27 protein-coding genes (1 of these 27 running past the window's edge) are annotated in these 40864 nt (G+C 44.0%); 13 read left to right on the forward strand and 14 right to left on the reverse strand.

Features of this window, described 5'->3' with window-relative positions:
* A protein-coding gene (locus AM228_RS04870) for a PAS domain S-box protein (protein WP_082348744.1) crosses the window boundary here: on the reverse strand, nucleotides 1-2020 show its 5' end (the start). 3563 nt of this gene lie to the left of the window's left edge; the window shows 2020 of its 5583 coding nt (coding positions 1-2020); the start codon lies at nucleotides 2018-2020; its stop codon lies off the left edge, out of view.
* Between the two features lie 429 nt (nucleotides 2021-2449).
* Between AM228_RS04870 and AM228_RS04880 the strand changes: the two genes are divergently transcribed.
* Nucleotides 2450-3457, forward strand: a complete 1008-nt coding sequence (locus AM228_RS04880) for an ATP-binding cassette domain-containing protein (protein WP_054464985.1) — start codon at nucleotides 2450-2452, stop codon at nucleotides 3455-3457.
* Between the two features lie 52 nt (nucleotides 3458-3509).
* Entirely contained in the window at nucleotides 3510-4298 is a 789-nt protein-coding gene (locus tag AM228_RS04885; protein ID WP_054464986.1) for an ABC-2 family transporter protein, read from the forward strand.
* Between the two features lie 49 nt (nucleotides 4299-4347).
* On the opposite strand, the gene rbfA is transcribed toward AM228_RS04885, so the two are convergent.
* Nucleotides 4348-4758 carry a 30S ribosome-binding factor RbfA gene (gene rbfA, locus AM228_RS04890; protein ID WP_054464987.1) on the reverse strand — a complete coding sequence of 137 codons (411 nt, stop codon included), beginning with the start codon at nucleotides 4756-4758 and terminating at the stop codon, nucleotides 4348-4350.
* A gap of 182 nt (nucleotides 4759-4940) precedes the next feature.
* Nucleotides 4941-5138 carry a DUF751 family protein gene (locus tag AM228_RS04895; protein WP_054465056.1) on the reverse strand — a complete coding sequence of 66 codons (198 nt, stop codon included), beginning with the start codon at nucleotides 5136-5138 and terminating at the stop codon, nucleotides 4941-4943.
* Nucleotides 5139-5350: 212 nt separating this feature from the next.
* Between AM228_RS04895 and AM228_RS04900 the strand changes: the two genes are divergently transcribed.
* Both AM228_RS04900 and AM228_RS04905 read left to right on the forward strand, forming a co-directional pair.
* Entirely contained in the window at nucleotides 5351-5830 is a 480-nt protein-coding gene (locus AM228_RS04900; protein WP_054464988.1) for a YbjN domain-containing protein, read from the forward strand.
* Nucleotides 5827-6663: a biotin/lipoate A/B protein ligase family protein gene (locus tag AM228_RS04905; RefSeq protein WP_054464989.1), complete on the forward strand. Its 837-nt coding sequence runs from the start codon at nucleotides 5827-5829 to the stop codon at nucleotides 6661-6663. Before AM228_RS04900 ends, AM228_RS04905 begins: the two co-directional genes overlap by 4 nt.
* 163 nt (nucleotides 6664-6826) lie before the next feature.
* Here AM228_RS04905 and AM228_RS04910 read toward each other — a convergent pair whose 3' ends face one another.
* The 3 genes from AM228_RS04910 to AM228_RS04920 form a co-directional block, all read right to left on the reverse strand.
* Entirely contained in the window at nucleotides 6827-8023 is a 1197-nt protein-coding gene (locus AM228_RS04910; protein ID WP_054464990.1) for a site-2 protease family protein, read from the reverse strand.
* A 354-nt stretch (nucleotides 8024-8377) separates the two neighbouring features.
* Entirely contained in the window at nucleotides 8378-9460 is a 1083-nt protein-coding gene (locus tag AM228_RS04915; RefSeq protein WP_054464991.1) for a J domain-containing protein, read from the reverse strand.
* 274 nt (nucleotides 9461-9734) lie between these two features.
* Entirely contained in the window at nucleotides 9735-13016 is a 3282-nt protein-coding gene (locus AM228_RS04920; protein WP_054464992.1) for a DEAD/DEAH box helicase, read from the reverse strand.
* 692 nt (nucleotides 13017-13708) lie between these two features.
* Here AM228_RS04920 and AM228_RS31865 point away from each other — a divergent pair.
* On the forward strand, nucleotides 13709-13972 hold the full coding sequence (locus AM228_RS31865; protein ID WP_156331541.1) for a hypothetical protein: 264 nt from the start codon (nucleotides 13709-13711) through the stop codon (nucleotides 13970-13972).
* A 228-nt stretch (nucleotides 13973-14200) separates the two neighbouring features.
* Entirely contained in the window at nucleotides 14201-16354 is a 2154-nt protein-coding gene (locus tag AM228_RS04925) for a polyribonucleotide nucleotidyltransferase (protein WP_054464993.1), read from the forward strand.
* Between the two features lie 164 nt (nucleotides 16355-16518).
* On the opposite strand, the gene AM228_RS04930 is transcribed toward AM228_RS04925, so the two are convergent.
* From AM228_RS04930 to AM228_RS31870, 3 genes are all read right to left on the reverse strand, one after another.
* Nucleotides 16519-18198, reverse strand: coding sequence for a patatin-like phospholipase family protein (locus tag AM228_RS04930; RefSeq protein WP_054464994.1), 1680 nt, complete (start codon nucleotides 18196-18198; stop codon nucleotides 16519-16521).
* A gap of 502 nt (nucleotides 18199-18700) precedes the next feature.
* The gene (locus AM228_RS04935; protein WP_054464995.1) at nucleotides 18701-20578 is read right to left on the reverse strand and encodes a serine/threonine-protein kinase; all 1878 of its coding nucleotides are present in this window, start codon (nucleotides 20576-20578) and stop codon (nucleotides 18701-18703) included.
* 73 nt (nucleotides 20579-20651) lie between these two features.
* Nucleotides 20652-20792 carry a hypothetical protein gene (locus tag AM228_RS31870; protein WP_156331542.1) on the reverse strand — a complete coding sequence of 47 codons (141 nt, stop codon included), beginning with the start codon at nucleotides 20790-20792 and terminating at the stop codon, nucleotides 20652-20654.
* Nucleotides 20793-20908: 116 nt separating this feature from the next.
* On the opposite strand from AM228_RS31870, the gene AM228_RS31875 reads away from it, so the two are divergent.
* From AM228_RS31875 to AM228_RS04945, 3 genes are all read left to right on the forward strand, one after another.
* Nucleotides 20909-21067, forward strand: coding sequence for a hypothetical protein (locus AM228_RS31875; RefSeq protein ID WP_156331543.1), 159 nt, complete (start codon nucleotides 20909-20911; stop codon nucleotides 21065-21067).
* A 113-nt stretch (nucleotides 21068-21180) separates the two neighbouring features.
* Nucleotides 21181-21768, forward strand: coding sequence for a gamma-glutamylcyclotransferase (locus tag AM228_RS04940; protein ID WP_082348745.1), 588 nt, complete (start codon nucleotides 21181-21183; stop codon nucleotides 21766-21768).
* A gap of 392 nt (nucleotides 21769-22160) precedes the next feature.
* Nucleotides 22161-27071, forward strand: coding sequence for a TIR domain-containing protein (locus AM228_RS04945; RefSeq protein WP_054464996.1), 4911 nt, complete (start codon nucleotides 22161-22163; stop codon nucleotides 27069-27071).
* 280 nt (nucleotides 27072-27351) lie between these two features.
* On the opposite strand, the gene radC is transcribed toward AM228_RS04945, so the two are convergent.
* The 3 genes from radC to AM228_RS04955 form a co-directional block, all read right to left on the reverse strand.
* On the reverse strand, nucleotides 27352-28083 hold the full coding sequence (radC, locus tag AM228_RS04950; protein ID WP_054464997.1) for a DNA repair protein RadC: 732 nt from the start codon (nucleotides 28081-28083) through the stop codon (nucleotides 27352-27354).
* A gap of 176 nt (nucleotides 28084-28259) precedes the next feature.
* A complete protein-coding gene (locus AM228_RS29185) occupies nucleotides 28260-28574 on the reverse strand; it encodes a hypothetical protein (protein WP_156331544.1) in 315 nt (104 codons plus the stop codon).
* 77 nt (nucleotides 28575-28651) lie between these two features.
* Nucleotides 28652-29545, reverse strand: coding sequence for an Hpt domain-containing protein (locus AM228_RS04955; RefSeq protein WP_054464998.1), 894 nt, complete (start codon nucleotides 29543-29545; stop codon nucleotides 28652-28654).
* A 637-nt stretch (nucleotides 29546-30182) separates the two neighbouring features.
* On the opposite strand from AM228_RS04955, the gene AM228_RS04960 reads away from it, so the two are divergent.
* Nucleotides 30183-32252 carry an FAD-dependent oxidoreductase gene (locus tag AM228_RS04960; protein ID WP_082348746.1) on the forward strand — a complete coding sequence of 690 codons (2070 nt, stop codon included), beginning with the start codon at nucleotides 30183-30185 and terminating at the stop codon, nucleotides 32250-32252.
* 114 nt (nucleotides 32253-32366) lie between these two features.
* Here AM228_RS04960 and AM228_RS04965 read toward each other — a convergent pair whose 3' ends face one another.
* Together AM228_RS04965 and AM228_RS04970 are read right to left on the reverse strand one after the other, a co-directional pair.
* A complete protein-coding gene (locus AM228_RS04965) occupies nucleotides 32367-39284 on the reverse strand; it encodes a translocation/assembly module TamB domain-containing protein (RefSeq protein ID WP_054464999.1) in 6918 nt (2305 codons plus the stop codon).
* Nucleotides 39285-39687: 403 nt separating this feature from the next.
* Nucleotides 39688-39882: a hypothetical protein gene (locus tag AM228_RS04970; protein WP_156331545.1), complete on the reverse strand. Its 195-nt coding sequence runs from the start codon at nucleotides 39880-39882 to the stop codon at nucleotides 39688-39690.
* Between AM228_RS04970 and AM228_RS04975 the strand changes: the two genes are divergently transcribed.
* The 3 genes from AM228_RS04975 (at nucleotide 39876) to AM228_RS31885 (ending at nucleotide 40687) form a co-directional block, all read left to right on the forward strand.
* The gene (locus AM228_RS04975) at nucleotides 39876-40163 is read left to right on the forward strand and encodes a hypothetical protein (RefSeq protein ID WP_054465001.1); all 288 of its coding nucleotides are present in this window, start codon (nucleotides 39876-39878) and stop codon (nucleotides 40161-40163) included. The genes AM228_RS04970 and AM228_RS04975 overlap by 7 nt on opposite strands.
* Nucleotides 40164-40257: 94 nt before the next feature.
* Nucleotides 40258-40455, forward strand: a complete 198-nt coding sequence (locus tag AM228_RS36655) for a tetratricopeptide repeat protein (RefSeq protein WP_072160655.1) — start codon at nucleotides 40258-40260, stop codon at nucleotides 40453-40455.
* 37 nt (nucleotides 40456-40492) lie between these two features.
* Entirely contained in the window at nucleotides 40493-40687 is a 195-nt protein-coding gene (locus AM228_RS31885) for a hypothetical protein (protein WP_156331546.1), read from the forward strand.
* Nucleotides 40688-40864 lie beyond the last annotated feature (177 nt).

Genomic DNA, 40864 nt, shown 5'->3' on the forward strand with positions numbered 1-40864 from the left:
CAGAAGATAACCAACCAAAAATTTTTTCTGCCGTACCCGACCATTGAGACACGCGATAATCCTGAGTCCATTCAATAAAACCCAACGGAGAATTTTCTAGATGGAATTCTAATTGCTGATGAGTCACTTGGAAAGCTTCCGTATTTTTCTTGCGCTCGGTGACATCTTCAGAAATACCGGCAATTCTCATCACTTTTCCTCGTCGATCCAGTACGGGAAAACTCCGCTCGTAAATCCAGCGAATTTCCCCGTCACCGCGCACAATCCGATATTCTAAAGAAGTCGATGAGCCTAGGGTTTGGCGATGCAAATTCATCCGAAACCGCTCGCGATCCTCTGTATAAATACTGTCAAAGAGATTTAAAGGATTTTCATAGAGACTGTCGCAAGTTTTGCCCCAAATCTTTTCATACGCTGGACTGACATATAAAATCTTCAGAGGCACCAAGGTCAACAGCCAAAACACATCCTCAATATTGTCCGCTAACTGGCGAAAGCGTTCTTCGCTTTCTCGCAGGGCAGACTGGGCTTGGCGGTGTTCCGTAATATCTCGCAAGGACACCACATAAAGGGATTCTCCGGGGAATTGAGAGGGCGCGACCAGCATTTCCCCAATCCGAATTTGTCCCGAAGATTGCATAATTTCTAACTCGGTGGTTTGACCAACGGCCATTGGCCACTGCAACTCGGCCTCTAGCAGGTCTTCTAGGGGTTGATTAAATAATTTGGCCGCTGCGAGATTCGCAAATCTAATCACTCCCTGGGGATCTACAATCAGCAGACCTTCAATACTATTGGTCAACATATTATATAACTGGGCTTCGTTTTGGCTGAGTTGCTGCCAAATCAATTGATTGTTGGTAATATCGATCGCCGTCCCCAGAATTTGCACGGGGATCCCGTCAGCATCTCTGGTAAAAACCAAATGCTGACAACTCAACCAGCGCCAAGAACCATTCTGATGTTTCAGTCGATATTTCGTAGAAATCGCTTCTCCATCCCCCAGAGTTGGAAAGCGGTCAGAAAAAAGCTGCTGAAAGATAAACGTATCATTGGGATGCACTCGTTGGCATAAAAAATTCCAGCCACCTTGCTGAATTTCCGGCTGGCTGTAACCCAATATCTGAGTAATTTGTTGATTAAAATAGAGATTCTGACCGCTTTTTAGATCGTAGATATAGACCAATTGCGGCAAACTGTTGAGCATATTTTCCATCAGCAGTTGCCGCTGTTGCCGTTGGGCGGCAATCTGTTTGTAGGCCGTGCTGTCTAAGGCAACCCCAAGGATCTGTTGGACTCGACCGTCGGCAGTTCGAGAAAAGACAGTTTCTTGACAGTCGAGATAGCGATCGCTGCCCCAGATATCTTTCAGTCGAATTTCTCGATGGCAAATTTTCCCATCGGCAACGGTGTGCCACTGTTGAACTTGCTCTGCGGTGAGGGCTAACGGATCCCCCGTTCCCTTTGGGTTTGGCATATTTGGGTCTGGGATATAAGTTAGCCATTGGCTAATTTCTCGGTTCACATAGACGGGGCTTTCCTGGGTCAAATCATAAACATAGACCAGCACCGGAATAGTATCGAGTAATTTGTGCAAAAAATCAGGGGTTTTCCTGGTCAGCACCTGGGTAGGTTTTGCTTGAAGCTGCCGGGGATAAGCGATAGTTAATCTAAGCGATCGCTCGACTATCGGCGCACAGATTTGATCCCGCACCCAATAATCAGCGGCACCTGCGGTCAACAACTCCATCCCCTCTGCCGATCTGTCTACCAACCAAATCACTGGGACTGGACGTAATCCCGTCATCCAATAGGCCAAATTGGAAAACTCCTGGGAAAAATGCCCATCAATCACATAACCATCGTATCCGGCAGGCGGCATCGTGTTGAGATTGTCGCCCTGAGACCATCTATATCGCTGGCATTGAAATGTCTGAATTTTATCGAGCAAATTACCAACTTGTTTATAGTCAGCTTCGTCAAAATTCACGAATAATACGCGGAACATAGCACCATTCATCGGTGAGTGGCTCCTACGAAATTAAAGAAGAATGATTTTTATCTACTGAAGCATCAAGCATTAATGTCTGGTGGGCATTGACCACCAATTCCCCAGATATTGAATTTACCTTTAGAGTATCAGCCCCCTGTGCCGTCTTGATTTATCAAAAGCTAGGGAAAAAATTGTTGAGGAGTCATCTTGGGGGCTTGGGGGAGTGGCTGGATCCCTATAAATTCGCCAGTTCGCGGCAGATCAGATCCGGTGAGATTTTATGAATTCTTTCTCACACCTGTTTATATTTTACTACTGGTTTCGGCAGAATTTGTTAAAACATAAAAAATCACCCCTGAAGGTTTGCCAAAGATTTATTTTATCAAGCGGGGGTTTAGTTTGAGAAAATAATCCGCTATGATATTTAATCAGAATATCTAGTTAAATCATAAAAAAATGTTAACAATTGATGTACAGTCTTTAAGAAAAGTTTATCCTGTAGCCAATAAAAGTCCCGGAATCAAAGGAAGTTTGCAGCATTTTTTTCGCCGCAACTACCTGATGATTTCTGCCGTAAAAGATGTGTCCTTTCACATAGAACCCGGAGAAGTTGTCGGATTTCTAGGGCCAAATGGCGCGGGAAAAACCACCACCTTAAAAATGCTCACGGGCTTAATTCATCCTTCGAGTGGTGTGGTCACGGTGGCCGGTCACGTACCATTCCGCCGTCAGGAAGAATTTCTGAAAAAAATTACCCTAATCATGGGGCAAAAACAGCAGTTAATTTGGGATTTACCCGCCATAGATTCCCTGAAGATTAATGGGGCTGTTTATGGTATTCCTCAGACCGAATTACGGCGCACCATTGATGAGCTAACTGAGATGCTGGGACTAGAAGGAAAGCTTACCCAACCTGTGCGAAAACTTTCCCTGGGAGAACGGATGAAAGCGGAGTTAATGGCGGCTTTATTACATCAACCGAAAATTTTATTTTTAGATGAACCAACCCTGGGTTTAGATGTGAATGCTCAAGCCGCAGTGCGGAATTTTCTCCGAGATTATAATCAACGCACGGGGGCGACGATTCTGTTAACCAGTCATTATATGGCGGATATTACGGAATTGTGCGATCGCGTCATTGTTATTTATGGCGGTGAATTAATTTATGATGGCAGTTTAGATCAGTTACTTGAGCGGTTTGCCCCTTACCGAGAAGTGCAAATAGAACTAGCTCATCCATTACCCAAAGAGGAAGATGACCCCGAATTGTTAAATATTTTACAGCAATTTGGAGAAATTGAATCCGTGGAAGGGCAGTCGGTTCGCCTGTTGGTTGATCGCCAAGAATTAACCGGGGCGATCGCCAAAATCCTGGAAAAGTTAGATATCTTAGACTTAACCATTACCGACCCACCCATTGAAGCCGTCATTGGTCGAGTCTTCCAAAACGGCAGTCTTGATTAATAGGCTTTTTCCACTTAAAATAACTGAAAAATCGCCTTTTAAATTACCTTCTATGTATCGATTTTTTCGCCTAGCAAAAACATTTTTAGCGGTTTACTACTCTTATATGGTAGAATACCGCGCCGAACTCATATTATGGTCTTTATCCAACTCCTTACCCATCATTTTAATGGGGGTGTGGATGGAAGCAGGCGATCGAGGAAACTTTGCCATGAATTCCATCGAATTCGCTCGCTATTTTCTGGCAGTATTCTTAGTCAGACAACTGAATGTAGTCTGGGTAATTTGGGAATTTGAAACCCAAATCGTCCAAGGAAAACTATCACCAAAACTCTTACAACCTGTTGACCCAGTGTGGCACCATATCGCCGGACATCTGGCGGAAAGATTAGCTCGAATGCCCTTTGTAATTGGCTTAATGTTACTATGCTTTACGCTCTATCCCCAGGCCATTTGGATTCCTAGTTTGGGCAATGTTTTATTAGTTTTACTCTTAATTTCCCTGGCCTTTATCTTGCGCTTTTTAATTCAATATACCTTAGCACTCTTTGGCTTTTGGCTCGAAAGAGTATCGGCATTAGAGCAGGTATGGCATTTACCTTATATCTTTACTTCCGGGTTAATTGCCCCCTTAGCCGTCTTCCCGGATCAACTGCGAGAAATTATTCTTTGGACACCTTTTCCTTATATGCTTTATATCCCGGCTTCTTTATTAATCGGATTGCCCGTGGATATCGTCCGTTGTTTATTAGTCATCTTGAGTTGGACTGTCGTGATTTTTCTGCTAAATCGCTGGTTATGGCGACGGGGTTTGCGACACTATTCCGGTATGGGGGCTTAATTACCTAGTAGGGTGGGCTTGCATTTTGCTTTGCCCACCCTACAAATGCTTATTCCTCAGCGCCTAAATCATCCATACTGTCATCATCGGCCTCGGTAGAATCTGTAGGGTGATGATTCAGTTGATTAATCAGCGATAAAACCCGACTGCCACGTTCGATGGAAATATCCTCAACAAAGACAATTTCTGGGGTACGACGCAGCCGAACTCGATGACCCAGTTCACTGCGGACATAGCCAGTGGCAGATTTTAACCCTTTCATGGTTTCACGGCGGGCTTCTTCTGTGCCATAGATACTCACAAAGATTTTGGCGTGTTGGAGGTCGCCTGCAACTTCCACATCCGTGACGCTGACCATCCCAGCGCCCACTCGTTCATCTTTGATATCATGGAGCAACATTTGGCTGATCTCCCGTTTAATCAGGGAGGCCACACGGGAAACTCTACGTTCCGTAGCCATAACTATTTCGCTCCCTTACTTACTTGATCGTTGTAGACTTTGGCAATCTGTAGGATTGCAATATATTTATATAGTCTAGACTGGCAGTAGGCTAATTGCTATCCCATTGCCAAATAACTAAAATCTTATGGAAGCCCTGGTAGCGATCGCTCGCGGCAGTTTTTAGGCTGGCCATAGAACTATCATGCCAGACCTAGCATCGCCCGGAGGGTGAAGGAAATAAAGAAAAGGCCAGCGACGAAAAAGCCAATCAGCGCGATCGCCGTTGCTGGTTTTTGTAGCAAGGGCTTCAGCCAACCAAAGGTGAAAAAGAAAATCCCCAGCATCACCGTGACAAAGTAGCTGGCATAGCGGGAGACGTTTTGGAAGAATTCGTTCATAGTAATGGTATGGATTTTATGGTATCGGACAAGGAATCGTGTAGGGGCGCGGCGGAAAAGCCCCCAGAGATCGCCCTTCTGCTGTAAGTTATCATATCTAAAAGAGTGCGCTTGCCGAAATCTCGATCTTTCCCAACTATCAAAATTTCTGACTAACATCATCCGTCAAACATCTCCTAGACTGAAAAAAGCAACTTTAAGGAAAGCTTTTTATGACTACACAGATCCAACCAGAGACCACTCAAGAGTTATCCAGCCCAGACTTGCTGAACAATTCCACATCCATTAACTATGTCGAAGAAATTGAAACGGTCATTGCGGGAATGGCCGAAGACCAAAAAGTGATGGTAGGCCAAAATGAGGCGGGCTATCAGTGGAAATTTAAGTACGGCAGTGTTGATATCTTTGTGCAACTAACTGGGACATCCGACGAGGATATGTTCACCGTTTGGTCTTCGGTGCTGTCATTGCCTGCCAAGGATGAAGCCAAACTGATGCGGCTGCTGCTAGAGATGAACTGGTCTGGGACGTTTGAAGCCCGTTATGCGATCGTGGACAACCAAGTGGTTGTGTTAGCTAGTCGCACCGTGGAGGATCTCTCTCCGGTAGAAATTTCTCGCGCTATTACGATTGTGGCCACGATCGCGGATGATAGTGATGAACCCCTGATGGAAGAATTCGGTATCGCATGAAGAATCCAGCCAGTTCTGCCCCTTGGCGTCTAATTCCCCCAATGGAAGCCACCGGGGAGCAACTGATGGCGATCGATCGGTGGCTGTTACAACAACACCGACTGGGTAAACATCCACCGGCTTTAAGGTTTTACACCTGGTCGCCGGTGGCGATTTCTTTGGGCTATCATCAACGACATTGGCCAAAGTCTTGGGAAAATTTGACCTATCTTGGTCAGCCCGTGGATTTGGTCAGACGCCCTTCTGGGGGTCGGGCGGTGCTGCACCAAGGGGATTTAACCTATATGGTGGTTACTTCCGAGGTGACAGGGGATGTAACCGGCGAAGTGAAAGGCGATGCCCCAAGGAATCCCCGTTTCGGGAATCGCCTGCAAGCCTATCAAGAGATTTGTCAGTTTTTGATTCAAGGGTTTCTGTCCCTGGGAATTCACCTGGACTATGGCACTAGCAGACAGGTGGAAAGAACCAAACCCCCCAAGGAAAATGTGAATTGTTTTGGCACCGCCACCGTAGCAGATTTAGTGTTGCCCGACGGCGCTAAGTTGATTGGCAGCGCCCAACTGCGTTCGCGGGACGGGCAACAAACCTACTACTTACAGCATGGGTCGATTCAACTACAACCAGATCCGGATCTGTTTTGTCAGGTTTTTGGGGCAGAGGCATTGGCCAAAATTGGCCGCAGCGATCGCTTTCCCCCGTCTTTGCCCCGCGATCGCGCCTCCCTGATGCCGATCTTGATTAACGCCTTAGTTCAAGCGGCCCAAGATTGTTGGGGGGTTAAGTTCTACACCCAGCCACTCACTGAGGCGGAATGGGCAGAAATTGGTTGTTAGTTGGTGGTTGGTGGTTGGTGGTTGTTTGTTGTTTGTTGTTGGTTGGTGGTTATTCGCTGGTCAAACAACAATGAACAAACAACCACCAACAATCAACAATCAACAATGAACAAACAACAACCAACAATCAACAATCAACAATATTGTTGGTTTTAGCGATTAATTATTCTTCGGTAGCATCAGCGATCGCCCCTAATTGAAAACCGGGGGGATACTTGCCTTCTTCTTTGATTCGCTTAATCTCCGCCGAAGAAATGGGAATATTCAGCTTTTTCCCTAAAGCCGCCACAATATCCCCGCGATCGATCACACCGGAAACCGCACCCGCTGGAGACAGTACCGTAATCCAGGGTAAATTCTTGGCTTCCATCAGCTTAATCACTTCTACCAGGGACGACCGTTCGCCGACGCTGATTAATTCTGGCAAGGGATGGACAATGCTATTTAAGGTTTGATTGTCCCAGTCGCTGCGAGAAATCATCCGCAGATCGTTGGGCTGAACTAGGCCGCGATACCGACCATGAGCGGCGGCAAAATAGATCGAATAGCGATCGTCAGACAGGATATATTCATCGGCAAAGGTACGGAGGGTCATGTCGGCATTGACCACGCGAAAAGCACGAGTCATGGCATCTTCCGCATGGATATTTAGTAAGGCTTCTTGTAAATTGGTAAAGCGATCATATGCAGTGGCATTCTGAAAGGCAAACCAGCCAATTAGGGAAATCCATAAACCACTGAAATCATCGGCTAAAAAGACCAGAAATAGCCCCAGGGCGATCGCGGTCATACCCAAAGCTTTGCCGGTTTTCGCTGCCCAATGCACCCCGGCAAAGCGATCGCCCGTGAGTTTCCACACCGCTGCTTTGAGTACCTGACCCCCATCCAGGGGTAAACCGGGAATCAGATTAAACAAGCCCAAAACTAAGTTAATTCTGGATAAATCGGCAACCAGAGATTGAAGTAAGGACTTGTCTGGCAAAAATTTGCCCACCACTGCCAGCAGCACAAATAAAATAAAACTCACCGCAGGACCTGCGATCGCCACTTGAAACGCTTCTTCGGGAGTTTTGGACTCTCGGTCAATCGCCGCAATGCCCCCAAAAATAAACAAAGTAATCGAGTTAACTTGGATGCCTTGCGACCGCGCCGCCAGACTATGCCCCAACTCATGCAGCAATACAGAACCAAATAACAACAGCGCCATTGCCAAGCCCGCACTCCAAGCCAGAACGGGTTGCCATCGGTTAGCAAATTCTAACCCATTCGCCAAAGTCATCAATGTAATAATAATTAACCAAGAAGAATCTATATATAGAGGAATGCCAAATATAGATCCGATGCGCCAACCTGCCTGCATAACCCTTTCCCTTCCTTGTTAGCCGGACTTTTCCAATAGGAGAAGACCCTTTGTTTAATCCTGTTTCCCCTATTGTAGATAATTTGAGCCTCGTTAATTGATACCGGGCTAAATTTGGGAAAATTTAACTAAAAATTAATAATCTGATTTACTGATTTATTTTTAAATATTCGGGAAAGCAATAGAGATGGTTTCACCTGCCGTCTCTACTGCTGATGGGCAAAATACCGGGCAAAATACCGGGCAAAATACCGGACAAAATACCGGACAAAAATCACCTGATCGCTGAATGCACCGGAATTTTAGCTGAGACAGCAAAATCAAACCCGCGATCGAATAATTCCGCTCCCGAATTCAACGCCTTCTGATAACTGTTATCCCTAACTCTTGCAAAGCTTGCTGAATCATCGCATCCAGATCATCCTCAGCATTATCCCGTGCGGAAACTGGCCCATCTAAAAACTCTTTAATGGTGATTTTTTTATCGCGAAAATCTTTCACAAATGTTCTGACGTTTGCCAATTCTTCAATGTGCCTTTTCGCATCGGCCACCATGTAGTCAATCGGGTTTAACCCTTCTTTCTTAATTGCCCGATAGCTTTTCACCATCTCCCCTTCTGGAGTAGCTCGCATCCAGCGTAGTTCAGATTTTAAGTTTTCATATTGATTTTCCAGTAATTGATTATCCTGTTCCAGGCGATCGCACTGTCGTTCAATTTCGCTACTAGAAGCATTCGCCAAGTCAATAGATTGACCCACCTGATACTGGCGCTCAATTTCCAACAATCGAGCTAAATCTCCTTCCTCATAAGCGCGGTTAATTTCTTTCATCACCTCCGTGTAATGTTCCTGATTTTCTTGGTTATTCACCTTATCAGGATGAAAGACTTCTGCCAACCGGAGAAAAGTCCGGCGCATTTGCTTTAAGTCTCCACTTGCTTTAGACTTGTCATGGTCTGGTGGCGGATTATTTTCCTGGTTAAAATAATCCCCATCGAAGCCGAAATTAAAATCATCATCTTCGTCATCTTTGGCAGATTTATCGGCGTTTTTATCCTCCGCTTCATCTTCATCATTTGAATTATGCATTTCTTTCGGACTAATTATCCCTAACATCTGAAGCCTGCGATAAATTCCTTTGACTTCTTTTTGAGTTTTTTTCCCCAATTTACGAGTTTCAAAAATCTCCGCAAATAAAGCATGAATTTCTTGATCGAGTTCGATCAGTTCTTTATGAAACGGCTGAGTTTGTTGGATAATCTCAACCGCAATTTTTTGCATTTGCTCCAGAAAATTATTTAATTCTTTACGTTTTTTTTGAATTTGCTTCAGCAGCCATTGATGGTCTTTTTGTAATTCATCAAAGCGCAAATGAAAGGAAGACAGGGCTAAATCTGTATTCGGCTGCGGAGCGGTTTTTGTCTTTTTTTTGGCCATGTTTTGCGGCAGTTAATTAGGTTAATTACATTGAGTGAATCGGCAAATTAATCATTTAGTTACTGGTTGATTTAGTTATTAGTTATTGGTTATTCGTGATTCGGAAAAACCCCCAAATAACCAATAACTAATAACCAACAACCAATAAGCAACAACTAATAACCATTATAGCGGTTATGATCCCGATGAAGTACAGAGTTGTTCTGGATTCCCGCGCGGGAATGACAGGTTTTTTTGTACTTCATAACTCTGCCAAGTGCTATAAATGCAAAACTTATTCATCTTCATCAATCACCGCATTGCGGTCAAGAATCAGCAAGTTTCGCAATTGGTCTGTATCCAAATCAGTGAGCCAATTTTCTCCAGAACCAACCACTTGTTCTGCTAAGGCTTGCTTACTTTCGATTAAGTCGTGAATTTTCTCTTCTAGCGTACCACTACAAACAAATTTATGCACTTGCACGTTGCGGGTTTGCCCAATTCTAAATACTCGGTCAGTGGCTTGATTTTCTACGGCAGGGTTCCACCAGCGATCGAAGTGAAAAACGTGGTTAGCACGAGTTAAGTTTAACCCAACGCCACCGGCTTTTAAGGAAAGAATCATAATCGGTGGCCCTTGGGGGTCTTCTTGGAAGCGATCGATCATTTCTTCTCGTTGATTTTTCCGCGTCGCCCCATAGAGAAATAAAACTTCTCGTCCCAGTTGTTGTTCTAAATAAGGTTTCAGCAGTTTTCCCCATTCTGCAAACTGGGTGAAGATTAAGGCGCGATCGCCTTCAGAAATTAATTCTTCAATCATTTCCTCTAATCGCATTAATTTCGCCGAACGATGGCCTTTCTCCAGGGTTTGTTCCTTCAGAAATTGCGCCGGATGATTGCAAATTTGTTTCAGCTTAGTGAGTAATGCTAAAATAATGCCATGACGTTGGATGCCTTCCGCTGACTCCACTTCCGCCAGAGATTCATCCACCAATTTTTGATATAAACTCGCCTGTTCGTTGGAGAGTCCACAAAATACCGGCATTTCTTGTTTTTCCGGTAAATCTTGAATAATGGTTTTGTCGGTTTTGGTGCGACGGAGAATAAAGGGACGAACCAGCGATCGCAGAGTTTGCAATGATTCCGTGTCGCCATATTTTTGAATGGGAACCGCAAAGCGGCGCTGAAAAAATTGCTTGCTGCCCAAATAACCTGGATTGAGAAATTCTAAAATAGACCAGAGTTCTTGGAGTTTATTTTCTACCGGAGTCCCCGTCAGGGCAATGCGGAAAGATGCCTCTAAATTTCGCACTGCTTGGGATTGTTTCGCCAGGGGATTTTTAATATTTTGGGCTTCATCTAAAATAATCCCTTGCCACTTCACCCCTTTAAACGTCGCCTCATCTCGGTATAACAGAGGATAACTGGTCAGAACTACATTTTTCCGCTGAACGGCGATCGCGAATTGGTGGCTTTTATACCGTTTATCCCCATGATGCACCATCACTTTTAAACTAGGGCCAAATCGCTTCAGTTCTCGTTCCCAGTTGCCTAACACCGAGGTGGGACAAACTAATAAAACCGGGGACAATAAATTATTTTGTGCTTGCATATGAAGTAAAAAGGCGATGGTTTCTACAGATTTACCCAAACCCATATCGTCCGCCAAACAAGCCCCCAGACCCCAATTTTGTAAGAAATTTAACCAACTAGCCCCGCGTAATTGATATGGTCGCAAAGTGCCGTTTAAAGTAGCTGGCGGTTCAATATCTTTGAGGGCTTGATTATTGGTTAAAGTATTAAGTAATTCCTCCAGTTGTCCCCCGGCGCTAAAGTTAACTACGGGTAATTTTTGAATGGTTTGAGTATCCCCGGTGGCCAACCGTAAAGCATCTTCTAAGGATAAAGACATTTGCTCTTTGCGGGATTGGAAAAATTCTTGTGCCGCTTTAATATCCGGCGATCGCAATTCCACCCATTCCCCATTAATTTCTACCAAAGGAGAATTCAGCGCCACCAGTTTTTCAAATTCTGCCTTAGTTAAAGTTTGTCCCCCAATGCTTAATTCCCATTGAAAATTCAACAAACTTTGTAACCCTAAACCACCTTGACGGACTTTGGGGGTTTCCGCCCGAATACTCAAGCCCAACTTACTAGCCCAGCCGCCGGTATTAGACAAACTTTCCGGCATAATCACCCCTAAACCGCTATCCTCAAAGCGCCAAGCAGCAGCTTTAATAAACTGATAAGCTTCTTGGGGATTTAAGGCACAAGACTGAGGAGATTTCTGGTTTAAACTCGCTTCAATGGGGGGATAAATTCGCGAAGCTAACCCCAAACCGGCCAGCAAAGTTTCCTGGGGATTTTTAATTTTTCGCCCCTGATAAATGAATTCATCTACAGGATTTTGCCAAATCGTGCGGGCTTTCACCAAACAGTGAGGATTATCAACCGCTTGTAAGAAATAATGTAATGTCCAATGGGGGTCGCCGTAACAGGGGGGCATGAGTTCAAAACAGGCGCGAAACTTTTGTTGCCCCGCCAGATGATGTTTCACCGGCCCCGTCCAAGTTTCCCAAATAGCGCTAATTTTTTCGGCGACCGCTGGAGCCATTTTCTGCGGTTGTGGCGCCGCTAACTTTTCTAACCATTGGCGTAGAGGAACCGAGGTGATTTGGGGCTGAGACTGCCCCGTGAGGGCTTGGCGAATTTGAAGGTCAATTAAATGGTGTAAAACCGATCGCAGCAAGACTCGCCGGGGGATGAATAAATCTACGCACAGACCAATCTTGGCTTCCTGGGCTTCTGGTTCGCCTTCCCCTGGCGGTTGGTCTGGGGCGGCTGCGGCTTCTGGTTCTCCCTGATAAGTCCGACAGGCCAGGGGCATCAGGTGGACAAAGTTGTTAAAGCGGCTTTGGTCTGTGGCGCTGTCCAGAAGAGGTTGCCAACTTGCCACCATCCGCTCCCCTTGTGGGGCGAGTCCGGGGAGATATTTGCCCCGCGCTAGTAAATCTAAGGTCCATCGGGTCACATGAGACCAAAAGCGCAGGTCAGCCCCTAACCAGTTTTGCTCTTCGGTGACGCCCCCTAGGGGTAAGGCTTGTAAAAATTTTAAAGCGTCTACAGTGCCTAGGCGAATGCCTTCGACTTGCCAAGGATAGAGGGAAAGGGATGAGTAATTGGGATCGGTTTTGGCGGGAATGGTGGCACCGGAATGCAGGGGAATGGGGCTGCCAGTTTCCAGAATTTGAGTTGGCAGGGCGATCGCCTCTATGCCCCATTCAGAGACATACTCAGAGGTATTTGGTTGAAGATTCGCCTGGTAAAATCGCGATCGCTGTTTGCTTTTTGCTTTTTCTGGGGGCTTCTCCACGGGGATTTCCCACTTAATCCGGTTACTTTGCTGAAGTGACGTGAGAAAATCCGTGAATTCTGCTCCACTCATCCCCAGAGGATGTGGGGCGATCTCACTAGCGGGATTGTTCTCTCCATCGGTTATTTTCCGCCAAGTTTCTCCCCAAATAAATAGATAACTGCCCTGTTTTTCCAGTTTCCAGCTACCATGTAAAATTCCCATACTGATTCCGTTGCCTCAAAAATCTCTTTTACAGTTTATGCGATCTCGTTCGTTGACAGCTTTTTTAAAATTTAGTCAGATTTTTTTGACTCTATATTTGCCATAATATCACGAAAACCTGATTAATTTACCGCAACTTTACTAAGTTTTTATATTTTTTATATTTTTTATATTTTTTTGATTGGGGTGGATTATTTGCTAATTATCCGCTAATTATGTATAATAATTATCTGTGACGATTCTTAGAGCGATCATCTGACTGCCACCAATCTATCCTAGCCAGTTAACCTGGTTAACATAGAGCGGTGAAAATACGTCTCAAAATTCAAACATTTTCAGAAAATTATTTTGAGTGACGCCGCTCGACCAAACAAGCAAGAGGGAGATTTATCGAAGAATAAATCATCACGCCAAAGCATATTTTATCGCTAGAAATACTCAGAAACAGAGCCAATTTTCCGCCAGCAGGGAAAAATTAGTCGCTTCCCTCTCCAGTATTTTTAACTATCGGGTTGAAAATGTTCAAGAGCTTATCCTTTGTCTGAATTGAAATCCTGTATCTGGGGAATCCCCGGCCACTGGCCGCCGAACATACCAGAGTGGATGCCTCAGTTCTAATTTAAAGAGCATTTGTCACCTGAGTGGGTTATCATACATAGTTGATCCTAAAAGGTAAGACTGGAATAGCACTCTTGAGCGATCGTCATATCGAGTTAGCCAAGCCGTCGGTTCTCCTGAAAACTAAAAGCTCTGGGGAGGCAGAAAATGTAGCTGGAGTGACATCGGGCGATATTATACCACTGCCAGACCGAGTGGAAGCCGTGGAACAGTGGCCAGAAGCGGAACAAATGAGAAATTACAGGGGGAAAAAACTTTCTTCCTGGAGAAACACCACTGTAGGGGCGCAATGCTTGCCCCCTCGCCAATCATGCTGGAAAGCTTTGTGTCTCTCTTGATGAGTAAGATAGCTAAAGCATGAACATCCTAAAGTAGGATAGCGATTACCCCCCTCCCCCAGTTGGTTCCTCGCCCCAGCAAAACTTCGAATATTTGAAAACAGTGCTGCAATTGCCCGGAGTGAATAGTCAACATAGAACGTTTAAGCTTGAGAATCGCCAAAGCTAACCCCCTGAAGATCGCCTTGCCAAAGGATAGCGAGTGAATATAGAAGGATAAATAACTAGATGAAAGAGATTTCTAAGTCGATATCTTTTGACGGAAGAGATATTCGACTGAATGTAGGACTGTTGGCACCTCAAGCAGGGGGTGCCGTGTTAATTCAGTCAGGAGATACTGCGGTTTTTGTCACGGCCACACGAGCTCAGGGCCGAGAAGGGATTGATTTTCTCCCCCTGTTAGTAGATTACGAAGAACGACTCTATGCGGGGGGCAAGATTCCCGGTGGATTTTTGCGCCGAGAAGGGCGTCCACCAGAGAAGGTGACGCTGACCAGCCGTTTGATCGACCGTCCGCTGCGACCCTTGTTCCCTCACTGGTTGCGCGATGATATCCAAATTGTGGCCACAACTCTGTCAATGGATGAACAAGTTCCCCCAGATGTGTTGGCGGTGACTGGGGCATCGGTGGCGGTTCTGTTGGCGGAGTTACCTTTTTATGGCCCAATGGCCGCCGTGCGCGTCGGTTTGGTGGGAGATGATTTTATTATTAATCCCACCTATAAGGAAATTAAAGAAGGCGATCTCGATCTGGTCGTCGCAGGATCCCCCGATGGGGTGATTATGGTGGAAGCCGGAGCCAATCAACTCCCAGAACAAGATATTATTGAAGCGATCGATTTTGGCTATGAAGCCGCCTGCGATTTGATTAAAGCCCAGCAGGAAATGATCGAGGAACTCGGACTGAAGATCGTTATCGATGAACCGCCCCCAGAAGATGAAGTCTTGGAGAGTTTTATTCGCGATCGCTCCACAGAGAAAATCCAAGTGGTGCTCAAGAACCATGACCTGAACAAAATGGAACGGGATGCGGCTCTTGATGCCATTAAAGATGAAATCGCTCAAGAAATCGAGACTTTACCGGAAGAAGACCCCGTGTTAGTCGCCGCCACGGAAAATGGTAAAGCGGTGGGGAATTTCTTCAAGAACGTCACCAAAAAATTGATGCGGAAACAAATCCTCGATGAAGGGGTGCGCGTCGATGGTCGTAAGCTTGATGAAGTCCGGCCAATTTCCTGTCGAGTGGGTCTGCTGCCGTCACGAGTTCACGGGACGGGTTTGTTCCAACGGGGCTTAACTCAAGTGCTGTCCGTTGTCACCTTGGGAACTCCCGGAGATGCCCAAGAACTCGCGGACGATCTCAACCCGGAAACCGAAAAACGCTATCTGCATCACTACAACTTCCCGCCTTTTTCCGTGGGGGAAACCAAACCCATGCGATCGCCGGGACGCCGGGAAATTGGACATGGGGCATTAGCCGAACGCGCCTTAGTGCCAGTGTTGCCGCCCCAAGAACAATTCCCTTATGTGATTCGAGTAGTTTCCGAAGTCTTATCCTCCAACGGTTCTACCTCAATGGGTTCGGTCTGCGGTTCCACCCTATCCTTGATGGATGCCGGGGTGCCAATTTCTAAACCCGTATCTGGTGCGGCAATGGGGTTAATTAAAGAAGGGGACGAAGTACGCATCCTCACGGATATTCAAGGGATTGAAGATTTCTTAGGGGATATGGACTTTAAGGTTGCGGGGACAGACGCGGGGATTACTGCCTTACAAATGGACATGAAAATCACCGGGCTATCCTTGGAAACCGTCGCCAAAGCTATCCACCAAGCTAAACCGGCCCGACTGCATATTTTGGAGAAAATGCTGGCCACCATCGATCAACCTCGGTCAGAAATCTCTCCTTATGCTCCTCGGTTGTTGACCATTAAGATCGATCCGGATCTCATTGGCATGGTGATTGGACCTGGTGGTAAGACCATTAAAGGTATTACCGAGGAAACCGGCGCCAAAATCGATATTGAAGATGATGGCACTGTCACCGTTTCCGCAATGGATAATGTCCGAGCCCAACGGGCAATTACCATTATTCAAAATATGACCCGCAAGATTTCCGCTGGGGATGTTTATGTGGGTCGGGTGACTCGGATTATTCCCATTGGTGCCTTTGTGGAATTCCTCCCCGGTAAAGAAGGGATGGTTCATATTTCCCAAATTGCTGACTACCGTGTGGGTAAGGTAGAAGATGAACTGAGTGTCGGCGATCGCGTGATTATTAAAGTCCGCGAAATTGATAACAAAGGTCGGATTAACCTGACTCGGTTAAATATTCATCCCGACGAAGCCGCTGCTGCTAAAGCTGCTGCCGGGATGCAATAAAATTCACGGCTTAAACCAAAATTAATCCGTTGATGCAAAAAAAAGCTTCTGATATCAGAAGCTTTTTTAATGTTTTAAGAATTACCCATTAGGATGATCCCAAGCATCTCGCCGTCTGCCCAGATGCTTCCCTAGGTTTCCGATTGAGCATGACAGAAAATTCTCTAAAGCTGATATCGCTTAATTAAAGCTTCTGGGTCATTTTGCATCAGTTCCCAGGCTTCTTTACTTTTGTTCCAGACTTCTGTCACTACTGGATCTTGGCCAATTTTATCAGCTTTCTGTTCCAGGATATACTCTAATAAATTAAAGCACATAGTAACTTGACCACAGGAAATCACTTGGTTTAAACCTTGCTTTTCTTCTCCCAATTTAAACCATAGAGTCGTTGCCATATTGGTAGATGCTGTGGCTATTTGTTGCATTTTCTCCGAAGGGTTTTTTAAATTCGGATCGGTAAATTTTTTACCCTGTTTTTTTTCTAAATCGTAGATATAGTTAGCAATGACGATATTGCCATAGGTGTTAAAGTTGCCATCTTTATCCTTAGAGTAAACTTCGCGAGAGACTAAACTACGAATTCGTTTCATAAAAACCGTGGGCAAGACTAACATAGAACCAACGCGAATTTCTACCAATTTTAATACTTCATCAACGGTCAAAGTTCGCGTGTTATCCCAAAGAGATACTCCAAGTTCTTTCTGTAAATTTTCTTGAACATTGGGCAATAAATTTCCTCGAAATTCTTGGAATAAAAGACCGATAAATCCCGCCACACTCAAACTTAATAAAAATGGCACTCCTACCAATAAAAGCTCCATTGGTTCAAACTTTTGATTGACCAGATCGCTAATGGCTTGAGCTAATAACAGGAATGGAATTAGATAGATAAATCCGCGAGCAAACCGACTCATCAAAACCAGATTTTCCAAAGTTACATTACTTAAAATTCTTTGGTTTGTTTTAGCTTGACTTTCGGGATTCACATAAGAAGATGGTTGAAAAATATCTTCGGTACTGGGCTGAATGTTATCCGTATCTGAGACAATTAGTAGGCCAATTTCTGCCGTTTCCGGGGTTTTACCTTGTTTAATCTGACGACGAATTCTGTCATTGGCAAGCATGAGGCTTTGCACCCCCTGATTATCATCAACGCCCCCATCCATCAAAGCTACTGGCAGTGTTGATTTCAAATTTTCCGGCAGTTTTTCTTTGATTTTTTCATATTCAGTTTCCGAGAAATAGTCATCAGGAAAGACCATTGGTTCAAAGCCACCAGGAAAACAAGAGGAACTTGCCACAATATCGGCAATGCGGATTTGTTTGGCGACTTCTGGAGGAATAGAAATTTTGTTGTTACCAATCAGCCCCCCGTTACTGCGTTGAAATCGGAAGACTAAGCCATTGTCAAACTCGGTGGCGTTAAAGATGATTTCTTTGAGATGAATATTAGGGGCGGCATCAAATAACTGGCCGAATTTAGATCCGTTAAACAGCCGTTGGTTGTAGACATTCGCAGCGGCTTTAATTAATTTAATTTCACCAGTTCCGCTTTCTCTCTGGGCGTTGAGTTCTTCTAACCAAAGGGAGGGAAGATGAGTGGATGCGAGATCCTGGTAAAATCCTTGAAAGAATTCTGGAAAACTTTTACCATCAGCCTGGGATAGTGCATATCTGGCGCCGGTAAAAGTTCCCCCTGATACCGTTGATATCATCGTCACATCCTGGAGAATTCCCACATATTCGAGGAAGTCCAAGGTTCCGAGGTGAAACGCAGTGGCGCGATAGCCGCCACCAGAAAGTCCGATCGCAATACTGCCGAAAGGTTTTTGATTATTGTTCATAGTATAACCAATGGTAAGGATTCGCGGCGATGAATAAACCAATGCTTCTTAGTCTATATCCAGAAGACCTGTTTACGGAATGTTTCCTAAATTTTTAATCATTTTTTAATAAAAATTAACAAAAATTAATGCAACAGCCCCTAACATTCGTAGGGTGGACAAAAAATTTTACCCACCCTACCCTACCATATATGATGGTGAATTTTTGCCCACCCTACAATATAATACTAAACCAGGATCGGGCGAAGCATTCCGGTAGTAGGGGCGTGATCTTTCCGGCAGTGTAGGGGCGAATGGCCATTCGCCCCTACTGCTGAAAATATTAAATGGACTGCCGGAAAGATCACGCCCCTACAATGCTTAAAATATTGTAGGGGCGAATGGCCATTCGCCCCTACCGGAATGCTTCGCCCTTACAATATTGTCAGCAATAATTTATCTGCCGGAATGCTTCGCCCATACAAATTATTGTAGTTTATTAATCTGAAAAACGCGGTAATCCCTATTGATATTGATTTTGTAACATAGTAAATTGATCGAAGGCGATCGCATACCAAACTTGACCAATGGGCTGGTTAATAAAATCCTCATCTTGGACATTAGGAAACAAAGCAAAAAATTTAGCATCCGTCTCTTCAAATAGGGCGGAACTATTTAGATTACTGTCAGCTAAAACATCTTGCCATTTGTTTAAATCAGAGGTTCTATATTTACCCAGTTTTTTTCTGGCTGGTTCGCTTAACGATTCCAGCTTTACTAATAGTTCAAGTCCGACAATATGCCAGCGCGATCGCCAAATTTCATCCTCTGGCTTCATAGTCAAAGTTTTATTTGCTTGTTCGGGATATTGCTGATAAAATAATTGATCTACTAAACGCATAAAAAACCGCTCGTTAATCCCCAAAGCTGCTCGCCTTTCTTGCAATTCAGCTTTCAATTCGGCCTCAGTCTTATTCTCAAACTCCGATAAATTTTTATCGCCGGATTCAAATAATCTATTTTCATTAGCAGGATTTTGATCCCCGCGAGATTGTAGCCAATAATTCGCCACCCTCCAACCGGCATGACCGGCACCGAATCCCACTAATAATAATAAGAGAATTTTTCCCCAAAATCCCCAAAATCTTTGAGCAAAAGACGGTTTCAGGGTTGTGGTTGAAGCGTTATAGGGCATCTGACTATCGGGAAAACCCGTTAACTGGGTATCCGGCAACCTGGGTGGCAGGGAGACAGCGGTGGATTTACCAGGGTCTAGGTGAGGAGATGATGGCGCCCACCCTGATGCAGCCTTCAACTCTGGGGGCAATTCCGTGGGGGAGTTGGATTGGTTGGCAGGCAGGTTGGCAGACATAACAGCCGGTGTTGGAGTCAGACCAGCCCAGAAACCTAGGGCTTGCAGGACTTCTCTCGCTGATTGAAAGCGATCGCCTTGTGGTCGCGACAGCATCTTATTCAGCACCTGGGTTAACCGGGGACTCAGGGAGACAAACTGTTCCCAAGCCCAACACATTTGATGGGTATCAAACAATGCCGATGGTTCTTTGCCAGTTAACAATACCAGCACCGTCACCGCCAAAGAATATAAATCACTGTGAGGATGAACCACCCCCAATACCATCTGTTCTTCTGGGGCATAACCCAGTTTGCCAATTCGCGTGATTAACGGAGGTGTTTTCTGTGGTGTTTGTCCATGCTTTCCTGTCGATCCAGAACTCGACTCATTCGACTCATTCCCCGACTGTTCAATGGTGGCCGCTACTTGTTTAACCCCGCCAAAATCAATCAGAATCGGCAGTTGGTCGCTACTGCGTAAAATTAAATTGTCTGGGGAAATATCCCGATGAATCACCCCTTGAGAATGGATATAATCCAACACCGGCAGAATTTGCCGTAACAGTTCCATCCCCTCCGCTTCACTAAATCGATATCCTTGACTTTGGCGATGAATCAATAAATCTCGATAAGTTTGACCCTCTACATAATCTTGAACTAAAAATAGACCGGTTTCTGAACCTACTTGACAGCGGCAAATTTCCCGAAATCTGGGAATTTGCGGGTGTTGCAACTTGTACATCACTCCCGCTTCACGGTTAAACAGTTCCTCAGCTTTTTTTAAGGCAGAAGCCCCTTGGAGTTTCGGGGCAAATTCTTTGAGCACGCATCGTTCGTTAAAACGATTAATATCTTGGGCCAGGTAAGTTCGCCCAAAGCCCCCCTGTCCCAGTTGTTGAATAATCCGATAGCGATCGCCTAGTAGTTTCTGTAAAAGGGATGCTTCTATACCAAGTTTCTCGGTGACAGGTTGCTGAATTTCTTGGCCACAGACTTGGCAAAAGCGATTACCAGGGGGATTTTTATGTCCTTGAGGGCAGTAAAGCATCTTCGGGTTGGGAGTCTTGAGTCCGGCTTCTGGATTATTTTTAGCAAATCTAATCTAACTTTAACAAATCACTTTAACCAAGATCGGGAAGCGCGATCGCGGCGATCGCGAGGTTGTTCGTCTCCCCCCGAATATCCCCGCGAATATCTCCGCGATCGCCCCCGAAATTGAATTTTTGATTAAGTTTGATTAAGTTTGATGAAAAATAGGCCATAATTCATTGATGAAAAAAAGCTCTATTTTTGCCCTATTTTTGCCTTATTTTTGCCCTATTTTTCTCCTATTTTTAACTATTTTTCCAGAGGGATTTGGCGGAATCGATGCTGAACGATGCCAAGACTGTCTAATAAAATTTCTAATCAAATGTTAAAAAATATTACGGAAATATTTACGGAAAATTCAGGATCGATTAGTAATTATTTTTTATCCCTGGTGCAACGATTTCCCCAACCGGAAAATCGCCCCCCGGCCATCGGCACAAATTGTTAAGAATTCTTTAATCTACGGTTACTCGGTCGGGATTATGTTGTTTTTTGGGAAAATTTGAGTAAAATGTAGATCAACACAGAAATCATCATAGAAATTAAAGTTAATAGCCATATATGACAGTTCAACCTGGACAGTTTCACTCAAATCACGCAAAACCTTTACACGATCGCCGGTTCACCGCACATCTGGAACTGGTAAACCAAAGCAGTGAACATAAGTTTTACTATTTTGCTTACGGTTCTTGTATGTGCCCGGTAGATTTGAAGCGATCGCTCGGTGAAAATACGCACCAATATGTGATTGGCCCCGCGACATTATCAGACTATCGACTGGCATTTTATGGCTATTCGGATTTACGCAACTGTGGCGTATTGGATGTGATTAAACAGCCAAATGCTTCTGTTGAAGGAGTGTTATATCAACTTCCCATGAGATTAAGTGACGCCCTAGATCGACGAGAAGTGGGTTATCGTTATGAAATAGTAGAACTGGTCAGTCAGGGGAAACGCTATCAGAATGTTCGCACCTACTCAGTGATTGACAAGTTATCGGAAGAATTAGCCCCTAATGACTGGTATCTCAACACCGTATTACGGGGTGCCGTTACTTGCGGACTCCCGGAACAGTATTGCTGGCGGTTATTTAATCATATGTATCAACTTCAGCAACACTGTTCTGCGGCTAAGATGCGATCGGCTTAAAACTCAGCCTCATCCCCGTCTCAAATAATGTTTCCAATCATCGGGCGACAATCAGAGAAATTCTTGGGGCGCTTTTCGCCGCGCCCCTACAGGAAATAACGATACATAAATATTTGTGAAGACAGCTTTTCCAAACCCATACAAGATGAGCTTTTTCAGAGGAGTTGGGGGAGTTGGGGAAATCCACCCCAAAACGGTATTTTGCTAGAATTATCTGTAATAAGACTTACACATTAACGAGATCGGTAGGGTGCCCGTTCCGAGCTATAACGCACCAATAAACAATATATAAAGTTGTTGCGTAAGTCCTATATAAATAAACCAAATTAACCGCCAGGGAATTCATTCCCCGAAGGCTGTGGTTTACTTAGTATAAAACCGCTTATTAGCTTATGACAAAATTCTACAACGCCTTCATTTCCTATGGCCGCGCCGATAGCAAAGAATTTGCTACAAAACTTTACAATTGCCTCACCAGCGCCGGTTTTAACATTTGGTTTGACCAAAACGATATTCCCTTGGGGGTAGATTTCCAAAATCAAATCGATGATGGCATTGCCAAAGCGGATAATTTCCTCTTTATTATTGCCCCCCATGCGGTGAATTCGCCCTATTGCCAGAAGGAAATTAATCGGGCATTAAAATACAATAAGCGCATTATTCCCTTACTCCATATTGAGCAAATTACCCAGGAAATTTGGCAAGAACGAAATCCCCAAGGGACAAAGGAAGACTGGGAAGCATATCAAGCAAAAGGTTTGGATTCTTCTTTGACCAATATGCCGCCAAAAATCGGCAAAATTAACTGGGTATATTTCCGGGAAGATGCGGATAATTTTGACACATCTTTGGCGGGACTTATCGAAGTATTCCACAGCCATGAAGATTATGTGAGACAGCATACAGAAATATTAGCCAAAGCCCGGGAATGGGAGCAAAATAAAAAGCCCAGTCGTTATTTATTAATTGGGCAAGAACGCCAAGCCGCCGAAGCATGGTTAGATATTCGGTTTAAAGAAGAACAAGCCCCCTGTCAGCCGTCGGATTTACATTGTGAATATATCTGTGAAAGCATTAAAAATGCCAATAATTTATTGACTCAGGTGTTTATCCGCTATGCGGAACCAGACCGAGAAGTAATGGAAAAACTCACTCGAACATTGCAGCGAGAAAAAATCACCATTTGGACTGAGAGAAGCGACATCAAAAAACGGATGAGTTTCCAGGAAAAACTGCATCGGGGTATCGCGATCGCGGATAATTTTGTTTACTTAGTTTCCCCAGAGTCACTCACCGCTCACTATTGCCAAACCGAAATAGATTTAGCCTTATCTTATCACAAGCGAATAATATGTTTCATAGTCCCGAATAAAGACACCGAGACCCTGCCAGAATTTAGTTATGAATATCAGGCAAATGAATTAATTAAACAAATTAAAGACGATGAGGCATATTATCATCAGCATAAGATTTTATTAGTGCAAGCCCTGAAATGGCAAGAGCAAAATCATAACCCTAGCATTCTGTTTCGGGGATATAACCTACAACATTTTCAGGCATGGCTGAAAATAGCAGAAACCCATGACCATCCGCCAACGGATTTACAAAAAGAATTTCTAACAGCCAGCAGTCAGCATCAAGCCAAATCTTTAGAAGTATTTATATCCTATTCCCGGACGGATTCCGACTTAGCCCGAAAAATCAATGATGCCTTACAATTTCAGGGAAAAACCACCTGGTTTGACCAGGAAAGTATCGCCGCTGGCACAGATTTTCAGCAAGAAATATACCGGGGCATAGAAAATTCTGATAACTTCCTATTTATTATATCGCCGCATTCGGTATCTTCTGCCTATTGTAGCGATGAGGTGGAATATGCCGAAAAATTAAATAAGCGATTTGTCACCATATTATATCGTCAAGTTGAGCCAAAAACATTACATCCGGCTTTGGCCAAAGTGCAATGGATTGATTTTACCCAGCATGAAGGAGATTTTTATGCAAATTTTAGCGAATTAGTCAGAACCTTAGACACAGACAGAGACCATGTGCAGAGTCATACCTTATGGTCGCAACGGGCTTTAGAATGGGAGGAAAAATCTCAAACTAAGGATTTATTATTGCGGGGCAGTGAGTTAAATGTGGCTGAGAGTTGGTTGCGGGAAAGTGAGGCAGAAAATAAGCAACCACCAGCCACCGATTTACAAAAGAAATTTATTGCTAAAAGTCGGCAACAAAACCGGAATAATCGACTGTTACAAATCGGGTTAGTAGCAGCGTTTATTATATTGGTCAGTGGGGCGGCGGTGATTGCCGTGTTATTTGGCTTACAAGCGAAAGAACAAGAACGAAAAGCTAATCAATTAGCAACAGAAGCCAATATTAAAGCAGATACTTTGTTCGCAAAAAGTTTAGTGGATGCTGACCCAGTAGACGCTTTAATTCGTGCGATTCAAGTCACCGGCAGAAGTCAAAAAGACTTGGGTCAAGTTTTGCCTCTCGTGCAATCTAGTTTATTCGCAGCATTGCAGGTGACACACGAACGCAACTTATTCAAAGGCCATGAAGATTATGTCTGGTCAGTAGCAATTTCCCCGGATGGTAAAATAATTGTTTCTGGAAGTGGGGACGGAACGATTCGCCTGTGGGATATAAACTCCGGGTCAGATTTAGCTGTCAGAAATCTTGAGTCTTCTGTCAACTCAGTAGCATTTTCCCCCGATGGGTCAAAGATTGTTTCTGGAAGTGGGGACGGAACGATTCGCCTGTGGGATATTAAGTCCCGGTCAGAATTAGCTGTCTTCAAAGGCCATGAGGATTATATCTTCTCAGTAGCATTTTCCCCCGATGGGTCAAAGATTGTTTCTGGAAGTGGGGACGGAACGATTCGCCTGTGGGATATTAAGTCCCGGTCAGAATTAGCTGTCTTCAAAGGCCATGAGGATTATATCTCCTCAGTGGCATTTTCCCCGGATGGGTCAAAAATTGTTTCTGGAAGTGGGGATCAGACGATTCGCCTGTGGGATATCAACTCTGAGTCAGATTTAGCTGTCAGAAATCTTGAGTCTTCTGTCAACTCAGTAGCATTTTCCCCCGATGGGTCAAAGATTGTTTCTGGAAGTGGGGACAACACGATTCGCCTGTGGGATGTCAACTCTGAGTCAGAATTAGCTGTATTCAAGGGACATAAAGATTCTGTCAGTTCAGTAGCATTTTCCGCGGATGGGTCAAAGATTGCTTCTGGGAGTGAGGACAATACGATTCGCCTGTGGGATGTCAACTCCGGGTTAGAATTAGCTGTCTTCAAGGGACATGAGGATTGGGTCAGGTCAGTAGCATTTTCCCCGGATGGGTCAAAGATTGTTTCTGGGAGTAAGGACAAGACGATTCGGCTGTGGGATATTCAGTCCGGTTCAGAATTAGCCGTATTCAATGGCCATGAGGATGTGGTCAGGTCAGTAGCATTTTCCCCGGATAGGTCAAAGATTGCTTCTGGGAGTAAGGACAAGACGATTCGGCTGTGGGATATTCAGTCCGGTTCAGAATTAGCCGTATTCAATGGCCATGAGTCTATTGTCACTTCAGTAGCATTTTCCCCGGATGGGTCAAAGATTGCTTCTGGGAGTAGGGACAACACGATTCGCCTGTGGGATGTCAAGTCCGGATCAAAATTAGCCATCTTCAAGGGACATGAGGATTGGGTCAGGTCAGTAGCATTTTCCCCGGATGGGTCAAAGATTGTTTCTGGGAGTCATGACAACACGATTCGCCTGTGGGATGTCAAGTCTCAGTCAGAATTAGCCGTTTTCAAAGGCCATGAGTCTTTTGTGTTTTCAGTAGCATTTTCCCCGGATGGGTCAAAGATTGTTTCTGAGAGTTATGACAACACGATTCGCCTGTGGGATGTCAACTCCAGGTTAGAATTAGGTGTCTTTAATCTTGACTCTACTGTTTACTCAGTAGCATATTCCCCGGATGGGTCAAAGATTGTTTCTGGGAGTTTGGACAACACAATTCGACTGTGGGATGTCAAGTCTCGATCAGGATTAGCCGTCTTAAAAGGCCATGAGTATTCTGTATTTTCCGTAGCATTTTCCCCAGATGGTGACAGAATTGTGTCTGGGAGTGCGGACAGGACTATTCGTTTGTGGGATATCAACTCCAGGTCAGAATTAGCCGTTTTCAAAGGCCATGAGGATTTTGTCTACTCAGTAGCATTTTCCCCTGATGGGTCAAAGATTGTTTCTGGGAGTAGGGACGGGACGGTTCGGCTGTGGTTAGGAACTTGGCAGGGTTGGTTGGATGCTGGGTGTGACAAGCTGCGGTTGCATCCGGTGTTTGTGGAGGCGGGTGATCCCCCCAACCCCCCGATCATCGGGGGGCTAGAAAACGATCCCCCCAACCCCCCGATCATCGGGGGGCTAGGAGATGATTCCGTTTCAAAAGGGGGGCTAAGAGAAGATGATCCCCCCAACCCCCCGATCATCGGGGGGCTTTCGGGAGATGGGGAAGACTTGCAAATAGCCAGTGAAGCTGTGGAAACTTGTGAAAAAGGGATTAAAGAAAATGGTGAAAGTATATGGAATAACCAGGAAAAAGCCGAGTTTTGGGTCAGGCAAGGTTTGGCTGTAGCGCGGTTGACTGGAGATTTTGCCGCCGCGAAAGAGAAGTTTGACCAAGCCAAACAGTTGGAGCAAAAGTTTTATCAGTCTTTAGGATATGATCCACAGATTAAAGCTAAAGAATTAAGAGCCTCGGTGTTAGTTTCTGAAGGGGAAAAATTAGGAAAAGAAGGCAAGTTACAAGAAAGCATCGCCAAGTTCCAGGAAGCTAAAACCCTCGATGATTCCTTAAAGTTTGACCCGGAAGCGAAGGCAAAATCATTGGTGGTGCCTGCTTTAGTGAATCAGGCAGTCGAGTTAATAAAAGAAGATCATGCTACTGAAGCATTAGCTAAGTATAAGGAAGCACAAAAGCTAGATGCTCAATTAAAACAATCAGATATATCGGATTTAAATAACTTATGTCGCTATGGCAGTTTGCGAGGTTATGCGGCTGAGTTGATGAGTGCGTGCGAAATGGCGGTGACACGCGATCCCAATCATGGAGGTATTCGGGATAGTCGCGGGGTAGCGCGGGCTTTAACTGGGGATTATGCGGGGGCAATTTCAGATTTGGAGGCATTTATTAAGTGGACTAATAATGATGAGAGCAAAGCACAGCGTCAGGGTTGGGTGGATGCGTTGAAGAAGGGGAAGAATCCGTTTACAGAGGAGGTGTTGCAGGAGTTGTTAGAGGAGTGATTAATTCACCACAAAGACACAAAGGACACAAAGGTCTTAATTATCTCTTCGTGTTCTTTGTGCCTTTGTGGTTTACAGAGGTTTTCTTTCTTACTGAACCACGGTAGGGCGAAGCATTCCGGTAGGGGCGAAGCATTCCGGTAATCAGATTAATATTTTTAGCAATAATTTGTCTGCCGGAATGCTTCGCCCTTACAATATTTTGATCAATAATTTGTCTGCCGGAATGCTTCGCCCCTACAGGTATTTTTAATTAAAAATAGTAGAACTTCCCGGTGCTCTATTCCCCTTGGGGATATTGTTCCCATAAATCACAAATCAGCCGCAAACTTTGATAATTTCCCTGACCTAAAATCAAATGATCCAAAATCGGTACTTGTAAATATTGCCCCCCTTGTAACAAATGACTGGTTAGGTCAATATCTTCGGGACTGGGTTCTAAATTTCCCGAAGGATGATTATGGGCAATAATGATTCGCGAAGCCCCTTGACGCAACACTTCCCGGAAAATTTCTCGCGGATGGGCCAGGGTTTCCGTTGCTGTCCCAATAGTCATTACTTTTGTGCCAATTAGACGATTTTTTACATCCAACAATAACACCGCAAACTTTTCTTGGGCTTGCCACATTAAATCATGGGCTAATGCTGCTGCTGCTTTATCTGGGTCATCAATAATTTGTCGTTCTGGAGGACGAGAATAAAACACTCGTTTGCCCAGTTCCACTGCCGCTAAAATTGTGGTGGCTTTAGCAGGGCCGAGTCCGGGAATTTCGGTTAATTCTTGCACCGTCATATCCCGGAGAAGTTCCAGGGGGTCGCGTTGGTTTTCGCTTAATTTCTGTAAAATATGCTGTCCTAAACCTACCGCCGATAATTTTCCTTGCCCTTGACCCGTGCGTAAGAGAATGGCAATTAATTCAGCGGTGGATAAAATTTTTGGGCCATAAGCCATTAAGCGTTCTCGCGGTCTTTCACTAAGCGGTAAATCTGCAATTCTGAGGCTATAGGTCATGGCAGGACAGCAAGATAATTGTTGGTTGTTGGTTGGTTGTTGTTGGTTGTTGTTGGTTGTTGGTTGTTAATTGCCAATTATATCGTAGGGCGACACAGATTCTCATTATATTTTTATAAGAGTATTTTCGCAGAATTTGGGTAAATTGTCAATAGGAAAATCTATTTTTTTCAGAGTTATTGATAGGATGTTCTCTCCAAGGTGCAGAGGAGTGGAGGGGCAGAGAGGGTGTAGGGTGTGGGGTGTGGGGTGTAGGGGGAAGCCGCCGTCGTGTAGGGTGTAGGGTGTGGGGTGTAGGGTGTAGGGGGAAGAGGAAAGAGGGTGTAGGGGGAAGCCGCCGTCGTGTAGGGTGTAGGGTGTAGGGTGTAGGGTGTAGGGGAAGAGTGAATAGTGAATAGTGAATAGTGAATAGTGAATAGTAAATAGTGAATAGTGAATAGTGATATTTCTTTTGTACGGGCGAATTGCCATTCGCCCCTACCACTTTTCACTTTTCACTTTCTTCCCCCACACCCAACAACCAAAGAATCCCTACCCAAAGAATCCCTACCCAACAACCAACAACCTCTTACATACTTTTCACCGCTTCCGCGAGTAATTTGACCAGCGTTACCAGTTGTTTTTTCTTAAATGCGCCTAACAAGGCTTTCGCAGCAGCTTTGGGTTCTAGGTCGATCGCTATTTGGTTTTCGCCTAAGCCCTTGGCAGGACCCGCTAGTTGGACGAGGACGGGACTAGGCCCGATCGCATTGGTTTGACCCAAAACCACTAAATCACTGGCCATTTTTAGTTCTTTGATGATTACCGGGGCTAAGGTGGGGTAGAGGTTATCTGGATTGGCGATCGCTTGACTCGCTGCTTTGACAATTTTTTGCCAAGGTTCGATAGCGAGTTCCTTGTCTAATTCCGCTAATTTTGTACATAAATAACCCAATTTTTTCCGGTTAGCATCAGTGGCAGTTTGTTTAAAAATTTGCAGCATTTCTCGCAAAAATTCCACAGCTTTTTCTCCAAATTCTGGATCGATTCCTTCATCTTCAGGAACACCAATTAATTGATGCAGGTATTTTTCTAAATCGATAAAAGCCGGTTCAGATTCTTTAACAATCCTATTACTTTGTTCGTCACTCAGCCCTTCAGGACTCGCCAGGTGATTGAGTAAGTCCCGCAGGGTATCAAATCCTTTTAAAAATAACGTTTCTAGTTTTTGATTCGCCTCAATGGGGTTTTCTTTGAGAATTTTAAAAGCATCCTCTAAGCGGTGGGCTGTTTTTTGAATGCTGCTAAATCCTAACATTGCTGCACCGCCTTTCACCGAATGAGCAGCGCGAAATAATTCTTGTAAGGTTTCGGGATCTTGCATTGTTGCGTCTAAATCCAATAACCCTTTTTCCAAGGTATCGAGGTGTTCTTTGGCTTCCTCGATGAAATACATCATAATCTGTTGTTGTCTTTCGTCCACGGCTAAGTCTCCGAAATCTACTAATATTTACACTCAATTTACACTCAATATTAATTAAATTAGGCAGAAAATTAGGTAGAAAATTAGGCTGATAATTAGGCGGTAATTTTCTGCGGCCATTTGATCGCGAGATTGCTTCGCAACACTATCGCGAGATTGCTTCGTAACGCTATCGCGAGATTGCTTCGCAACGCTATCGCGAGATTGCTTCGCAACGCTATCGCGAGATTGCTTCGCAACGCTATCGCGAGATTGCTTCGCAACGCTATCGCGAGATTGCTTCGCAACGCTATCGCGATCGCCTTGGGGTAAAACTCAGGTTAAAAAAGACCAGAAAAATACCTCGGCACGATTGCTTGATGACTGACTCTAGCTTAACGGTTCTGACATTCTTTACACCTGATTGTTAGAATTAGAAATTTCAATGCTTGCTTAGGGCTATTGTAAGCAAAAATTAAACACATATGACTGACGGATTTACCCCAAATGTAGAGTGGGATTCCCGCCGCCAACCCATATAGATAGCGTTTAATGGGTATAGTTGTGGAAATGCTGACCCTATGAACATTTGGCGACAAGTTGCGTCTAGCCCTGGATACCAGACTATTTCAGAAAATTCTCAGACTACCGATAGACTATGCAGCAAAAAGACGCAGCTAAAAGACTCAGGGGTCATCAAAGCCGCATTTCATGGGGCTTAACTGTGTGTTTGACCATCACTTCTTTCGGACTACCCACAGAGGTGGCAAAGGCGACTCCACCGAGAAACCCCGATAAAGAGGAAACTTGTGAAATTCTAGTTGTCGGTGGGGGACTAGCAGGGGCTGCTACAGCTTATGAAGGCTTATTAGCCGGTCACACTGTTTGTATGACGGAAATTACTGATTGGGTGGGGGGTCAAATTTCTTCCCAGGGGACTTCCGCTTTGGATGAACGCCCGACCCAACGACAAATGCTGTATTATCAACGCGGTTATCTGAAGTTGCGCGATCGCATTCAGCGACACTATGGCAAACTTAATCCGGGTCAATGCTGGGTTAGTGAATCTTGTTTTCTGCCGGAGGATGGCCATAAGCTGCTGATGCGGGTGTTAAAAGAGGCAGAGAAAAAGGGCAAGGGCAAGCTGAAATGGTATCCCAACACGGTGATTAAAGATTTGGATATCGCTAATTCTCAGATTAGAAGCGCGATCGCCATTCAACACCGACCAGCCCAGGGTACACCACCGTTGAATACTCTGCCCCTTTCCCAAACCATTGAAGACTCTTATCGTTACGAAAATTCCCGGCTATTCGATAAAACCATTATCCGCTTTGTCCCCCAACCGCCCAAGGTCAAACGCGGTCAAACCCCACCCCCTCGCCCCGCAGACTGGTATGTGGTGGAAGCCACGGAAACCGGGGAACTGATTGCCCTAGCTGATGTCCCGTACCGCTTAGGCATTGATCCGCGATCGGCCTTTGAACCCTCTTCTTCTAGTGTCAACGGCGATCCTTATTGCACCCAAGGGTTTACTTATACCTTTGCTATGCAAGCCACCAAAGACCCCCAAGACCATAAATTGCCAGATTTTTACGAACGCTATGCCCCTTATTACAGTTATGAATTACCTCGATTAGCCAACTTTAACCTGGTTTACACTTATCGGCGGATTTGGAGTGCCAAACATCACAAAAATCTGCCCGCAAATGTCCGGGAATGGCCGATTAATCCTGGGGATATTTCCATGCAAAACTGGACTTGGGGCAATGACTACCGACCGGGTACGTCTCAAGATAACTTAATTTATACCCGCGACCAACTCGAAGCTACAGGTCAGCTTGAACCGGGCGGCTGGTTGGGGGGACTGCGGACGGAAACCCTGGCAGCGGGTGAAGAACACGCCAAAGGTTATTTTTATTGGCTGGTGACTGGAACTACTGACTCCCAGTTAGGGGATGGGGTGAAAAAGCCTTATCCTAATCATCGGTATATGAGTGGCTATGATTCCCCAATGGCTACGGCGCATGGCTTGTCAAAGTATCCTTATATGCGCGAAGGCAGACGGATTATTGGTCGCCCTTCTTGGAGTCATCCTGATGGCTTTACTCTGTGGGAAATTGATATTTCTCGCCAAGATTATAGTAATGAGTTTTATCGCGTGAATTTGCTGCCAGAACAGTTCCGGCAGTTAAAAATTGCTTTGGCTGGTCTGGAAATGGCTGGTGCTATTGGGGGCGCTAAACCCCTGACGGAAATTACTAAGCGATCGCGATCGACGATTTTCCCAGATACGGTGGGTATTGGCCATTATGCGATCGACTTTCATCCCTGCATGAGCTTCTCCCCAGCAGAAGCCCCAGGCAATACGGAACGGGAAGGCGAACGCCAAGGTCAAGGGAACGCTTATCCTTTTGAAGTGCCTTTGCGTGCTATGATTCCCCAAAAAATTGACAATATGCTGGTTGCAGGCAAGAGTATCGCCACCAGTCATGTAGCCGCCGCCGCTTATCGGGTGCATTCCTTTGAATGGTCTGTGGGCGCTGCGGCGGGAACCACGATCAATTTTGCGATGGAAAAGGGCATTTTACCTTATGAAATGGTGGATGAATTGCCCCGCAAAGAACCGGATTTAGAATTATTACAACGGCGGTTAGAAATGAATGGTAATCCGGTGATTTTCCCCGATACTTCCATTTTTAATAATTCTTGGGAAAACTGGAGATAGTCGCCTGATCGGAAACTGTGAATCATGGGGCGGGTTTCCAACCCGCCCGTAGTAAGCGAGAAAAGAAATCCGGTTTCTGAGTCTCCCGTTCCGCAACTAGGTTTTGGTCGCCGTTTAAAATCGAATCTTATACTCAACCTCAAACTGTTGATAATTATAATCATAAGAAATTCCCAAAAACGATTGTTCATTAATTTGATAAATTCCTTCAATTGTGGGATAAACTCGTAAATCTTCTAACCCAATCTTGCGACCATTTTTTGTCACCATATCTTCCAAGGTAAACTGCAACTCTTGGACATAAGGTTTAACGATAAAGTTATTAATCGCTAATTCTAACCATTCTCGACTGGATCGATTTGATAAATCTCCCGGAAGTCGTTGAATTTCTTCTAAGGTGGTTAAAAATTTATTGCCTAACAGGGAAATAATTTCACTCTTATTCCGACTAGGAATACTCGTGAGTTCCACCAAATCCAGCAGTTGAGAGTTACTATCCATTGCGGCTAAAAGTTCACTAGATCGCCCTTTAATAGTTAATTGCACATTAATTTGATCTGGTCGGGCAGAAAACACTAAAGGATCCGCAATTTCTGATTCTGAATCGGGGAGACGTTGTTCGCTAGATTTCTCTAACACCACCGTTCCTAACTGAATATTCAAATTGGGATCTAACCCCCAATCTGGGGAAAATTCGACAATTTGCTCGTAATTCCGAGTCACAAAAAACTGACTGCTAAATAAATTAATTTGTCCCCGGACTAACTGAATTATGCCATCGGGCTTTAAGTCATATAAGGATCCATTGACGGTTAAATCCCCGGTAATCCTAAAATCAAATAACGGCCAGTTCTCTAATTCAAATTTATTGCCTAAAATAATTCTAAAGTTATCTAAGATGGGGACAATAGGCGGTTCTTTTTCCTCTAATGTGAAAGTTGCTGATGTGGTTTCGTCTCGTTTGGGAACAGACGCTTTGCCATCATATAACCGAATTTCACCGCCAATGATCGGGCGAAAAATTGCTCCGGCGATCGTCACTTCACCCCCTACTTTTCCTTTATAAATATTTTCTAGATTAATTTTGCCCTCATTCAGGGAAATGGTCATCGGATACTCTAAGTCTGGATCGTCAGAACTCAGGGGTTCTAAGATGGGTAACACTCCTTGGGCGGTTAAAATACTGTTGGCAAATGTCCCGGCAAATTGATCGATGCGGATCCGTTCTTGGTCAAAGGCAATTTGACCATTGATAGTTAATGCTTCATCTAAGGTAGCGGTTTTGAGGACAGCATTTTGAAAGGTCATTGCCCCAGTTGCTTCTAACTGTTTTAAGATTCTATTTTCTAAGTCTAGTTTACCTTTGGCTGAGAGTTTAATGTCTCCTTCTCCAGATATCCATTCTAGTTGTCTTTGGGTGAATAAATTTAACAGCGCGATCGCCTCTGTACCGATATTCAAATTGAGCGAAACCATGTCGTTTTTTCCGGGGACAGGGGGAACCGGGACACTGCCAAACACTTGTAATGACGACGGCTGAGTCGTGGCAAAAAGTAACCGTTGATTAGATAGGGAAAAAGTGCCAAATACCCGATCGACTGCTTGATCATTAATCTCCCCTTCGGTTAAAGAGATATCTCCCCGAATTTGCGGATTATTAATCGTTCCTGCTAATACCGCATTTGCGTTAATATTGCCATCAATTTTCACCCCTGGTATTTCGACAAAATTACGCAAAGTATCCAGAGAAAGTTTCTCCATTTGAAATTTTCCCGTGGTGCTTTCTAGCCCTAATTTGCCCACAAAAGAAATTAGCGTGTCCCCAAACTCCACACGCATGGGCTGCACCGTAAAAAACCCATCTTTAAAATTTGCTTGAACAATCACTCTATCAATGGGAATAATTTTATAATCTTGGATTTTTATTCCTGTTTCACCCACTTCAACCACTGGCGGTTTGGTGCGCCACTCTAGGTTTTGGGCTGCTACTTTTAAGTCAAATTGGGGATTTTCTACAGTACCCGCAATTAAGATATCCGCTTGATAACCGCCGCGAATATCGATTAAATTTGGTGGCGAAGCTAATTTAGCATCTTCAGCATTTCTTTGCAAAAGTGCATTAATTTCGGCAAAGCGACGTAGCTGATTGATCAGTGATTCATTGGGCAGTCCTCGCGAGGCGGTTTGTAAATTTCCTGAGTCAGTATTGGGGGATTGGATATTTCTAATTAGGTCTTCAAAGCGATACCAGCTAAAGGTGTTGAGGATATCTTCTACTTGGGCAACATTGGTGGTAATTTTACCGTTAATTGCCCTGGTATTTAGATTGACTCCCCCTTCAAATTCATATTGACTTTGCCCCAATTTAAGATATCCTTGGGGAATTTGGCCAATACCATCTTTATAAGCAAAGTTGGTGGCGAATTCTTCGGCTTGAATATAGCCTACGGATGGTTTAGTAATTCGCAAATTTCCCGAACTGGCTAGGGTAAATAAGTTAATGCCTAAATTGGCGCTGACATTCCCCCCAACGGTTCCCGTAATTCCATAGTCAATGGCGGGGGCTATATTTAACACCCCTAGGGAAAATTCTTCTAGGTTCAGATTAAAGCGATCGCCTTCACGGTTGCCGTTAATAATCAGGGTATTTTCTGCGTCTAACCCTAGTTTTACTGCTAAGGCAACCGGCAAATATGGCAGCAAGCATTCTGGCTGATTACAAGCGGCTAATTGGGCAGATAAAATATCTCGTTTTCCTTTTAAGGCGATCGCCACTTCTTTGCCCGTCTGAATATTTAACTTTCCGGCTAATATAGGGTCTAATTTAAATTCATTTACGGCTACATTTTCCCAACGTAAATCGCTGATAAATTGCAGATTTCCCGGTGATAACGGGTCAGAAATTAAATTTTTACCTTCTAAGCGGCCATCAAACGAAATCTGTCCTTGGGCGACCACTTGGGGGGGCAAATTCACAGGTAAGGTATTTAAATTAGACCGAACCATTAACTCTAATTGCAATTGGGAAACATCAGGATTGGTGATTAAATCGGTCAATACTATTGACCCTTTAGCTTTTAAGGATTGATCGCCCAATTGTGCCGATACATTTTGCAATTCAATGGCTACAGGTTCAGCGCCGAAAGCGAATAAAGGGGCGATTTTTCCGGCTAAATTTGCTTGACTATTTAACTGGAATTTATCGGGGTTTAATTCTAAAAACTGATTTTCTAATACTGTTGGGGGTAAGAAGGCAGCAAATTCTAATAGTTGAATATTGACCGTATTGATGGCAGTTTGCCATTGATTTTCCCTGACGGTAGCGATCGCACTCACCCGACCTTGGGCGATCGCCATATCCACATTGCCATTTACCTGGATATCTCGCAAGGTTTCATGATTTAAGGCATCAATGCCTGCGATCGCTATTTTTTGGGCGGCGGAAATTAGCGGGTTTACTCCAGCAGACAGGGTAAATCCACTGGCAAATATAGTGATAGGAATGGGCAGTTGTGGGGATAATTTAGGGAGATAAATTTGGTCAGAACTTTTTGCCGACGCCAATAAAGAACCAGCATTTAATCGCCCTTCAACGTTGATGCGACCATCGCCCACGATTAAATCCATATTTACATTGGCATCAAGCCCACGAAAATCTTGAGTTTGTGGCAATAATAACAGCGATTGTAAAGAGGTGGCTAGGTTAAATTGTAAGCTATTTACCCCTACTGGTAGTGGTAAATTAGGGAGAAATGCTGCGAGATTAATTTTTTCTCCATTACCGCGAACTTTTACTCCGTCAGCATTTAACTGGGCTTTAGTGTTAATTAAACTATCAGCCACCGCTAAACGAATATCCGTATTAATGTTAATTCCGTTTAAGCTATCGGCGGGGGGTAATTCTTGACGGGCGATCGCTTCTTTGGACTGATTCGCGGCATTAATTAAAGCCGCTAAAGATGAGGAAAGATTTGCCTGTAATACCAGTAATTTTACGTCAGCTAATAACTCAGGCAAGAAACCGGGTTTCTCCAAGAAACCCGGTTTCTTAACAACCAACGACAATACATCAATTTCTGTGGTATTTAAAGCCGCGTTGACTTTGCCAGAATTAATCTGGGCTTGGGCATTGACTAAACCATCAGCAATGGCTAAACGAATATCCGTATTAATGTTAATTCCGTTTAAGCTATCGGCGGGGGGTAATTCTTGACGGGCGATCGCTTCTTTGGACTGATTCGCGGCATTAATTAAAGCCGCTAAAGATGAGGAAAGATTTGCCTGAATTCCCAGTAATTTTACGTCAGCAAAGAAACCCGGTTTTTCCAAAAAACCGGGTTTATGAAGCTTTACAAGCAAGGAAGCTACATCAATTTCTGTGGTATTTAAAGCCGCGTTAACTTTGCCAGAATTAATCTGGGCTTGGGCATTAACCAAACCTTCAGCAACTTTTAAACGAATATCCGTATCAAGGTCAATGCCAGTTAAACTATCGGCGGGGGGTAATTCTTGACGGGTGATCGCTTCTTTAAACTGATTCGCGGCATTAATTAAAGCCGCTAAAGATGAGGAAAGATTTGCCTGAATTCCCAGTAATTTTACGTCAGCTAATAACTCAGGCAAGAAACTGGGTTTCTCCAAGAAACCCGGTTTCTTAACAACCAACGACAATACGTCAATTTCTGTGGTATTTAAAGCCGCTTTGACTGCCCCAGAATTAATCTGGGCTTGGGCATTAACCAAAGCTTCAGCAACTTTTAAACGAATATCCGTATTAAGGTCAATGCCGTTTAAATTTAACCCAGTGGGTAAACCTTCATTTGTCGATTTAGCAGATATCGCCGCATTAGTTAAAGATGCGATCGAAGCGGAAAGATTAACTTGGCTACCCAGTAAAGTAATTGGGATGGGCAATTGTGGAACAATTCTCGCTAAATTAATCGCTGAAGTTGTGACCCCAGCTTTGACCAAACCAGAATTAATTTCCCCTTGAATATTCACTAAACCATCGGCAACTTTTAACCCTAAATTAGCAGATGCTTGAATCGCCCCAGGGCCTAAATTATCTAAACTACCGGATAATTTTATGTCACCTGCAAGTAAGGTTAACGGCAGTGGGGGATTAAATTGATTAGTAAATCGACTTAATTCAATTTGACTAATAGCAGCAGAGGCGGAAATATTGCCGCGATCAAGTTGCCCTTCTCCCTGAATTGTTCCCCCTTCTATATTTAAGCCCAATTCACCGGAAGCCGCGATCGCTTTTGGGTCGGGGTTGTCTAAAGAACCGGAGGCTTTAGTGTTAGCATTGGCGATCGCTAATTTTATCGGTACAGGCAAAAATGGATCGAGAGTAAATGAAGCGGCAGCCATAGAAAATTGCCATTTTTTCGTTTCTAAATTGCCATTTCCCGCCAGAGTTATACTACCATCACCGAGTGTTAAGAAGGTATTCCGCAAGCGGACAATTTTATCGCGAAAAATGATTTCACCAAACCCGGAAAGGGCGATCGCTAAGGGATTATTTGGGTTGGGGACGCTAATTTCCGCTGCCGGTAATCGCCAATTTAAAGATGCTTCTGGGTTATCCGCAGTCCCGCGAATTTTAGCGGCAGTTTTCATATTACCGATCGCCAGTTCTGGGGGCAAATTGTATGGAGAGGCGATCGCATTTATCGGCAAATCAGCCCCAAAATCAAACGCTAATTGAATATCTTGGGGAGACTTGGACGGGAATTTCACCTCACCCTCTCCAGTAATTTGTCCTCCAGCTAGAGGTAAAATCCGCAATTCTGTCAGAGTAAATTGTTGTAAATCAGCCAAAAAATTTAGAGAAATTTCCTCAAAATCTACGCGGTCGATTCGCGTATTTCTAATCGCTTCGACTTTCCCGACAACTTGTGGATTTTTTAAAGGCCCGGTAACTTGCAAATTAACCGCCATATCCCCGTCTAAAAATATCGGAGAATCCACTTGGGCAAGTTCTAGGAGACTATTCAAAGAAAACGGATTCACATCTACGGCTACATTAAACCCTTGGTTTAAATCCACTTGACCGGAAACTTCAGCGGCGATCGCCCCTAAACTAGCTTGTAAATCTTCCAGTTTCACCGTTTGACCTTGGAAACGTAGTAAACCATTAGCCAAAAGTTTCTCCGGTAAAATATCCCCATTCACCTCAATTTCTCGAAAACCCAGAGATCCCAAAACCGTGGGTAAGTCCTGAAATGATGGCAAATTAACATCTAAATTTGCGGCTACCAAACCATTGGTCAAATTAATCGGCAAATCAGGAATAATCGGGTTTAAATCTGTCAGGGCAAAATTATCGATTCTAGCATTAACCTTACTTTCGCCTGTTGCCAGAAACGTTTGCCCTTTAACCGTTACCTTGCCGGTTTTAATACCCAAATTAACATCATATTTTGCCTGTTTAAATTTTTCCGATAACTGAGTTTTTAAATCAATATTTACCGACAACGGGGTGGTTTTGCCCTTGGCCAAAAGCACAATTTGGGCATCAGGAATTTTAATGGTGGTGGGGATTTCTATAGGCAAAGGTTTATCTTCGGTAGTGATATTTAGATCCAGCCAAGCCCCGGACTCATCTTGTTCTATATATGCATTAACTTTTTCTAAGGTAATTGTTACAGGTAGAGAACGTTTTAACAATAGTGGCACAATATTAAAACCCACTTTTACCCCTTCAATGGAGAGGCGATCGGGGTCACTATCCGTCGGAGGCATTACAGACCGACCAAACCGGATACTATTCAGAGAAAATCGTTCGACGCTGCCTAATTCGACGGGTCGATTCACAATTTTAGTCATCTGTTCCGATACCAGAGGCACCAGCTTTTGGGTGATAAATAGATAAGCCCAAACAGTAGCCCCCGTCCCCAATGCCACCAGAGAAAACATAATGGCAATGGTCGAGGGTCGTTTTACCCAAAACAGAAAACGAAACCAAAAACTCGAAAGCTTTTGGGCTTTTGGATCTGGGGGTAGATTGGGTTTAGGATCATCACTCATCTGTATTACCTGTCACAGACCTGCCATTAGCCGCGTTGATTACAGCGTTTCTTTAATATAGACCATGCTCAAAGGATTTAGGATCCGGGTTGTCAGCCCATACACCATCAGGGGTTTAGATCGCCCTCGGTATCGCCCCCGGTATGGGCGCATGGGTTCGTCGTCTTTGCAAAAATTAAAATAATATCCCTAGGATTATCCCTAGAATCAATACCATGAAAATGTTTCAATAATTCTCAATAATTATGCAAAAAGTTTCAACCAACTGACCAAATTTTAGACTTAATCCCCCATTGAGGTTCTAACTCTTGGCCAAATTTGGGGTAAAGTATTCAGTATATCCAATCGCCGAATTGTCTCTTGTCATTGTCTCTTGTCACCGAGTGGCTACAAAGAAGGAAAATTATCTAATGGATAGTGAAGAATTGAGCGATCGCCTCTCAAAACCATCAGAAAGATAAAAATCAAACACCACAAAACCCCGATCGCCCAGACCTGGTTGTCGCCCCAAGGGTTTGGCGTTATCACCAATATTTTTCTCGCTTTTCAGACAAAAAAACCGCAATTTCTGATCAAAACGAATCAAAAAATTTGCCATCTCTAGAAAGTGGCTTATCCTCGGATGCTGAAGACACCGATGATGTCTTATTGTCCTTAACAGAGTTCCAACAGCTAATTGCCCAAAAAAAGCAGCAAGGAGTCAAAGACACCAGTTTGAGTATTTTATATGCCAACATAGGGAAAATTTACCAAAATAGATATCAAACTAGAGTGCAACGGTGGGAATATCGGGACTATTTAAAAGAACAAGCGTTAGCAATTAAATACCTTGAAAAAGCGATTACCTCGCAAAAAAATTGTGTCAAAAAATCGAAGTAGCTGATATCTTGAATCTTACGGGGTTAATTTACTACCAAAAGCAATATCAAGAAGTAGAACTATTTGCCAATATTGAGTAATTATAAAGAGGTTTTTGGGAGAAAATAATCTGGACTTAGCCGCTTCTCTAAGTAACTTAGGTATGGTGAATCACTGCCAAAAAAGATATAGAAACGCGGAACCACTTTTATCGCAAGCTTTAGGGATATTTAAGCAAATTTATTTCGGGAGAGAATCATCACGATGTAGCCAGTTATCTGAACAAATAAGCAAATCTTTATTATTCCCATAATTAGTATCAACAAAACGAACTTTGATTAATTAAAACCTTGAAAAATTTTTCAGCGATTACTGGGGTAAAATCATCCAAATGTGGCGCGATCGCTGAACAACTTAGAAATGGTTTACTACTACCAACGGGGGTTTTAAGCCGCCGAAGCGCTATATCGGCAAGCCTGGAAAATCTATCAAAAAATTCTGGGCGATCGTCATCCACATACGATAATTTTGTCGGTAAAATTTAACCAAAATTATGGATTAAATTACATCATAAAAACAATTAAAATTTTTATTTGTTTAGATTATTGCTATATTTTATATTTTAACTTAGTAATAGAAGAAAAAAATATCGAAAAAAGAACTGATAATTAACTTACTTTGTGTCCTTCGTGTCTCTGTAGTGAATAATTTATTCTCCCAAA

This window comes from Planktothricoides sp. SR001 (genome assembly GCF_001276715.1).
Taxonomy (GTDB): domain Bacteria; phylum Cyanobacteriota; class Cyanobacteriia; order Cyanobacteriales; family Laspinemataceae; genus Planktothricoides; species Planktothricoides raciborskii.

Bases quoted from the DNA above. Each gene is read 5' to 3' on its own strand.
- AM228_RS04880 (WP_054464985.1), top strand. From the start codon at position 2,450: ATGTTAACAATTGATGTACAGTCTTTAAGAAAAGTTTATCCTGTAGCC.
- AM228_RS04885 (WP_054464986.1), top strand. From the start codon at position 3,510: ATGTATCGATTTTTTCGCCTAGCAAAAACATTTTTAGCGGTTTACTAC.
- rbfA (WP_054464987.1), bottom strand. From the start codon at position 4,758: ATGGCTACGGAACGTAGAGTTTCCCGTGTGGCCTCCCTGATTAAACGG.
- AM228_RS04895 (WP_054465056.1), bottom strand. From the start codon at position 5,138: ATGAACGAATTCTTCCAAAACGTCTCCCGCTATGCCAGCTACTTTGTC.
- AM228_RS04900 (WP_054464988.1), top strand. From the start codon at position 5,351: ATGACTACACAGATCCAACCAGAGACCACTCAAGAGTTATCCAGCCCA.
- AM228_RS04905 (WP_054464989.1), top strand. From the start codon at position 5,827: ATGAAGAATCCAGCCAGTTCTGCCCCTTGGCGTCTAATTCCCCCAATG.
- AM228_RS04910 (WP_054464990.1), bottom strand. From the start codon at position 8,023: ATGCAGGCAGGTTGGCGCATCGGATCTATATTTGGCATTCCTCTATAT.
- AM228_RS04915 (WP_054464991.1), bottom strand. From the start codon at position 9,460: ATGGCCAAAAAAAAGACAAAAACCGCTCCGCAGCCGAATACAGATTTA.
- AM228_RS04920 (WP_054464992.1), bottom strand. From the start codon at position 13,016: ATGGGAATTTTACATGGTAGCTGGAAACTGGAAAAACAGGGCAGTTAT.
- AM228_RS04925 (WP_054464993.1), top strand. From the start codon at position 14,201: ATGAAAGAGATTTCTAAGTCGATATCTTTTGACGGAAGAGATATTCGA.
- AM228_RS04930 (WP_054464994.1), bottom strand. From the start codon at position 18,198: ATGAACAATAATCAAAAACCTTTCGGCAGTATTGCGATCGGACTTTCT.
- AM228_RS04935 (WP_054464995.1), bottom strand. From the start codon at position 20,578: ATGCTTTACTGCCCTCAAGGACATAAAAATCCCCCTGGTAATCGCTTT.
- AM228_RS31870 (WP_156331542.1), bottom strand. From the start codon at position 20,792: ATGGCCTATTTTTCATCAAACTTAATCAAACTTAATCAAAAATTCAAT.
- AM228_RS31875 (WP_156331543.1), top strand. From the start codon at position 20,909: ATGCCAAGACTGTCTAATAAAATTTCTAATCAAATGTTAAAAAATATT.
- AM228_RS04940 (WP_082348745.1), top strand. From the start codon at position 21,181: ATGACAGTTCAACCTGGACAGTTTCACTCAAATCACGCAAAACCTTTA.
- AM228_RS04945 (WP_054464996.1), top strand. From the start codon at position 22,161: ATGACAAAATTCTACAACGCCTTCATTTCCTATGGCCGCGCCGATAGC.
- radC (WP_054464997.1), bottom strand. From the start codon at position 28,083: ATGACCTATAGCCTCAGAATTGCAGATTTACCGCTTAGTGAAAGACCG.
- AM228_RS04960 (WP_082348746.1), top strand. From the start codon at position 30,183: ATGCAGCAAAAAGACGCAGCTAAAAGACTCAGGGGTCATCAAAGCCGC.
- AM228_RS04965 (WP_054464999.1), bottom strand. From the start codon at position 39,284: ATGAGTGATGATCCTAAACCCAATCTACCCCCAGATCCAAAAGCCCAA.
- AM228_RS04970 (WP_156331545.1), bottom strand. From the start codon at position 39,882: ATGGCAAATTTTTTGATTCGTTTTGATCAGAAATTGCGGTTTTTTTGT.